This is a genomic window from Pseudomonas sp. SJZ077, assembly GCF_007993905.1.
Taxonomy (GTDB): domain Bacteria; phylum Pseudomonadota; class Gammaproteobacteria; order Pseudomonadales; family Pseudomonadaceae; genus Aquipseudomonas; species Aquipseudomonas mandelii.
The window spans coordinates 1-57671 of the sequence record NZ_VIUJ01000001.1; the positions used below are offsets into that span (position 1 = coordinate 1).

Genomic DNA, 57671 nt, shown 5'->3' on the forward strand with positions numbered 1-57671 from the left:
AGGCACGGCGGTGCATGCTCATGTTTCAACGGATCGGGTAATCAAGGCTGCAAAAACGAAAAGACCTTGAAAGGGATGGCCGTAAGGGCGAAACCATAAGCAGCCGCTACCGCAGCAATGGATATGTACTCAGTCAACAAGAACCAGGTCGGCCCGAAGGCCGCCTAGGTTCACTCTTCCTCACCCTCAGGCACAACCTTGTTCTGGGTCAGGTAACGATCCAGCGTCGCATTGTTGTCAGGTGAAGAATTATCCCCCGCCACCTGCCACAAACGCCGTTCAATCCCCTGGGCCAACAGGTGCCCGACAGCCGCCTCGATCGCCGACAACACACACAACTGCGCCGGCTCGTTCGTGGTGTACCCGACCTCAGCCTCAAGCAACTTCTTGAACTCGATAAACTTGAACACCCCGGCACTGCGGCCCACGGAATAAATCGTCTTGCTGGTCATCACATTCGCCAGCACCTGCCCACTGCGTACATCCACCGCCCGCAGGTTGACCGTGACCTGATCTATCCGATACTCCCGGGAAATATCGATCCCCAGGTAGCGCGCCCCTTCCCCGCCACTGCGCACATTGGTGTCGTAGGCGATGATCCCGCCTTCGAGCATCATGTTCGCCGCTTGCAGCGGAGGCAGCTCGCCCTGAATGTTCACCGGCGTATTGGGCTTCTTCTGCGAGGCGCGAATGATCTTGCGCTCGGTCAGCAGGTTTTGCAGCCCTTCACGTTCCAGCACCACAAACCAGCCGCTGGCCTGCAACGCATCCATCAACATGCTCGCCGCGCCCTGGGTCACGCTGGTCGAAAACGAACTGGCCGGGGTCGGTTTGTACTGCCCGGTCTGGTCCCGGAAGCCGTACACCACCGCCATCAACCGGCCCTTGGGTCGTGGCATGTTGATCAAGTCATAATAGGTCGACGCCCGGGGTGTCAGGGTCGGTGATTCGGTGTCCTGCTCGGCACCCACGTTCTCGCGCAAACTGCACCCTTGCAATGCCGCCAACATCAGCCCCAGCGCTATTATTTTTTTCATGTCCGTCTCTCCCCATCAACCCTGATCCCCGTCAAGGGGCGAGGCCATTCACCTGGATTTCCGAAATTTCACCGGTCGCTCGGTCGGTCACTTCAATGGTCAGTGCACCGGAGTCGTCGACGACGTTGACGATAAAGGCGTCGGTGGACAGGCTCCCGGTGTTGCCCGTGGAGATGTTGTCCAGCAACTGCCCCAGCAGCCGCGACTGCAACTGGCTGGTGAAGCGCTCGAGGGCCGAAGTCCCGGCCACAGACGTGCGGTTTTTCAGGTCAGGATCGTCGTAGTCGTTTTGTGCCTGAGCGTTGTTCAGCAACCAGGTGCCGTTCAACGGGTTGCCGCCGAACGAAGGGTTGATGGGCGTGTAAACCAGCTCCGTGGCCTGCACCAGGCTGCAACTGCCCAGCCCGATCAACCAGAGCCCGAGGTTCCGTGAGACCGTTGTCGTTTTCATAATTCGTCCCTCTCAAGGTCCGTAGTGTCCTGCAACAAGGCTTCCAGCTTGCGCTGGACAATCTGTCCGCGAACCCAGTCGGCGGCGTCATAGGCCTCGTCCTTGAGTTCCACGGTGTTCGGCGGCAGGAAGCGCCGATAAACCAGTCGCTGCTGATATTCCACGGTCACCAGGCTGCCCCAGCGTGCCGAAGGTCGTTCGCGTACCACCAGGTTGAAATCCATCGGGCTGGTGGCACGCAGGCGTTCACTGAACGAGTAGTAAAAGTCGTGGCCGATGTGCGAGATCGTGTCATCGACGATAAAGCCCAGCATCTCGTCTTCCTCTCCGGCGCTGGCGAACGTCGCCACGCATGCGAGGATCAGGGCCGGCAGCCAGTGGCGGTTCATGGCGACACCGCCTGAGGCGATCCGGCCTGGGTTTTCACCGGCCCCGAAGCACCATCGAGGAAGGCTTTCTCGGCCACGAACTGCCAGTCCTTGTAGCTCGCCATGCCGGTGAAGTCCGACCACTGGCTGGGAAAATCCGACTGCTTCAGCGGCAGGTCCGTGGAAGGACTGCTGAGGCCAGTGATGCGTCCGTCGAACCCACGCATCAGCGTCCATTCACCGCCGCCGATCGGGTCCGGGTAGAGCTGGCGAATGTGATGTTTAGGCGTTGGAAAACGCTCGTCCTGCAACAGGTCTTCAAGTTCTTTCGGGTACTGCGCCAGCCCCGGAGAACTGCGGTAATAACTGCGCAACGCCTGGGCGTATTGCGTGCCGACCCACAGCAACTGACGTTCGCGATCACGGCGCGAGGCGGTTGACCACAACTCGCCGGCACTGGCCAGGCCCATGCCCATCAACATGATCAGAAACAGCACGCCCAGGTACGTGAACCCGGCCTCGTCGGCGGGCTTACCACTCGGAATAAAGGCTGCCATCACGCGCCCTCCCTGTGGCTCCGCTTTTGATATCGGCGACCCCGCCCGGTACGCCGTCAGGCGGCGCGACCAGCACCCAGAGGTCCTTGCGTTCGGAAATCGGGTCCATCGGCGGGTTGCGCAAGTAGCGCTGCTCCACTAGTTGTTCCAGGGAATCGGGATAGCGCCCGGTGTCGCCGTAATAGTGATCCAGGGCTTCGCGCATGGCCGACAGGCTCTGGCGCAGCGTGGTTTCTTTCGAGGCCTCGAGGCTGTTGAAATAGCGTGGCAAGGCGATGGTCATCAGGGTCGCGATGATTGCCATGACCACCATCAGCTCTAGCAGGGTAAAACCCTTTTCCCGACGCATGATTCACCACTCCTTGTACGCGATGCCGTTGAGACCCTTGCCGCGTGCATGGGAGTAAACGTCAAAGACGTCTTCGCCCTCCCGCGGGTTCTGAGTCGTGCTGTCGTAAGAGCGCAAGCCCCAACCACCTTCATCGTCACGCTTGACCGGCGTCAGCGGGTCATGGGGCACGCGCCGTAAAAAGTAGAACTTGGCACCCTTGGCGCTGCGCACATCACGCACACCTTCCACCAACACTTGCAGGTTCGGTGGATAGCCGCTGCTGTTCAGCGACTTCTCGATGTAACCGGCGTCGAAGGCGCGTTTGTAGGCGTCGATGGCGTCGCGGATCTGGTACAGCGCCGCACGCAATTCCTGCTCTTTGCCCCGGCGCACCACGGTCTCGGTCAGCGGCGCGGCCATGCCGGCCAGCAGGCCGATCAGGGCCAGCGTCACCACGACTTCGATCAAGGTAAAACCACGTTGCGAGGCGTTCATGATCAAGGCTTCTCGACGACAACAGTGGTGGAATTGACCGCAACCGGCCGATCGATGTGTTCATTCTGAATCGGCGCCTGCATCCGCCGGTCAGGCGCCTGGATGTGCATGCTGGTTTCGGTGCCGGTGGGGAACTCCATGTCCGACGGGCTCTGGTACGGCAGGTTGCGCACGATGCGCGGGGTGATGGAGAGCACCAGTTCCGATTTGCCGACGGTGTCCTTGTTGCTGCCGAACAACCGACCAAGACCGGGAATGTCGCCCAGGCCCGGAATCTTGTTGCCGGTGGCGCCATGGTCGTTACGCACCAGGCCAGCAAGGATCTGGGTTTCGCCGTCATGCAAGCGCAGCGTGGTCTGGGCATTGCGGGTGTCGACCTGAACCGGAATCGTGCCTTGGCGGGTCGGTTCCAGTGGCGTGGCGTTACTGACTTCGAGTGCGATCTTGATCGCCACTTCGTTGTTCAGATGGATGGTCGGCTGCACTTCAAGCTTCAGACCGACGTCCAGGTAGGTGACGCTTTCAGTGATCACCGGACCTTGGGTCGACGGCACGGAGGTGGCGCTGATGATGGGCACACGCTGACCGATGTGGATGCGCGCCTGTTCACGGTTGCTGACGCGAATCACCGGGCTGGCCAGGGTGTTGATGTCATTGTCCTGGGCGTTGATCTTGGCCTGAGGCGATGGCGAGATGGTGATCCGGCTGGAGTTGATGCCTTTGAGTTGATCGAGCAGGGTCACGGCCGAGCCGTCGCTGTTGACCACGCCGAAGGTGTTCGGCCATTGCAGTCCCAGGTCGAGAATCCGCTGAGTCGCGACTTCCATCACCTCCACTTCCAGCACCACTTCAGGGTTGGACTGGTCCTGCGACTGCAAGAGTTTTTCGGCCATGCGTATGGCGTCTTCGGTGTCGCGCATGGTCAGGGTGTTGAGGCGTTCATCGACGAACACGTCACGGGTCTTGAGCATGGTCTTGATCATGTTCAGCGCGGTGTTGGCATCGATGCTGGTCAGGTAGAACGTGCGCATCACCAGCTCTTGATAATCCTTGAGCTTCTGCGGCGAGTCCGGGTAGATCAGCAAGGTGTTTTCATTCACCACTTTCTGATGCAGCTGGTTCTGTTGCAGCAGCAGTTCCACGGCGTCTTCGATGCGCACGTCACGCACGAAGATGGTGGCTTTCATGTCCGGGCGCAGATCCTTGTCGAAGATGAAGTTCAAACCGGCGACCTGGGACAGCACTTCGAAGATGGTTTTCAGGTTGGCGTCGCGAAATTCCAGGGTCACCGGCCGGTCGAGACGGGTGCGCAGTTGCGGATAAGGAATCACGTTGCGGCTTTGCACCAGACGAATATTGTCTTGCAACTCCAGGGCACCGCCATTCTTGGGGTCCAGTTCGAGGATCTGTTTCACCTGACGATCGGCGCCGTAGATGTCGCCGCGACGCAGGTCACCCCGGGCCAGTTCGAGTTTGTCATCAAGACTGCGCATGTGCTCTAGCTGGCGCATTGAATCCTGGGCGCGGCGGTTGTTGGGTTCAATGGTCAACACCCGGCCATACTCCAGACGGGCCGAAGCGAAATCACGCTGGGCGCGATCCATGTCGGCCTGGGTCAACAATGCCGTCACGGCACGGGCACGGCCGCTGGTCAGGGCCAGGTGCAGCTCGGTATCCCGAGGGTTTTCCTTCAGCCCTTCCTCAATACGCGCCAGGCCGGCTTCGTACTGCCCCGACTCCATCAGGTCGGTTGCTTCCTGCTTGGCCACCTGCGCCGAACTGCACGCAGCCAGCCCTACGCATATACAAAGATTCATCAACAAACGGGAACTGTTCATTGCGCGCTCCCCACAGACAAGGTCTGGGACAAATGCAGAGGCAGGTAGACAAAGCTGAGTTCCACATCGGAAATCCCCTCGATCCGCCAGGTGTCGTCGATCACATCCCCTTTGCGCACGACGTATATTTTCTCGCCGTTCTGCAAAAACACTTGCAGGTCGGAACGGTCATTGAGCTTGCCGACGAACTGGAAAGGCATCGGCGGTACGCTGGGGACTGGCACCACCGGGGTCTGGTTGACGGGTTGTTCGGTGACGCTGGCCAGCATCGGTGCAGCCTTCCAGCTGCGGGCGGCGAACAGATCGCCGGACGGGCTCAGGTCCTTGATCACCGCGGGTTTGCCACTGGCTGAAGCGGCCGGCAGCGTGCCGCGAATTTTGCTTTTGGCGGGCGTGGCAGCGGTCGCAACCGACGCCTCGCCCTCGTCCGAAGGCATGAAGTAATCAGGCCCCCAGGTCAGCGCCGCGGCTACGCCGAAGAACGCCACCCAGCCCACTACGCGTTTGGTATTCATCATGACCTCGACAGGTAAAGGGTCATGCGGATCCGCCCGGTCAGGTCGGTGTCGGCGATTTTTTTACGCTGAAACTCCACGTCCTCCACCACCACGGCCGGTAACTGGCCGAGCAACGCGTGCAGGAAGCGCCGCAGTTGCGGGTAGCTGCCCCGCACCGGCAGTAGAATCTGATAACGGGCCAAGTGGGTCTTGGGGTCGATGCCCAATGAATATTCACCGCGCGCCAGGGTGATGTGTTCCTGGGCCGCCAGCGCGTAGATCTTGTCGATGGCCACCGTGGCTTGGGGCTGCGACGGCAGTTTGCTGCGGAAGTCGTCGAGCTGACGTTGCGGCACCACCGGGGCGGCGACACTGCCGTCTTCAACCTTGGCCAGGTACTCGCCGGCTTCGCGGGTCTGCTGGCTGAGGGTTTGCAACGAATTCCAGTCCGGCATCAGGCTACCCAGGGCCCAGGCCAGCGCCAGCAGCAACATCGCCAAGCCTGCCAGGCCGGGCATACCCAGGCCTTGCAGGTATTCGTGGACGATCAATCTAGGGATTCGCATCGCCGATCTCCCAGCTAGCCGACAGGTTGAATTGCACCGGTTGTTCCGGCGATTTCACGACAATTTCGTGGCTGAGCAGCGACACATCGGAGAGCTCGTCGCTGGCTTCGAGACGGCGGTGGAAGTCGAGCATCGCTTCCAGGTCCCGTGCTTCGGCGCTGATGCGCACCTGACCCTTGCGGGCATCCGGGGTCAGTGTCAGCAAAGCGATGTTGTCGCGCGGCATCGCTTCGAGCATGGCGAACAGACGTTCCCAGGGCCGGCGCAGTTGCTGCGAGACCTTGCGCATTTCTGCCAGGTTCTGTGCTTGCTCGCGGGTTTCGGCCGGGCTCAAAGTGACTTTGCTGCCGGTGTCGCCGGTGAGTTCGCGCTGGGCACTTTGCAGATGGCCTTGCTGTTGCGAGGTCTGTTCGGCGACGTGCTGCTGGGCGACAAAACAGGTCACCACCAGCACCACGCCGCCCGCCAGCAGGCTCCAGCCCAATGGACCCGAGCGGCGGCGCGGCTGGAAGTCGAGCGTCAGGGCGCGCATATCAGGCCACCGCCCGGGACATCACGTACAAACAATCGTGTACGGCTGTCCGGTCTTCTTCGAGGGTGCGCAAGTGCACACCGGGTACGTCGGGCTGTACCTCGATCCGCGCTGGCGCGTGCAGGTAAACGTTCAGCGGCCGTTCGCTGGTGGAGGCTTGCAACTGGCTTTCCCGGCCGATCAGCGCGGTCAGTGCGGCATCGCTGTCGCTGCTGCCCACCGAACGCACCGAGGTCCATCGCCCTTCCCTGGCCAGCAGCAAGACACTGCGTACCGGCTCGGCGACCACGAACAGGAAGTCACCGGCGTCGAGGCTTTTATCGAAGTGATTGAACGCCGCCATCAGGTACGGCTGTACCGACCGCAGGCGCAGGCCGCGACCGCTGACCAGATTGCGCAAATGCGTCAGCAAGTCTTGCGGCAGCGCGGTGGCGATCCGGTCGTAACCCGCAGGTTCAGCCGACAGCACCATGCTCCAGGGTTGGGCCGGTACACCGTAGAGGTCTTCGAAACACAGTTGGGCAAACCCGAGCAATTCGTCGGGGCTGCTGATCTGTTCGCTCCAGGGCACCAGGCAGAAGCGGCTGAAGTGACCGGAGACCACCACGCTCAGTTCCGCGCCGGCTGGCGCGTGTTCGCCCAGCAAGCGGTCGAGGGTTTCGAGGGCGACGGTCCAGGCATGGAAGCCTTCGTCGATAAAGCCGACGCTGCCCAGCCACAAGGTGTCGCCACCCTTGCGCTGACCCAGGCCGACACCACTGGCGCCGAGTACGGCGACATAACGATCACGAGACAAAAGTGACACGATTGATCTCCTCGAGCGTGGTCCGCCCCTCAGCTACCAGTTCCAGAGCGGACTCGCGCAACAAGCGCAAGCCACGTTTGCAAGCGTGTGCCTTGATTTTCGAAACGGGTTGGCGCTCGACGATCATCTGCCGCAGTTCGTCGTCCAGGTGCAGCAGCTCGGCAATCGCGGTCCGCCCGCGATATCCGGTGCCGCGGCAATGGCCGCAGCCTTTGCCATGGACGAAGCGGTAGTGATCGACCTTTTGCGGATCGAGCCCTGAGAGGCGTAGTTCTTCATCGGTCGGGGTGCTCGGCGCGCTGCAACTGGCGCACACCAGGCGGATCAGCCGCTGGGCGAGCACGGCGTTGAGGGCCGAGACGAGGCTGTAAGGGTCGATTTCCATCTGGGTGAACCGGCCAATCACGTCGAACACGTTGTTGGCGTGAATGGTGGTGAACACCAGGTGCCCGGTCAGGGCCGATTGCACGGCGATCTGTGCGGTGTCGGGGTCGCGGATCTCACCGACCATGATCTTGTCCGGGTCATGGCGCAGGATCGAGCGCAGGCCACGGGCAAAGGTCAGGCCTTTCTTTTCATTGACCGGGATTTGCAGCACGCCCGGCAGTTGGTACTCCACCGGGTCTTCAATGGTGATGATCTTGTCCACGCCGTGGTTGATCTCGGTGATCATGGCGTAGAGCGTGGTGGTCTTGCCGCTGCCGGTCGGGCCGGTCACCAGCACCATGCCGTAGGGTTCGGCGGCCAACCGGCGCAGCTGGCGCAGGGTGTTTTCTTCAAAGCCCAGGGCTTGCAATTGCACGCCGCTGACCTTGTCCGCCAGGTCCTGTTTGTCGAGCACCCGCAGCACCGCGTCTTCGCCAAAAATGCTCGGCATGATCGAGACCCGGAAGTCGATCTGCCGGCCGCTGATGCCGATCTTGAAGCGACCGTCCTGGGGCACGCGTTTTTCGCCGATGTCCAGTTCGGCCATGACTTTGACCCGGGAGATCACCTGCTCGGCGAACTCGCTGCCCTGGATTTTGCTGATGTTGTTCAGTACGCCGTCGATCCGGTACTTGATCACCAGACCGCTGCCGGTGGTGCCCAGGTGGATGTCGCTGGCGTGCATTTTCAGCGCGTCGTAGAGGGTCGAGTTGACCAGTTTGACCACCACGCTGGCGTCTTCACTGATGCTGGTCAGGGACAGGCTTTGCAGGGTGTCGATTTCGACATTGGCGTCGGCCTGGGCGTTGAGCGATTCCACCGCGTGGAAACTCTCTTCGTGACGCGCCAGGTAGGCTTTCAGGTCGTCGGCATGCACCAGGTACAGCGGCGCGCCGTGCAGGCAGTCGTCGATCCACGCCAGACGGGCTGTGTCGAACGGGTCGGCAAACACGCCAATGACCGCATCGTCATGACGCAGCAGGATGAATTCGCGCTTGAGGCATTGGGCCAAGGTGACCCGGTCGAACACCGGGGTGGCTTGAAACAGGGTGTCGGTGTCGAGCACCGGATAATGCAGGGTAGCGCCGAGGCACTGGATGAAGGGCATGGGAGCCAGTTCGCACAACCCCCCGAGGGCCTCCAGAACCCGCTCGCCGGAACCGGTTGCCAGGGCCCGGGCCTGGGCCAGTTGTTCACTGGAAAAGCGAGACGGTACACATTCCAACTGCGCCGGTTCTACGGCAAGGGATAGACGGTCCATGGCATGCTCTCCAACGCCGGGGGCTTTGAGCCCTGTCGACGCGGCAGGCCATTGCGGCGTATGCCGGAACGTCTTGTCGCGCCACTACTCCCCGGTGAGCAATTGTTGGTCGTCTGGTGCCTTGGAGGTCGATGGAGTTCGTCGACGATCTGCCAGCACCCAACTGCCGTCGTACAACTGCAGCGGGAAGCTTTCGGTCCTGCTCTGGCGTCGTTCGACGAATCCTTCGGACTTGCTCATGCCTGCTTTGGGTTCGCGCTCCATCCCCAAAAGGTCACAGACTGCACGGGCCAATTCCGCCAATGGAAACGGTTTGAACAGGATATGGCTGACTCCCAGTTGCCGGGCCCGCTCACAGACTTCAGCGGTTGGGTGCCCGGTAATCAGCACAAAATGGCAGTTCCTGTTCTGGCGGACGGCATCGAGCACCTGAAAGCCTTCCATGTCTGGCAAGCGGTAATCGAACACCATCACATCGGGTGAAAAACGTTCGGCTTCGCCGATGGCCGTTTCACCGTTGTGAGCTATCCGGACTTCCAGCGCTTGCGCCTGCAGGTATCCCTGGAGGTTTTCCGCCAGCAGCTGTTCGTCTTCAACAACCAGTACTTTGTTTAACAAGGTGGACTCCTTGAAACCGCAGGTCCGATATTCGTGCCTGGGAGTACGCGCCTTAATTAGGCTAACGCACACTTCATGCCAGACTGAGCGCCGGTTTTCGACCGCTTCATCTCTATGATTTTCATGAAAAAATCTTTTCGTTCAGGAACCCCGTCCCCCAAAGGCGGGGAAGCGCTCGGAATTGCCCCTGAAGCTTTCCCCACATTTGGGGGGAAACCTTCAATCGTCGTCAATCCGCTCGATTCGATTGCTTGATCGCAACTGCCCCAGAACTTGGAGACGAGCCTGGGACTTTTGCTGTCGGGCAAGGTAAGCCCGAACCATTCCAAGTCCCTGAGCTTCTGAGACATCGGCCGCCTCCTGGTGGTTCTGTAGGTAGATCAAATGCCAGCCCAACGGTGTGCGCACTGGCGCGCTGACGGACCCCGGCGCCAGCGCAAATGCCGCGGCTTCGAATTCCGGCATCATGCGCCCACGGGGGAAATAGCCCAGATCCCCGCCTTCGGTGGCGGAAGCATCTTCGGAGCCGGCCCGGGCAATACTGGCAAAGTCCTCGCCCTGGCTGATTTTCACCCGCATCTCCTCTAAGCGTAGCCGGGCGGCTTCAACGGTGGCTGCATCGGCGCCCTGAGGCACTTTGACCAGGATGTGCCGCGCCTGGATTTGCTCGGGAGTGCTCATTTCGGCGCGGTGTTCCTCGTAGAACGCGCGGACCTGTTTTTCGTCCGGCTCAGCCACCTGGAGCAGGTCGGCGAACACCTTTTGCGCCGCGAGCTCACGGCGCGTGTACTCGATAAAGGTGGCTTCGTCGAAACCGGCGTCTTCCAGCCGGCGGGCGAACACCTCGGCACCCCCCATCGCTTGCCGCGTCTGCTCAACCTGGCTTTGTACGACCTCATCGCTGATCTTCACCCCGCGTTTGCGCGCTTCCTGCCACAGCAACTCCTTGTCGATCAGCGCATCCAGTGCTTTCTGGCGCAATTGCTTGTACGCCTTAGGATTGCGAATGCTGCCCACTGCGCGGCCCTGGTCCTCCAGGTATTCGGCAAAATAGCGCTCGAGACGGAACTCGGAAATTTCCTCGCCATTGACCCGTGCGGCAGCCGGGCCGTTGCTGCAGAAGGCCACGGGGACCCACATCGTCAGCAGAATCAGCAGCGTCTTGAGTTTCATCATCAGCCCTCTTTTCAGGGTGTCACTGCAATGGGTTTGTACGGTGCGACCAGAAAGAAGCGCTGCTCGGGCAAATCTACGGTGACGATGTGGGCACCGCTCAAGCCCAGTCGGCGACCCGGACCGAAGCTGAGCAGCGGGGTCAGCCCGGTGTCGAAATCGTGCAACCCTTCCAGGGCACTGATGAGTTTTTCGCGGCTGGCGTCGCGCCCGGCCTGTTTCATGCCTTCGCTGAGCAGCAGCATCGAACTGTAGGCGCCGACTTGCAGCACCGCGTGCTCACCGCCGAGCCCCTGGTGCTTGCGCAGTTGCGTCAAGGCCAGGCGCCCGGCCAGCGTCCAGTCACTGGGCACGAACGGATAGGCCAGAAACACTCGCCGGGAAAACCCGCTGGGCAATTGAAACAGGTCACCTGCCACCTGATTCGACGCGGCGAACAGGTAAGGCACCTGCCCCGCCGTTTGCAGGCGCTCGGCGAAGCGACTGAAACCGACGCCGCTGCCCAGGTAAAACACCGATCGCGAGCCCAGCGGCAACTCGTCCTGCGCCGAGTTGTAGGCCTGCAGCCGCACTTGCTGCCAGGCGTGATCTTGCAGGTACTGGCCGAGGTGCTGCGCCGCCTCCTGTTGGCTCGGCTCGTCCGGGTAGACAATCAGCGTCGGGCCCTGGAGCAAGCGCAAATTGGCGGCACCGTAGTCGGCCAAGGCGATCAGTTGCTCGCGCAGCCCTGACAGCGGTTCGAAAATCTGCCGACTGGCCGGGGCCATGCCCTGCAACGAGAGCGGCCCGATCAGTGGAATGCCGGCGCGTTCCAGCCGCGTGACCAGTTCGGTGTCGAGCGCAGGTGCCAGTGGTGCGATCAGGGCGAACACCTGTTCCTGCTCAATCAAGCGATCCAGCGCCTGTTTGGCACTGGCGCGGTCCGGGCCCGGATCGAGGATGGTCAGGCGCAATTGCCGGCCATGGATCCCGCCCGCCTCGTTAATCCGCGCCACGCTGCCCTTGAGCACCGCCGCCACCGTGGCGCCCTCCGTGCTCAGCGGCCCCTGCCTCGGCAACAAGGTGCCCAAGTGCAGGCTGTCGGCGGTCAACCCGGGGTCGCGATCATCGGCCACGCGCTTGAGGTAGGCCGTCAGGTTGCGCTGATCATTCATCGACAGCACGAACCGGGGCATCGCCGGGTCGAGCCGATTATTCGCCGAATCGCGCCCATCCTGGATCGCCCGGACCAGTGCGCCCTCGGTGTAGGCCGGGTAATTGCGACCGTTGATCTGCTGTTGCCCGTAACTGCTGGAGAGCCGCGACCAGCTGATGTCCGGCGGCCGTACCCCGCCTTCGGGTCGCCCCTGGGCATCGGCGCCATGGCAATTGGCGCAGGGCAGGCTGGTGGCGGGCAGCAACATGCCCGCCGCGCCCACCCGAGCCATGATCGGCTCACCGCTTGCCGACACGCCCTCGCGATACAGCCGTTTACCGGCGCTTTCGCTGGGGCTCAGCGGCAACGCATTGGCGGCGAGATTGATGCCGCCAATCAGTAGCAGGCCGAGGACGAGGGCAATGTTCATGGCGCGTGCTCAACGACTGGCCACGGGCATTGTCAGCAACTGCAAGCGCTGGGCAATGGCGGCGGCCGGTGCATCGGGACGGATCTTGCTCCAGCGCTTGTTGGCCACGTCACCGACAATCAGCTGCGTCGAGTGCTGCTCGGGAGTCGGCACAATCTGGCCGATGCGCCCCAGTACAAGGTCCATTTGTGCCTTGTCGCCGGTGAGAAAAAGCCAGTGGGGGCCATCGACGCCCTGCTTCAAGGTGTAAGCCTTGAGTACCGCCGGCGTATCGCGCAGCGGATCACTGGTAAGGGAGATAAAGGTGATGCCATCGGCCTTGTCGCCCAGCACTTCGCGGACTTCCTTGAGCTTTTGGGTGATCAGCGGGCAGGCATCGTTGCAACGGGTGAAAATCACGTTAAGCAACACCACGCGGTTTTGTAGCGCGTCACTGTAGAAACGCAGCGTGTTGCCGTTCTGGTCCTGCAACGGCGTGTCGGTGAACCAGGTTTTCGCATCCCGGGTGCCGGTTGCCGGTTGCGCAGCGGCCACCGCCGGCGCCGGCTCCTGGTGTCCTTCGTGGGAAAACGCCATAAAGCTGATGACGCAAAAACACATCGTAAGGAAGATCAAGGCGAGGGCTTTCATGGTTGGTGCTCCATGGCAATGGCCGTGTGTTTGGCGTGGGCGTTGCGCTGGCCGCTGAGTTTCTCGACCTGGCGGGTCAGCACGGTCGGGTCGGTAAAACCGTAATAGCGTGTCCAGTGGCGGCTGTTGCCGTCCCCCACCAGAATCAGCGGTTGATGGCTTTTGAAGTCACCGCTGAAGGAGCCGAGGCCCTTGAGGGTTTCGTTGATCGACTGCGAGCTGCCAGTCAGCCAGCTCCAGCCCGGCCCCTTCTGGAAGCTGCGGGCGTAGTCGTTGAGACGCTTGGCGTCATCGCGCTGCGGGTCGATGCTGATGGACACCAGTTGCACCTCCTCGCCGACCCGGGCGCCGAGTTGCTTCTGCACCTTGCCCATGATCGAGGACACCACCGGGCACACCGTGGTGCAGCTGGTGTAGATGAAACTCATGACCACGATTTTGTCGGTCACCAGGTCCTTTTCCAGACGCACCGGTTTGCCGTTCTGGTCCACCAGCGCAACGTCGGCGAATTTGACCTGGGCGCTTTCCGAACTGGCACTTTTAGCCGGCATGTCATGCCCGGCGTGTTCATCCGCCGAGTGCGCCAGGGCCTGGCCGATGCCGACGGCCAACAGGCAGAACGTCAGCAGTCCACGGTGTGCGAATCGATTCATGTCGGTTTCCTCTTCAGTGGGCATCGCCGGGAATCACCCGAACGCTGGCAAAGGTCTTGTCATCGAAACTCGCGCCAAGGGACGCCGCGCGAACGTGCAGGTACCAGGCGCCGTTCTGGTCGAGGGTCACCGGGGCTTCATAGATGCCATTGCCCACGTCAAGGGCCGCGACTTGCTGGGCCCGGGAAGTCGGAGCACGGAAGTAGCGCACCTGAACGTCCTTGACCCCGCTGCGCTGTGCCTTCTGCTGGCCCTGAACAATGCGAAACCGCACGGTGTAAGGGCTGCCGAGGGCGGCCGTGGACTTATCGAGCATGAACTCGACTTTTGGCACGCCGGGGAGCGTGGCGAGGTTCGGGTCCGGCTCAACCAGCGCCGTGAAGCAATGGATGATGTTCGGCTGGTTGAGCAGGAACGCCACGTCGAAACGCCCGGCGGCTGGCAGCTTGATCCGCGAACTGTAAAGCCCTGGCTCGACCTCGCGCAGGCTGCGGTCGATGACCATGGCGGCCCGCGCCACCTGCCCGCGATTGGGGTAGCCGGACATCGGCGCGTTCATGCCTTCGGCGTAGAAATAGGTGGTGTTGTCCACCGGGTTGACCACGAACACCGCGTTGTCGTCCCGCGACACCGCCAGGCTCGAGGCCAGGGGCAAATCACCGGCCAGTCGTGGCGCCTGGGGCCCGGCTTCGAAACCCTGACTGATCGGCGTGCGGCCGGCCCCCAACGACGAGAGGTTGATCATCGTGACCTTGGCCGAGGCCAATCCACGGATGTAGGCGTAGGCCTTGGTGAACACCACTTGGTAGGGTTCGGCGGACACGTCCAGCTCGTGGATCATCGAATCGGTGGCCGCGTCGATCACCGCCACCTGGTTTTCCAGAGTGTTGAGGACGATGCCGAAACGCCCGTCCGCACTGAACCCCATCGGGCCCAGGCCCTGTTTCATTTTGATCACCCGCCGAACCGCGAGGCTGGCGGTATCGACCACGGTCACGCTGCCGTCCTTGCCGTCGGCGACATACACCGCCTGGGACAGCGGCGAGTACGCCACCGACAGCGGGTGCGAGCCGGTCTTGAGTTGCTTGCTGATGGTCAGGCTGGCGATGTCGATGATGCTCAGGATGCCGTCGTCGCGGTTGCTGACGAAGGCAAAACGGCTGTCTTTGCTGAAGGCGATTTCATGGTGCCCGGCCCCGGTGGCCAGGTGTTTGAGTGGCTTGAGGCTGCGGGTGTCGATCACCGTGACCCCCGACTGCTCGGCGGTCTTGGCATTGTTGCCGACCCACAGCAGGCGCTCGTCCGGTTGCAAGGCCACGCGCACCGGGTTGCTGCCAGCGGCGACCGAGTCGACCAGCTTGAACTGCTCGCTGTCGATCACCGCCACTGCATCGGCGGTCGGCATGGAGACGAACACCCGTTTGTTGTCCTTGGGCGTGGTCCAGTCCATAGGCGGTTGCTTGATATCAATCCGCGTCATGGTGCTGGTGATGCCGCCCACCGACACCGACGGGTCGACCACCGAGACACTGGCGTCGCGGTTCATCACCAGCAGGAAGTAGCTGTTCAGATCCAGCATCGGCCGCGCACCGATGCTGGATTTGAGGAAGACCCCGACCCGGGATTTGCAGCTTTGCTCCCGGCCCTGGGCCTGGTCGGCGGCGATGGTTTCCGGGTCCAGCCAGGCGCCGGGATTGACGCCCGACAACGGCTGGCCCGAGGCACTGTCGCTGACGCGGAACTGCACGTCGGCAAACTCGCCTTCACGCAACACACCGTCCTGGGCCAATGACTTGACCTCAAGCGCCACCGAAATCCCGTCTCGGGAGAGGTTCTGACCGCTCCAGGTGTCCGGCAGTGCGACTTCGCTCAGCAGGTTGGGCGGCGCGGTGCGCCAGACGCCGAAGCTGATGAGTGCCACTGCGGCGACCAGCCCACAACCGGCGATTTTTGTAGTCCTGTTCATTACCCTCTCCCCTTACAGATCTGTGCCTGCCTTGTCCCTTGTAGGTACGAGCGGTGTCAGCCCCCCAATCCCTGGCTTTACGGTGCCGGTGCCGGTTCTGGCTCGTTGGTCACCCGCAGCAATCCCCAAAGCCCGGCGGTGTTGCCGTAGGCGCCGTAATCGCGGAACAGGTAGTCGCCCGGTATTGCGTTGCTGCCCCCGGCGCTCGGGTGCATGAAGCTGAAGTGCGCCGCCGGCAGGATGCTTTCACGAGCGCCGATGTACATCGACATCGGGTTGTAGCCGAACCGCACCGACCCCACCCCAGGAGTTGCCATCGGATAACCCCCGGTATCGCTCTTCTCCGACTGGAACGGGTTGACCGACCAGACGTGACCGTCCAGTTGGAAGGTCGTGCCGCGACTGCCACCGGTCGGCATCAGGATATGGGTGCGGAACGGTTGCCCCGGTTTCACATACAGCACCGGTGTCTGAGGATCGCCCCCGATGAGCGCATTGCTGTACGCCATATGCGCGTTAGGCACGTCACCGTAACCGGCGCCATTGGCGTGCCCGAACGGCGCATCCGGCGCCAACCCGAAGCGGAACCAGATCGGCTCGGCCTTGTAGTTGATGGCCATGCTCGAGTTGTCCTGTGGATCGGTCGGCACACCAAAGCCTTCGGCGGCAATACCTTCCACCGGCCGACCGTTGGCCCAGCGGATGTTCAACGCTTTCTGCCAGACCATCGCAAAGTCGCGGTAAGTGGTCTGCCCTGGTGCCGTGACCGTTGCGTTGGTTTTACGCGCATCCTCAACCCAGGTTGCGCCGACCGGCAGGATGGTCATCGCCCCACCCAAGCCTTTCTGCGGTTGTTTGATGAGGTCCGCCGGCGTGATATTCAGTCCGCCGAACTCCACCGCCGTGGCGTTGATGTTGTCGACACTGCGGCCCAGTTGCGAGATCGGCTTGCCTTCACGCTCCAGGTGCCCGGCGTAGTACTGATAAGTACGGGTCGGGTATGCGCCGCTGTTGCCGATGCGCGGTGGCACGGTCTGGATCGGGTTGGCGCCGACATTGGTGCCATCGGATTTGGTGATGTCATACGCCAGCAGTTGTGCATGCAGGCCAACGTGGCTCGACGGCCGCAGCAGGTTGTTGGTGAAGATGGTCGAGCCCTGGCCATTGTTGCGATCTCGCTTGACCAGCCCTTGCATCACGGCAGTCTGGGTCAGGTCGGGCATGACCACAGGCAAGCGGTTTTCCAGGGTGACGTTGATGCAGTCACCCGCCGCCGCGCGCAATACCAGCGGCTCCACCGGTACACCTGGTTTCATTTTTCCAGTGAGCGGATCGAGGTCGGATTTGCGCACGTACAGGATCGCAGTCGGATCATGCAACGGGCCGCTTTGACCGCCGATGGTGATGGTTTCGCCATCTTCAGGATCGACCACGGTGACCTGAGGGATGTTCACCGGCCGCGAGTTGAACACCAGGGTGCCACCCGCCGGGTTCAACGGCCCACCCACGTGTTGCCCGATACCGGCCGGATCGCCGATGGTCAGGTTCAACGGATTGCGCAGGATGTCGTTGGCCAGCGCCGCAACCACTTCATATTTGCGTTGCACGGTCGGCCGGGTGCCGATGCCGTTCGGGTTGGCGCCATACCGTGGGCAGATGCCATCGAACGCCACGGTGTTGCGCATACCGGCCGGTTTCGGGTTGTTTGGCAGTGCGAACAGATCGCTGCGCTGGGTCGTGTAGTTGCGCATCACGCCCCAGATACCGTTCCAGTAACCTTCAATCGAAGCGTCCATCGAGTACAGGTAATCCCCCGTGGCCGCCGCCGAACTGGAGAGCATCGAGACCGGCGCGTTGAAGCCCAACTGTTCGGAGATACCGACCATCTGCGACGAGCGCCAGCCGGAGTTGGAGCTGTTGCCGAAGCCGGAACCGCTTTGCAGCCATTTCACGCCGTGCAGGGTCACGTTGTGCTCTTCTTCGTGACCGCCGGCATGCACCCGCAGCCGCACGTTGTCACCGGTGTAAGTGCGCAACATTGGCGTGAACGGGTCACCCGGTTCCGCGCCGCCACGGTTGACGTGTGGCGGGAACAGTGTGGTGCCGCCGGTTGGACCGGTGGCGGCGGTGACCAGGTTCGGTGCCAGGTTCATCGCCGGGATGGCGCGGTCGGTACGGCTTTGCATGGCGTACGCCAGGTCGCCGCCGAGGCCGTCGGCCTGCATGCCGCGCTTGCCGTCCGGGCCGACCTTGTTCGGGTCGTAGACCCGCAGGGCCAGCGGTTCGTTGCGGTAGTTGACCACGAACATGCCGGGGTCATCGACCGAGATCGCCTGTGGGCAAGGCCGAGTCGGACAACCCGGCACCATACCGCCCTGCACTTCGATGATGCCGTCGAGCAAGGTGCTGGCGTTGTTGCGCACTGGCGGGTTGATCGCGTAGCGGAAGCTGTCCGCGGTGGCCGGGAAGGTTTGTGGATCAGGCACGCCGTTAGGACCGGCGCCCACATACACTCCGGCTTCATAGGCGTGCTGGAAGTCGCTGTACTCGAGGAAGAACTCACGGAAGCTGTCGTTCTTGCCGTCGCCGTCGATGTCCCCGGTGGACACCACCGCTTGCCACGACGTCGGCCCGCCGTCCTGGCGCGCGCCGCTGTACAAAGGCTCGCCGGTTTCGGCATGGAACCAGGTGGAACCGGCCGGTTCAGCGAGTACGGTGGCGTACAGGCCAATCTGTTGGTGAGTCGATGGGCCCAGGTGGTCGTGGGTAAAAATGGTCCCCAGTCCACGGTCGACACCTTTGGCGTTTACCACCGGATCGACGAACCAGCGCTGCATCGCCGTGCGCGCGCCCACCCAATCCGCCCGGCCATACTGACCGAAGTACGGGTGATTCCTGGCTTTTGGACAGGCCGGTGTGCCGTCACGTGGATCGGTGCCTTCGCACTGGTTGAACTCGCGAATGGCGCGGATGCGTTCTTGCACGGCCCCCGGGGAAAGCACGCCGTCTTCGTAGTTCCAGCCGTTGGCCGAACCGTCGGCCGCCGTCAGGTCCCATTTGGGCAGGTGAATGTGCTGACCGATCACGTCGGTCGGCGTGCGCACCTGATAGTCATCCATCTCATAGACGGCCGGCACCAGGTTGGTTTGCTGGTATTGCACGCAATCGAAGGTGTTCATGCGCATCACCAGCGGCTCTGGCGGACGCTGCTTGGTGATGACCGGCCAGGCGTCTTCCCACAGGGCCAGAATGCGCGCTTGCGGGAAGTGGTAGCCGACCTTGTTGTACACCGCGTCGAACTGGATGTTCGCCGCTTTGTAGACCCGTGGACGGTCGGCGGTGAAGTTCGAGGAGCCGGTATAGGACATGCCGTCGATGCGTTCACCGCTGGCAAACTCGCCGGTGCCGGCGCTGCTGGTCAGGCGTTTCTGCCGGTCGTCCATGCACGGTTCGTAATAAGGCGCGCCGGCAATCGGCAAAGCACCGTTGGTGCGGAAGGCCTTCGCCACGATTTGATTGCCGGGCAGCAAGGCAAAGCTTGGGTGGTCCTTTTTGGCGTGGAAGGCCATGGCCGCCTGTTCGACTTCGGTGCCCTCTTCCGGCATGTAGATCGGTTTGGCGCGGGTCACTTCCTTGGAGAAATCCAGCGACGTGGTAATGGTGTGCGCCACGCCACCGGCGGAGAAACCGTCCAGGGAATGACGCCCCAGGCCGCCATCCCAGCCACCGGACTGCGCCGGGTCGAGGTTGGCCCACAAGGCGTTGCCGCTGGTTTTCAAGGACTGGGCCTTGGCCGCGTCGAGCATGTCCAGCGGTGGCGTCGGCGGACGTTGGCCGACCGAAATTTCCATGCCGCCGATCCAGAACGGATAGCCAGGGTTTTTCAGGCTGCCGTCGGCATTGCGGTTGGCTTCGCTGCGATCCACCAGGGCCAGGGAACCGATGGCCTGAGCGCCGCCGCTGCTGCCGCTACCGCCGCCGTCGTCATCTTCTTCGTCATCGTCGTCATCACCACCGGCGACCAGGGTCTCGCCGATTTTCGGCACCACCGCGACCTTGCCGGGCATCGGCGCCATGGCTTTGCCCGGCAGCGGCACGACCGCTGGAATCGGCGTACCGGCAATGATTTCGCCATCGGGCAAGGCCCGGGCACCTGCCGCCGGTTTGCCGCTGCGCAAGGCGTAGGGTTCGCTGTGGAACCCGTCGGCACCTTGCTGGGAAACTTCGAGTCGGGTGCCTTCTTCAAACACGTCATGCACCCGCCACATGCTCCACATACCTTGTGCGAAGTGCGGATAGAAGTGGCAGTGGTAAATCGCATCGCCCGCTACGCGGTTACGGTTGCCCGAACCACCGTTGGCGATTTCATAGGTGTAGCCGGCACCCGGGCCGATGCCCTGGGCATCCACATAGTCGGAGTTGTCATCGTTGGGGTTGAACAGCCATTGATGACCGTGCAGGTGGAAGATGTGCTGCTCGTGGCCGTTGTGGGTGTTGCGGAATTTGACGAAGTCGCCAATGTAGCTGTGGTTGACGTTGGACGGCTCGGACGGATACAGCGCCATGGTCGCCTTGACCCCAATCTGATCGGCGCTCGGTACCTGCCCTGGAAGAATGCCTTCCAGGCCAGCGTTGGCCGGCACGTCCACCAGCATCGCCACGTCGCCGACAGTGTGCGAACTGAGGAAGAATTCTTCATAGGCGCAGGACAGGCAATCGTGCATCGGCCCGACACCCAGCCGGTTGGCCACCACCTCGGCGCCCATGCCGCCGGAGCCATAGTTGATCATGAACGAGTCGCGGGTCGGCTCCAGCACATGGGCCATGACCGGGTCGGCCCAATAAGCGGGGAACGCCTGGGTCGCGGCGGTTTCATCCTGGAACTGCGAGGCGAAATCGCGGAACGGTTCCAGCCGGTTCGGAATCGCCGGGTTGCGTTTGCCGACGGCTTCCAGCGGATAGGTCGACGGCGGGAAGCTGCCGTCGGCGTTGCTGCCCATCACAATCGCGTCGCTTTCGCTGGAGATGATTTCATTGCCGTCGACCATGTTGATGATCGGTGTGCCGGCCTTGCCTTCACGGATCCACGGTTCGCGTTGCGGGTAGCGCGCCTGGTAGTCGACGATCGGTTGACCGGCCGGGGTGCGGCCGCTGCTGGCCAGGCGCATCTCTTCTTCGGTCACGGTGTTGCGGTAGCTGCGGCCGCCCTTGGGCAGCACCACGACCTGGCCGAACAGGCCGTTGGCAACGTTGCCCGCATCGCCTTCACCACCGAAAGTCGCGCCACGGCTGCTGGCGGCGAATGCACCTTCGCGCTCGGCGAACAAGGTGTAGGAACGGGTGCCGCCGGGGGCGACCAGCGAATTGCCGTTGCGCCCGGTGTACGAGGCGATGTCATCGATGCTGTTGACCGCTTGCATGCCGTTGACCTGGAAGCCGACGTGGCGGTCGGTGACCTGCTCATCGACTTTGAACTGCTCGACGTCACCTATTTCGACCTCCCCCTCAACCCCTTCCTCGCCGTTTTCGTGGCTGCCGGGATTGGCCTGATACGCCAGCAGGTTCTGCAGGTTGATGGTCAGGCAGTCACCGGCGGCCACCCGCAACACCAGGGGACGCGGACGCTTGTCGGGCCGCAGCGAGACTTTGCCCGGCACTGCCGCGCCGCCCTGAGCCAGGGACACATTGTGGTCGTCGACCACGTCGCGGCGCAGGGCGAACATCATGCCGTTGGCGTTCTGCGCCCCGAGGCGGTTGAACATCAGCGGCTGATCCAGCGCCACGACGTTCGCCACCAGATTGCGCTCGCAGCGCAGGGCCGCCTCAGCCAGCTCGATGCCGAACATCGACACCACCAACAGCGCGAATTTAAACAAGGACGAAGCGTTGTGTATGCCGGTCATGATCACGGGCCTCGCTGTGGGTGCTCACAGGGAATAATTCTCGACAAATCCGCTTGAGCAATCCGCATGCCATAAATAATTCAGTTAGTTTTCAGCCACTTGAAGCGACGATCTGAGAACCCGGGGGATATTCCCCACTTATTCCCCACTTTTCGGCCCAGTCCTTGTTGCCCCACTATTGGGGGACGTTCCCCACACTCGCCAATCACAGCGGTGCGTCCATGGCCAAGCCTTGCAAGCGCCGGTACTGACGCAAGACGCTGGGCACATAACGCTGGGTTTCAGCAAACGGCGGGACCACTCCGCCACGGCTCAGCACCGCTTGCGGCCCTGCGTTGTAGGCCGCCACGGCGAGGGTGATGTCGTTGTCGAACAGGGTCAGCAGGCGCTTGAGGTATTTGGCGCCGCCCTGGATGTTGGCCTTGGGGTCATAGACGTTTTTCACCCCCATCTCCCGGGCGGTATCGGGCATCAATTGCATCAGCCCGCCGGCGCCTTTGGGGGACGTCGCATCCGAGTTGTAGCGGGACTCTTCGCGGATGACCGCGTGCAACAACGCGGCCGGCAATTCATTGGCCGTGGCGGCCGCCGACACCAGCTCTGCATAGGGTTGCCTGGCAATCATCTGGGGCTGCTGATCAAGACCGACCAGCGAGGATTGGGGCTCGTGAATCACCCGTTCATAGGTGCGGCCGGGACGGTGAACATTGGACAGTACGTAACTGCCCTTGGCGTCCACGGAAACGAACACATCGGCCTGTACGACGCTCGTCAGCAGCAAACAGCCGAGCAGTCCTGTGGTGAGTGTTTTCATTTTTTTGTCTCCCCTGCCCGGCCCCGAAAAATGGGGGTAATGCCCCAATGGCCGGTAGTAAACAAGCCATACGCAAGCACTGTGCCGAAAGCGCAAAGGCCCGGAATACAGGGGTTGTGGAAGAATGAACGGGGGTGAGCATGGCAATTGCATACGCCTCCATGGCGACCCTTCTGCCGACTGTGTGAGGTCATCATGAATCAGCGTTTGCGTTCCGCCCCGCGTCCTCAAGGCGGGTTCACCCTGCTCGAACTGTTGGTGGTGCTGGTGGTGCTGGGGCTGTTGGCCGGCATCGTCGCGCCGAAGTATTTCGCCCAACTGGGCCGCTCCGAAGTGAAGGTGGCCAAGGCGCAAATCGAAGGCTTGGGCAAAGCGCTCGACCTGTACCGTCTGGAGGTCGGTCATTACCCATCGACCGAACAAGGTTTGCAGGCGCTGGTCACTGCGCCAAGCGATGAAACCAAATGGACCGGTCCTTACTTGCAGAAAAAACTGCCGCAGGATCCGTGGGGCCGTAATTACAACTACCGCTACCCCGGCGAAAACGGCGAGTACGATCTGCTGTCCATGGGCAAGGACGGCCAACCCGGCGGCGAAGGCGAAAACGCCGAAGTCACCAGCTGGCAATGACGGGGGGAGGCCGACCATGCGCTTTCATCTCAAGGCAGTGGGCAAGGCCGGCGTGGTCTCGATGACCGTCGAGGCCCCCGGCCACAGCGAGGCCCGGCGCATCGTCGAAGACCAGGGCTTGCGGGTGGTCAGCCTGCACGTCGAGCGGCACTGGCGCGCGTTGCGCCTTCGACAGCGCGAGACATTCAATCTGGTGTTGTTCAGCCAGGAACTGACCACCTTGCTCAACGCCGGCCTGCCGTTAATCGATGCGCTGGAAAGCCTCGCAGAAAAAGAGAACGCGCCACAGGCCCGTAAAACGTTGAGCGAACTGGTGCGCCTGCTGTATGAAGGCAAATCGTTCTCCCAGGCATTGGCCCAGCTGTCGGCGGTGTTCCCTCCGCTCTACGTGGCGCTGGTGCAGTCCAGTGAGAAGACCGGCGCCGTGGGTGATGCCCTGGGCCGCTATGTCAGCTATCGCCAGCGCATGGACGAGGTTCGGCAAAAAATCGTCAGCGCTTCGATCTACCCCCTGCTGTTGCTGGTGGTGGGCGGTGGCGTGGTGTTGTTCTTGATGGGTTACGTGGTGCCGCGCTTCAGCCTGGTGTTCGAAGGGCTGGGGTCGAATCTGCCGTGGCTGTCGCAAGTGCTGATGAGCTGCGGGATGTTCCTGCACGCCCATCAGGGTGAGTTCTTCGGCGCATTGGCGGCAATCATCGTCGCCCTCGGCTTTCTTCAGCGACAACCGGCTTTTCGTCGGGGCGTCGACCGTGTGATCGAAAAACTCCCGGCGGTCCATCAACGCATCTTCATGTACGAACTCGCGCGCTTCTATCGCTCCCTGGGCATCCTGTTGCAGGGCGGCATTCCCCTCGTCACCGCCATGGGCATGGTTCGCGGCCTGCTCACCCCCGCCTCCCGCGTGCGCCTGGACCAGGCCTGCGAACGGGTACGCGAGGGGCAATCACTGTCGGCCGCGCTGGAGCTCAATCACCTGGTGACCCCAGTCTCCCTGCGCTTGCTTCGAGCGGGCGAACAATCCGGCAACCTCGGCCAGATGATGGAGCGCAGCGCTGACTTCTACGACGAAGAAATCAGCCGCTGGATCGAATGGTTCGTGCGGCTGTTCGAACCCTTGCTCATGACCTTCATCGGCCTGCTGATCGGGGTCATCGTGATCCTGATGTACATCCCGATCTTCGAACTGGCCTCGAGTATTCACTGACCCGCTGGAACAGGGTCGATGTGTACCGTTCATCGTTCATACGCGTTGCCACTGAATTAATCGGCGCGTTGCGGTGTTCTCCCTTTGAATCGAGCAGCAAGTTGCATTGTTCATCAACGTTCCAACCTGAATAAGAAGACGGAGAACGACATGCACATCAACAAGCTTTTACTGGCAGTAGCTATTGGCGCAGTTCTGTCGGCGTCTACCGTATTGATCCCGGACAGCTTGTCCGGGGTATCGAGTGCCCAAGCCAAGGATGGTGGTAGTGGTGGCGGCGGTGGATCGGGCGGCGGGGGCGGTGGTGGTGGTCACGGCGGCGGTGGGTCTGGCGGTGGTGGCGGAGGTCACGGCGGCGGTTCTGGTGGCGGTGGCGGCGGTTCTGGTGGCGGTGGCGGCGGTCACGGCGGCGGTGGTTCCGGTGGCGGAAGCGGGGGCGGGGGCGGCGGCAATGGCGGTGGTCACGGTGGCAGCGGCGGCGGTGGCAATGGCGGCGGCCACAGTGGAAACGGCAGCGGCGGCAACAGCGGCAGCGGCCACAGCAGCGGCGACCATGGTTCGGGACACTCAGGCAGCTCAGCCTCATCCGGGCGCAGCGGCACTCACTCTGAGCCCGGCGACGATCACGGTGTGCACCGCTCGGGCGAAATCGGCGACGACCGCGGTGTGCATGTCGGTGGCGAGCCAGGCGATGACAAAAGGTCCTGACAGGGGCTGATCTTCAAAACCCCACAATCCCTTGTAGGAGCGAGGCTTGCCCGCGAAGGCGTCGTATCAGTCAACGCTTGTTTTGAATGTCACGACGCCTTCGCGGGCAAGCCTCGCTCCTACAAGGAGATGTGTAATCCGGCGTCCTACAACCCACACTCAACCCGATCCAGCCGCTCGCGCAAAAACTCGATCAACGCCTGCACCGGCCGCGAACTCTGGCGATGCTGCGGATACACCGCCGACAACGTCAGCGGCGGCGGACGAAACTCATCCAGCACCGGCACCAGCCGCCCCTCCTTCAGCGCCGAACCGACAATGAACGTCGGCAAATACGTAATCCCCATCCCGGCCACCGCCGCATCCTTGAGCAACTCCCCGTTGTTGACCCGCATCCGGCCCGTCACGTTGACGCTCAGCGGCTTGCCCTGCCCTTCGAAACGCCATTGCACCTGACGCCCGTGGCCGTAAGGCAGGCAGTCATGGTTGTGCAAATCTTCGGGTTTGAGCGGCGTGCCGCGCTCAGCCAGATAGGCCGGGCTGGCGCAGTACACGCGCTGGATGGAGGCGATGCGGCGGGCGATCAGGGTCGAGTCCTCCAGGATGCCGATGCGCAACGCCAGGTCGTAACCCTCGCTGAGCAAGTCCACCGGCCGATCGCTCAAGTCCACTTCCACCGTGACATCGCGATAGCGCTGCAAAAACAACGGCAGCAAGCAACCCAGATGCGCCAGCGCAAACGACAACGGCGCACTCACGCGGATGGTGCCGCGAGGCTCGGTGGTCTGGCCGGCGATGCCCTGCTCCACTTGCTCGACTTCACCGAGCAAACGTAACGCGGACTCGTAATAACTCTGGCCCAGCGGCGTGACGTCCAGCCGCCGCGTGGAGCGATTGAGCAGGCGCACGCCCAGACGCTCTTCGAGCTGCATCAAGCGCCGGCTGACGAACTGCTTGGACAGGCCCAATTGATCGGCTGCCGAGGTGAAGCTGCCGGAGTCCATGACCTGGCAAAAAATACGCATATCTTCGAACGGGTTCATTGTCACGCCTTGGTTGACAGTCAAACACTTTATAGCTGCTTTTTCCCTTTTGGGCGACCTATTAATCTGTGTCCACGGTGTTGCTGAGGCCTGACCTACAGCGCCAGCAGCGACCGACCTCAGGTAATCAAACGCTCATTAATTAAAAAGGATTTGCCCCATGAACATCGTCAAACAAACCCTGACCGCTTCCCTTCTCGCCCTTTCCATCGGCAATGCATTCGCCGCCGGCAGCCCGGGTGTCGAACACAATACCCAGGCCTTCCTCGAAGCCCTCGCCGCCGGCGGTGGCAAGCCGCTTGAGCAGTTGAGCCCCAAAGATGCCCGTGCGGTGCTGACCGGTGCGCAAAACTCGGTGAAGGTTGATCTGTCGGGTGTGGACGTCAGCGATCGTGCGATCAAGGTCGACGGGCAAACCATCAACCTGAAAATCGTCCGGCCGGCCAAGGTCAAAGGTGAATTGCCGGTGTTCATGTTCTTCCACGGTGGCGGCTGGGTGTTGGGCGATTACCCGACTCACCAGCGTCTGATCCACGATCTGGTGGTCGGCTCCGGCGCTGTCGCGGTGTATGTCGATTACACGCCGTCGCCGGAAGCGCATTACCCGACTGCGATCAACCAGGCCTACGCCGCGACCCGTTGGGTGGCCGAGCATGGCAAGGACATCGGCGTCGATGGCAAGCGCTTGGCGGTAGCCGGCAACAGCGTCGGCGGCAACATGGCGGCGGTCGTGGCGTTGATGGCCAAGGAACAGAAAGCACCGTCGCTGCGCTTCCAGTTGTTGATGTGGCCGGTGACCAACGCACAGTTCGACAGCGGCTCGTACCAGCAATTTGCCGAAGGCCACTTCCTGACCAAGGGCATGATGAACTGGTTCTGGGACAACTACACGACCGACCAGGCCGAGCGCGCGCAGATCCATGCCTCGCCGTTGCAAGCCAGCGCCGAACAGCTCAAAGGCCTGCCCGCCGCCCTGGTGCAAACCGCCGAGTTCGACGTGTTGCGTGACGAAGGCGAAGCCTATGCCCGCCACCTCGACGCAGCCGGTGTGCCGGTCACGGCGGTGCGATACAACGGCATGATCCACGACTTCGGCCTGCTCAACCCGCTGAGCCAGATTCCGGAGGTGAAGGCGGCGGTTCGTCAGGCAGCACTGGAACTCAAGACTCACTTGAATTGAGTCACCTCGCCTCGCCACACAGCAATGTGTGGTGAGGCTGCTTTTTGTAGGAGCCAGGCTTGCCGGCGAAGGCGTACTTGAGGGCGCCTTCGCCGGCAAGCCTGGCTCCTACAAAAAACTACCGCCAACAACAACCAGTCTGCCGGAGTTCTCCCATGTCTTTTGTCCTCGCTCACCTGCTGTCCTGGAGTGCCCTGCTGCTGGTGATCGACACCGTGCTCTGGCACCTCGCGCCGTTCAAGCATCGCGTCACGCGGGTTGGCGTGCGGCTGGCGTTGTTTGTGCTGTTCAGCGCGCTGGTGATCAATGCCGGTGTGAGCCCGTTGCAGGCACCATTGTTCGCCGAGGATCGTGTCGCGCAATTGGGCGCCACGGCGTTGGGGATTCTCTGGTGGCTGTACTCCGCGCGGGTGCTCACCGAAGTCATCGGCCTGGTGCTGATGCGCCGCATCGGTCACAGCGGTCGCTTGTTGCAGGACGTCATCGGCGCGCTGGTGTTCCTGATTGCAGTCGTCGCGGCGGCCGGTTACGTGCTGGAGCTGCCGGTGAAAGGCTTGCTGGCGACGTCCGGTGTCGTGGCCATCGTCGTCGGTCTGGCGTTGCAAAGCACCTTGAGCGACGTGTTTTCCGGGATCGTGCTCAACACCACCAAGCCGTATCAGGTGGATGACTGGATCATGATCGATGGCGTCGAAGGCAAAGTCCTCGACATCGACTGGCGCGCCACGCACCTGCTGACCAGCGCCGGCAGCACCGCTGTGGTGCCGAATTCGGTGGCGGCCAAGGCGAAAATCGTCAACCTCAGCCGGCCGACCAACATGCACGGCGTGTCCATCAGCATTCAAGTGCCCAACCACATCCGCCCGCGTCGGGTGCTGGATGCGCTGGAGCGCACGCTTCAAGGCAGCAGCAGTTTGCTGCTCAACCCGGCGCCGAAAGCCGTGCTCAAAGAGGCTGGCGAAACCATGTCCGAGTACGTGGCCAGCGGCTTTATCGCCGAGCTCGGCAAGAAGAGCGAGGTGCGCAATCAGCTGTTCGACCTGGCGCACCGGCACCTCGAAGCGGCGGGAATTTCCCGGCAGATCGATGGTGTTATTGAACCGACAACCCGCGCACGGGCGTTGCTGGATGAAGTGAAAGTCTTCCGTTCCCTGAGCGAGGACGAGCGTGATCAATTGGCTCAGTCCATGGTCCCGCAGCAATACGCGGCGGGTCAGGTGGTGCTGGAATTGGGCGAAGTGCCGGACAGCTTGATGGTGATCGCCACAGGCGTGGTCAGCGCCACCGTGCCCGATGGCACCGGGCCAACCGAAGCCGGGCGCATGGGGCCGAGTGAGGTGATGGGTGAACAAAGCGTGCTCACCGATACACCGTCCCAGGCCACCTTCACCACCCTGACCTCATGCATCATTTACCGGATCGACAAATCCCTGACCCGTGGTTGCATGGAACAACGGGTTGAAGTGGGTCGGGCACTGAACAAGCTGCAAGCGGTGCGGCAGCAGAACAGCCGGTTGGCGCTGATGGCCAAACCGGTTCCGATCAAGAAAAACGGCTTCCTCAACTGGCTGCAAAAACGCCAACAGGCCTAGTTTTTGTGGCTGCCTGAATGTTGTGGTGGCGTGCTTTTGTGGCGAGGGAGCTTGCTCCCGCTTGAGCGCGTAGCGCTCACCAAAAAGGGGCTGCTTCGCAGCCCAGCGGAAGCAAGCTCCCTCGCCACAAAAACCTCACCACCCCATGAGGTTGTCCCAGACATAAAAATGCCCGCACAGTCGCGGGCATTTTTATGGATCGCCGGGCTTACTTCGAAGTCAGCGCCACGTAGCTGTTCATCAAGTTGCGATAGTTCGGAATACGCGGCGACAGCAGGTTCGCCAGGCCTTCCATGTCGTTACGCCAGTCACCCTGCAGCTCGCACGCCACCGAGAACCAGTTGACCAATTGTGCTCCGGCCGCCGACATGCGTGCCCAGGCCGCTTGCTGCACGGTTTCGTTGAAGGTGCCCGAGGCGTCGGTCACTACAAACACTTCAAAGCCTTCCGCCAATGCCGACAACGTCGGGAAAGTCACGCATACGTCGGTCACCACACCCGCGATGATCAGTTGCTTGCGGCCAGTGGCTTTAACGGCTTTGACGAAATCTTCGTTGTCCCAGGCATTGATCTGGCCTGGACGCGGGATGTACGGCGCGTCCGGGAACAGTTCCTTGAGCTCAGGCACCATCGGGCCGTTCGGGCCATTTTCGAAACTGGTGGTGAGGATGGTCGGCAATTTGAAGAACTTGGCCAGGTCCGCGAGGGCCAGCACGTTGTTCTTGAATTCGTTCGGCGAGAAATCCTGGACCAGCGAGATCAGGCCGGTCTGGTGGTCGACCAACAGGACTACGGCATCGTCTTTGTTCAGGCGCTTGTACGGAACGTTGCTCATGTGAAACTCCTCGATGGATGGGTATTACGCAAGGCGCCGACGCAGCGCATCGGCGCGTTTTGTGATCGTCAGAACGCGAAGCACGAGCAGCCGAACGCGCCCCAGAAACCGGCGAAATCGCTGACCGGCGCGTTCGACAACCGGGCCTTTTCATGGCTGTGGGCATGCACGCCGCATGGCCCGCTGCAATGGTGAACCTGCGCCTGCATCGGCGACGTCGGACGCCAATGACCCGGCACCTTGACCACCGGCGACCAGTCCGGCAGCACCGGCACGCTGGCAGGTCCCAGTTTTTCGAAATCACCGGCGGCGTACACCACCTTGCCGCCGACCACGGTCAACACCGATTCGATCCACTTGATCGCTTCTTCATCGACGCTGAAAAAGTCAGCGCTGAGCGCCGCGACATCCGCCAGTTGGCCAATCTTGATCTGGCCTTTCTTGCCCTGCTCGGACGAGAACCAGGCGCTGCCGTGGGTGAACAGCTCCAGCGCGGTCTGCCGGGACAGGCCCTCGGCGTGCAGTTCCAGGCCACCGACGGTGCGGCCACTGACCATCCAGTACAACGATGTCCAAGGATTGTAGCTCGACACCCGCGTGGCATCCGTACCGGCGCCGACCGGTACCCCTTCGGCCAACATGCGCTTGATCGGCGGGGTCGCCTCGGCGGCCTTGGCGCCATAACGCTCGACGAAATACTCGCCCTGAAACGCCATGCGATCCTGAATCGCAATACCGCCACCCAGCGCCCTCACCCGCTCGATGTTCTGCGGCGTAATGGTTTCAGCGTGGTCGAAAAACCATGGCAAACCGTTGAACGGAATGTCGCGGTTGACCTTCTCGAACACGTCGAGCATGCGGCTGATGGATTCGTTGTACGTGGCGTGCAAACGGAACGGCCAGCGCTGCTCGACGAGGTGGCGAACCACCGGTTCCAGCTCATCTTCCATGGTCTGCGGCAGGTCCGGACGTGGCTCGAGGAAGTCCTCGAAATCCGCCGCCGAAAACACCAGCATTTCCCCGGCGCCGTTGTGTCGCAGGTAATCGTCGCCCTGATGCAGGGTCACGCTCGACGTCCAGTTCTTGAAGTCGGTCAGCTCTTCTTTCGGCTTCTGCGTGAACAGGTTGTAGGCGATGCGAATGGTCAGCTGCTGGTCCTTGGCCAACTGTTCGATCACCTGATAATCGTCGGGATAATTCTGGAAACCACCGCCGGCATCGATGGCGCTGGTCAGGCCGAGGCGATTGAGTTCGCGCATGAACTGGCGCGTCGAGTTGACCTGATACTCCAACGGCAACTTCGGCCCCTTGGCCAGCGTCGAGTACAAAATCATCGCATTGGGACGGGCGACCAGCATGCCGGTCGGCTCACCGTTGGCATCGCGCACAATCTCGCCACCCGGCGGGTTCGGCGTGTTGCGGGTGTAACCGGCCACGCGCAAAGCGGCGCGGTTGAGCAAGGCGCGGTCGTACAAATGCAGGACAAACACCGGAGTGTCCGGCGCGGCCTGATTGAGTTCTTCGAGGGTCGGCATGCGCTTTTCGGCGAACTGGAATTCGTTCCAGCCACCGACCACCCGCACCCATTGCGGCGTGGGCGTGCGATCGGCCTGGTCCTTGAGCATGCGCAAGGCATCGACCACCGATGGCACGCCTTCCCAACGCAGTTCGAGGTTGTAATTCAGACCGCCGCGAATCAGGTGCAAGTGCGAGTCGTTGAGGCCGGGAATGACGCAACGACCCTTGAGGTCGATGACCTGCGTGCCCGACCCGCGCAGGGCCATGGCTTCAGCGTCGGTGCCGACCGCGACGAAGCGACCTTCGCGGATCGCCACCGCGCTGGCGCGTGGGTTTTCACGGTCAACGGTATGAAATTGGCCATTGAATAAAATCAGATCGGCGTTCATCGCGTTTCCTTGGACGGAGTGGATTGAGACAGCCAGGGCGCGAACAGACGCGTCGCCATCGGCATGAACAGGTACACCACCGAAACGACGATGGTCAGCGTGATCAGGAACGTCGCGACCACGTAATTGGACAGGATGGCGTTAAGTTGCAGCAGCGGGCCCCAGAGCAGCGGCACCAGCAAGGTGTGCGGCAGAATCACCAGCAACGTCACCACGGCCTGCTTCCAGCGCGGCGGCGGTGGCGAAGCGGCGTCGGCCTGCGGCGCGAACCAGAATTCGTTGACCGGATTGACCTCGGTCTGGTCGCCATCGGCGAGCATCGGCGTGGCTTCGTTGACCAACTCAAGGCGCTGCGGCGAATCGAGCCAACGCTGCATCGCGTCCGTGGAACAAAAGCGCAGCACGCAGGTGTACATGTCCAGGCCAGCGTTTTTACCGCGCATCACGTCCACGCCCAAGTGCCCTTCCTGCTGCCCGGCGATGCTGACAATGTTGCGCAACCAGGCTTCATAGGGCGCTTCAAAACCGGCTTTGACCCGGTGCTTGATGACCAGGGTCACGACTTCCTCGAAACGATTGGATTCAGGCATAACGCAAAGCTCCGGCAAATCGGACATTGAGCGCCAGCCGTCCCGGCCCGGCGATAAGTAGGCTGGTGAACACAATCAACAGCAGCCAACCGAACTGCCCTTCATCGAGACTCCATTGCGCATGCACCACCAGCAGCGCGATCAGCAACACTGCCAAAATCGGCAGACACGCCAGACGCACCAACACCCCTGCGATAATCAGCAACGGGCACAGCACCTCGGCAAAAATCGCCAGCATCAGCGTGACATTCGCGCCGAGGTGAAACGGGTCTTCGATGACTTGCAGTTGAGCGCTGAAGTTAAGCAGCTTCGGCAAACCGTGCACCCACAGTAGAAACACACCGCCAGTGACCCGCAAAAACAGCAGTCCGAAATCCTGCGCCCGCTCATCCCATCGCGATGTATTCATGGCTACCTGCGCAAATGAAAAACCACCGGCGTTCATGCGCCGGGACCTGGTTTGATAGTGCCGGGACGGGAGCGGGGAAAATTGGATGTACGTGCTGTTTTGCGGATGAGCCGGATCTACAACCGACGAAGATCCTGTGGGAGCGAGCCTACTCGCGATAGCAGTGGATCATTCAGCCTTGATGGTGGCTGATACGCCGCCATCGCGAGCAGGCTCACTCCTACAATTGGATTGGGTGCATCTGCGAAATATTGATCGGCTGGCAGGCCGCCTTCGCTGGCAGGCCAGCTCCCACAATTGGATTGGGTGTATCCGCAAAATGTTGGTTGGCTGTCAGGCCGCCTTCGCTCCCACAGTGGAATGTGGGTACCTGCAAGAGATTGGTCGGCTGTCAGGCCCCCATCGCGAGCAGGCTCACTCCTACAGTGGAATGGGAGTACCTGCAAAATATTGGTCGGCTGGCAGGCCGCCTTCGCTGGCAGGCCAGCTCCCACAATTGGATTGGGTGTATCCGCAAAATGTTGGTCGGCTGTCAGGCCGCCTTCGCGGGCAGGCCAGCTCCCACAGTGGAATGTGGGTACCTGCAAGAGATTGGTCGGCTGTCAGGCCGCCTTCGCGGGCAAGCCTCGCTCCTACAAGGGTTCGGTGTACACGCTTCGCTCTTCACCACTCATTAGGCCGAGCGTTAGCTCGCCTGCTTTTGATCTTGATCTGCCCGCCCCTTCGGGAGGCCGAGTGGAGGCGTTCATCTGGGGGGTGGGCGCGCAGCGCCGTGCGGCGAAGCCGCACACATCGAGAGGAGGTCGAAGCGAAGCCGACCGGAGGCGATGCCCCCAGATGAATGCCGGAGCGAGGGAACGCCGAGCCTAGGCGAGGGGCCGGACGCTGGGGCGAAGCCTTTTGCTTACTTTTCGGCGTTTGGAAAAGTGAGTCGCTGTAAGAGCGAAACCATAAGCAGCCGTTACCGCAGAAATGGATATGTACACCTGAAAGAGATAGGTCGGCTATCAGGCCGCCTTCGCGAGCAGGCTCACCCCACATTGGGACGGGGTACATCAAGGGGAACCTGGTCGGCCCGAAGGCCGCCACGTTCAAGCCGAAACCACCAAAGGCCTCGACATGAACTCACTGATCCGCGACCGCAACCACCGCTCCGCCGGATCATTGTCATGCACCCCACTCCAGGCCATCGACAACTGCGCCGCATCAATGGGAAACGGCGGATCCTCCGCCCGCAACGCACACCCCTCCACCAGCGCACACGCCGCATAATCCGGCACCGTGGCAATCATCTCAGTCCCGGCCAACAACGCCCGCAACCCGCTGAACTGCGGCACACCCAACACCACCCGACGGCTGCGACCGACCTTGGCCAGATCCAGATCGATATTGCCGCTCAAATCACCCGAGAACGACACCATGGCATGCGGACGTTCACAATATTCGTCCAGCGTCAGCGTCCCCGGCCGCTTGTCCCCGCGCAGCACCTTGCAAGGAATGTCCCGCAACTTCTTGCACTTGGCATTCGCCGGCAAATCCGTGGTGTAACTCACCCCCACGGAAATCTCACCCGAGGCCAGCAACGCCGGCATCAGCAGATAGTTGGCGCGACGCACCACCACCACGATCCCCGGCGCCTCTTCCTGCAATTGCCGCAACAACGGCGGAAACAAACCGAACTCGGCATCGTCCGACAGCCCGATGCGGAACACATCGCTACTGGTCGTCGGATCGAATTCCTTCGCCCGACTGACCGCCCCGGAAATCACATCCATCGCCGGTTGCAGCTCCTTGAGAATAGCCAGTGCCCGCGCCGTCGGCTCCATGGCGCGACCATTGCGCAGCAACAACGGATCGTCGAACAAATCCCGTAACCGCCCCAGCGCCGCACTCACCGCCGGCTGCCCCATGAACAGTTTTTCAGCGACCCGGGTCAGGTTCTTTTCGAACATCAACGCTTCGAAAATCACCAGCAGGTTCATGTCGACGCGACGCAGATCGTTACGGTTCATAGGCACGGTTTCCTTGTGTGTTCAGCCAGGCTTGAGGGTAACGATTGTCTCTGACTTTACGTAAGACTGCCCACCCGGCATGAGGAATTAACAACGTTTAACTCGCCTGACAAGGCCTCGCAACCAAGAATGAAGCTCACCGACACGGACAATTGTCATGGCCCATTCTCAGCAAAACGTCGCCCGTGCTGCAGTCGATGAAGCACCCAGAAAAGCCACCGGCGGCTTGACCCCATGGCGTGAAGAGCTGGCCAAGCAACTGATCCTCGAACGCCTGGGTGAAACCGTTGAAGTCACCGAACTGGCCCGCGCCTGTGCCCTGTCGCGCAGTCATTTTTCCCGAGCGTTCAAGTGCAGCACCGGGCTCTCGCCCCAGGACTGGATTCGTCACCAACGCATCGCCCGGGCCAAGCAATTGATCCAGAACACCGACATGACGCTGACGCAAATCAGCCTCGAATGCGGCTTCTGCGATCAGGCGCATTTCTGCCACATCTTCACCCGCAGCGAAGGCATCAACCCATTTGCGTGGCGTTGCCGTGCGGTGCGCGCCCTTCCCCCACGTCGCGCCTGCACCGCTCAAACTCACGCGTTATAAAACCTGTTTTATCAGAGCGAAAACCGGCGCGGGCCCATGCCCGCGCCGGGGTACATCAACCCTTGAGAAACGCCAGCAGATCAGCGTTGAGCTGATCCTTGTGGGTATCCGTCAAGCCGTGGGGCGCACCGGGGTAGACCTTCAGCTGCGAACCTTTCACCAGTTTTGCTGAGGCGATACCCGCCGCTTCGAAGGGCACCACCTGGTCCGCGTCGCCGTGCACCACCAGCGTCGGGATGTCGAACTTCTTCAGGTCTTCGGTGAAGTCGGTTTCCGAGAACGCCTTGATGCAGTCGTAGGCGTTCTTGTGGCCGGCCATCATGCCTTGCATCCAGAACCAGTCGATCATGCCCTGGGACGGCTTGGCGTCCGGTTTGTTGAAGCCGAAGAACGGCCCGCTGGCGAGGTCGATGTACAGCTGCGAACGGTCGGCCAAAGATGCCTGGCGAATGCCGTCGAACACTTCGATCGGCAGGCCACCGGGGTTGGCTTCGGTCTTGAGCATCAGCGGCGGCACCGCGGAAATCAGCCCGGCCTTGGCCACGCGACCGGTGCCGTGGCGACCGATGTAGCGCGCCACCTCGCCGCCGCCGGTGGAGAAGCCGAACAGCACGGCGTCTTTGAGGTCGAGCAACTCGATCAACTGCGCCAGGTCATCGGCGTAGGTGTCCATGTCGTTGCCAGTCCACGGCTGGCTGGAGCGGCCATGACCACGACGGTCGTGGGCGATCACCCGGTAGCCTTTGGAGGCCAGGAAGATCATCTGCGACTCCCAGCTGTCGGCGTTCAACGGCCAGCCGTGGCTGAAGACGATGGGTTGGCCGGTGCCCCAGTCCTTGTAGTAAATCTCGGTGCCATCTCGGGTCGTGAACGTACTCATGCGATGTCTCCTTTGCGAGTGTTGGGGGTGTATCAAAGCGGTGATGGGTTCATTCGTTCAGCCAGCCGCGCCACCCGCTCGCCGAGGTGCGCGGCGGTGCAACGGTCTTCGGGAGGTGGGGCGAGGTCCGGGGTCTGTTCGACATTCGACTGGGCCATGGCGCCGAGCGAGCTGCCGAGGCGATTCATTTGCCCGTCGAAGGCGCCGGTGCTGGAGCGCGCCGGCAGCAGGTCGAGGCCGACCCAGATCATCGAGTGCTGCGCGGCGAATACCGCCATCTGCAGCAAGGTGTTGAGTTTGTCGCCGCACAGGCAGCCGGAATTGGTGAAGCCGGCCGCCAGTTTGTCGCGCCACGGCTGGGCGAGGTAGAACGCCGCCGTGGACTCCATGAAGCCTTTGAACTGCGCCGACGCGCTGCCCATGTAGGTCGGGGCGCCGAAGATGATGGCGTCGGCGCTGTGCAACCGGTCCCAGTGCTGGTCCACTTCATCGACCGGAACCAGCAGGCAGGTGCTGCCCACATGCCGTTCCACACCCAGGGCCACGGCTTCGGCCATGACCCGGGTGTGCCCGTAGCCACTGTGATAGACCACCACCACGTTGCTCATCCCGGTGTCCTCATGACAAGTTGATCCCTTTGCTACATGCCCCACTCGCCAGCCCGGCACAATTCCCTGTGGGAGCGAACCTGCTCGCGATGGCGGCGGCACATTCAACATCGAAGCAAGCTGACCCACTGCTATCGCGAGCTGGCTCGCGCCTACAAGACCAGCGGGTGTTGAAGCAGCAGAGTTTTGGGCGTAGACCAGACGCAGGACGAGTTAAACGTTGTTAATTTTCATTGGCGCGCCAAAAGCCTCAACAGCGGCTTTGCCAAGGTTGTCCCTCAATAAATGCGGCGCCTGCCAGGGACGCCCGGTACAGGCAGTCGCAGCGGACACCCGACAGTCAGGCGAACACCTCGTTGCGTTGCCGGAAAAACCTGAGGAATATGCTCGGAAACCGCGTACCAGACGGCTGCAAGCAGGAGCGACACGTTGACCCTTTCCCCAGAACAGGCCATCCATTTCGGCCCCTACCGGATCTATCCCGGACAACGCCTGGTGCTGGAGGCCGACCAGCCCCTGCGCCTGGGCCGGCGCGCCATGGATATTCTGCTGATTCTGCTGGAGCACGCCCCAAACGTGGTCAGCAAACAGCAACTGATCGCCGGGGTATGGCCCAAAAGCGTCGTCGAAGACATCAACCTGCGCGTGCACATGGCGGCGCTGCGCAAAGCCCTCGGCGACGGCCAGGCCGGCCAGCGCTATATCGTCACTGTCGCTCAGCGCGGCTACAGTTTTGTCGCGCCCTTCTCCCTCGAGTCCATCGAGCAGCACCCTGCGAGCGAAAGCCTCCAGCCGAGCGCCCATAACCTGCCGATCCGCCGGACGCGCATGATCGGTCGTCAATCACTGGTCGAAAACCTGGTCACTCAGCTGTCACGCCAGCGCTTCATCACCCTCGTCGGCCCCGGTGGCATCGGCAAGACCACCGTGGCGCTGCGCGTCGCCGAACTGTTGATCGGCCGCTATCGGGACGGCATTCGCCTGCTGGACCTGGCGCCGCTCAGCGATCCGAGCATGATCAGCGCCCAGTTGGCGACGCTGCTGGATTTGTCCCTGCACGATGCCGAATCTACAAACGGACTGGCCACGTTCCTGCGCGAGCGGCGGATGCTGCTGGTGATCGACAACTGCGAGCACCTGCTCGACGCGGTCGCGCTGCTCTGCGAAAGCATCCTGCGCGCCGCGCCGCACGTGCACATCCTGGCCACCAGCCGCGAGAGCCTGCGGGCCGAAGGTGAGTTCGTCCAGCGTCTCGAATCGCTTGATTGCCCACCCCCCATCGCGGTGCTGGACCGCGCCCAGGCGCTGACCTTTTCCGCATTGCAACTGTTCGTCGAGCGGGCCATGGCCAGCCAGGACAGTTTCGAGCTGAGCGATGACGACCTGCCGTTATTGATTGACATCTGCCACCGCCTGGACGGCATTCCGCTGGCCATCGAACTGGCGGCGGCGCAAGTCAGCCACTTTGGCCTGAGCGGGTTGCTGACGCAGTTGCAAGGCAGTTTTCGCCTGCTCACCCAAGGCTGTCCGTCGACGCTGGGCCGGCACCAGACCCTGCGCGCCACGCTCGACTGGAGTTTCGAACTGCTCAACGCCTGCGAGCAAACCTGCCTGCGCCGACTGGGGGTGTTCAGGGGCGGTTTTACGCTGGAGTCGGCCGCGGCGGTGATCGTCGGCGAACACATCGAGCCCGGCGAGGTGTTCGGTTCGATCACGCAACTGGTGGCCAAGTCGTTGCTGAACGTGGAAGTGGGCGACGAAGAAGTGTTCTACCGCTTGCTCGACACCACCCGCAGCTACGCACTGGAAAAACTCGACCAGACTGTGGACCTGCCGGATACGCGAAAACGCCACGCTGAGCGTTGCCTGGTCTTGATGCATCAGGCTCAAACTGACTGGGAGCTGATTTCCACGGGCCTGTGGATCGAGCGTTACGCCCGCAGTCTGGATGACATTCGTTCGGCCCTCGACTGGGGCTTTAACGCCCAAGGTTCGCAGGCGCTGGCGATCCGGCTGACTGCGACGTCGACGCCGCTGTGGCAGGAGTTGTCGCTGCTCAAGGAACATGGCGTTTACGTGCGCAAGGCGCTGGCCTTGCTGGAGGCCGCGCCCGAGCCCTGTCCTCACCTGCAAATGGCCCTCAAGCTCGCCCTCGGCAGTTCCTGCTACCACACCCAGGGCGGCACGGCCGAAACCATTGCCGCGTTCGTCAGCGCCAGAACCCTGGCCAGGCACAACAACGACGTGGCCGGTCAACTGCGGGCGGTGTCCGGGCACATGGCGGTCAATCTCAGTTGCGGCCACTACCAAATGGCGCTGGAGCAGAGCCAGCTGTTCGACCGCCTGGGCGCCCAGGGTGACCCCGTGCTGTCACTGAGCACGCACCGCCTGCGCGTCCTGGCCCTGCACTTTGCCGGCAATCAGCAACTGGCCCGGGTGAATGCCGAACAGGTCATCCAGCGCATGGCCCAGAGCGGGCACCTCAACCGCTTCACCCACGGCTTTGGCGTGCAATACGATCAGAGCGTGGCCGCCCTGACGATTCTGGCGCGTATCCTCTGGTTGCAAGGCCAGCCGGAGCAGGCGTGGCGCACCGCCCGCCAGGCGCTGGACATCGCGCTCCAGATCAACCACGGCACCTCCATTTGCTACACCCTGGCGCTGGCCGGCTGCCTGATCGCCCACTACAACGGCGACAGTACAACCGCACGCAAACTGTTACGGCTGCTACTGGAACAGGCGCAGAAACATTCGGTGCTGCTGTTTCACACGTGGGCGCAACACTACGCGCAGGTGATCGACCCGGCTGGAGCACCGTCGGCGCCACCGCCGGGTGCCGGGCTGATCAAGGAAATCATGGTCACGCTGGACGCCACGTTCGTCGATGACGCCTTGTGGCAACGGGCCGATACCGGGGCAGCGGGCTGGAGCACGGCGGAGATATTGCGGGCCAGGGCTGATGCGTTGCTGACTGAAGAAAATGCGCAAGCAGTGGATGACCCGAGTGGACGCGTTCGCGAGCAGGCTCGCTCCCACAAAAGCGAGATGGCGGAGGAGGTATTGCTGCGAGCGTTGAATGTCGCCAGGCATCAGGGCGCCCTGGCCTGGGAGCTGCGCAGCGCCACCTCGCTGGCGCAATTGTGGCAGCGCCAGGGTCGACATCAGCAGGCTCATGAACTGCTGACGCCGATCTACAATCGGTTCACCGAAGGCTTTGCCACCCCGGACCTGAGCAAAGTCCGTCGGCTACTCGACGAGCTGCATGGGCACCTGAACGCCTGAGACCCAGCGTGCCCGGCTGATGTAATGCGAGTAGCGCTGTTCGAACGTACGCAGGTGGCCGCTGTGTTCGAGTTTCTCCAGGGCATAGGTGCGCGTGGTATTGAGCAAGCGGTACCGCGTGGTGCCGTTGACCTGATCCATCGACAGCAGCGACTTGGCGACCAACCGCTGTACCAGCGTCGCCAGTTGATCGGGTTTGAGCAGCTCGCAACTGCTGACGCCAATCGCCGCCTCCAGGGTGAAGGACATCTTGAACACCGAGAGGCGCTGCAACACGGTTTGCTCCCCCTGGTTCAGCCGTTCATAGCTCCAGTCCAGCGCAGCCTTGAGGGTTTGATGCCGGGGCACGGCCGTGCGTCGCCCCTGAGTCAGCAGTTGAAAACAGTTATCCAGCTGAGCCTGCAAGCCGACCAATGCCAGCGCATCGATCTGCGCCGCTGCCAGTTCAATGGCCAGCGGCAAACCGTCAAGTCGTCGACAGATTTCACGCACTGCCTTGAGGTCCTGTTCGCGCAAGGCAAACCCTTGTTGACGCGCTCGGGCGCGACTGACGAACAGCTGCACCGCCGAGTAGCCCATGGACTCGGCCACGCTGTGCAACGCCGACACGGGCGGCACCGCCAACGACGGCAAGCGCTGGACTGTTTCCCCCGCCGCCATCAGCGGTTCACGACTGGTGACGAGAATCGACAGCCGAGGCGCCGACGCCAGCAAATCGTCGACCAATGCCCGGCAGCGTTCCAACAGGTGTTCGCAGTTGTCGAGCACCAGCAACATATGCCGATTCGCCAACACATCCAGGGTTGTGCCGACCTCCAGTTCCAGGGTTTGTGTCAGGTGATCCACCACGCGTGCGGGATCATCGAGCACCGCGAAATCCACCAGCCAAACGCCATCTTTATAGTGCTGCAACAGCAGTTCGGCCACGCGGAGCGCCACGGTGGTCTTGCCGATGCCAGCGGGGCCGACCAGGGTCATGAGCCGCCGAACCGGTAATTGCCGGACCAGGCTGCCGACCATCGAGTCCCGTCCGGTCACGGGTGTGAGCCGCGCAGGCAGGTTGTGTTGATGTTTTTGCGCGGTCTCGATCGAGACCACGGTGGTCGCCGGCACCGACTCCACCGGGGCGACAAAGCTATAACCGCGCTGGGGGATGTTGACGATGTAGCGCTCACCGTTCTGCCCGTCGCCAAGCGCCCGTCGCAGCGCCGCAATATGCACGCGCAGGTTGATTTCTTCGACCACGGACGTCGGCCAGACGTGGGCAATCAACTCGTCCTTGCTGACCACATGGCCGGCGCGCTCAACCAGCACCTGGAGGATATCCAGGGCGCGACCGCCCATGCGCAGCGGCCGATCACCGTCCAGGATCAGCCGTTGCCGCTGGTGAAAGGCGTAGGGGCCGAACCGCAGCACCGTATCGCTGTTTAAATCTCTGAAGCTGTTCATGCACGTTTGCGTGCTGAAAACCTGGCCCGGCTCACAGTGCAGAAATATCGATCGCACCCACCTTCCAGGCTCCCGCACCTCCATTGCAAAGAGTTCATGGCTATCTTGGCAGGCCTCGGTGACGGTACAACTGCCATGGGGGGAGCGTCACGGCCATTGCGGTGCGCACAACGGCCAAGAACGCTCTAGCTGAACTGTTCGCGGTATTGCGTCGGGGTCAGACCGAGCTTTTCAGCGAACAGGAAGCGCATATGGCGCACGCTGCCAAAGCCACTTTTGAAGGCCACGGTCTTGAGTGGCAGATCGCTGGTTTCCAGCAGATTCCTGGCGCAATCGATGCGCGCGCTTTGCAGAAACTCCATGGGCGTCATGTTCACGTCCCGGGCAAACATCCGGGCGAAGTGCCGCGTGCTCATGTTCGCCAGGCCGGCCATGCGTTCGATGCTGAAGGCTTCGTCGAGGTGTTCGAGCACGTGATTCTGCACGCGGGTGATCGGCGTTTCCTGCGGCGCGACAGTGGCCATCAACGGACTGAATTGCGCTTGCCCGCCCTGGCGTTTCATCACCACCAGCAACACCTTGGCCACGTCCTGGGCGACTTTCTTGCCGTGGTCTTTGGCGACCACCGCCAGTGCCAGGTCAATACCGGCAGTGACGCCGCCGGAGGTGATGAGGTTGCGGTCCTGCACGTAAATCTGATCGGTCTCCACCGTCGCCTTGGGGAACCCTTTGATCAGCCGTTCGGTGTAATGCCAGTGGGTGGTGACGCGATAACCGTCCAGCAAACCGGCATGCCCCAACACGAACGCGCCGGTGCAGATCGAGCCGTAGCGCCCGGCGCGATCGACAGCTGCTTTGAGCCAACACAGCAACGGCGGATGTTTTTCGTTGTACGCGCCCGGGCCGCCCGGCACCAGCAGCAGGTCGTAGGCTTGATCGGCCTGATCGATGTGCAGATCGGCCTGAACGCTGACGCCGTTGGAGGCCCGCAGCGCGCCATGCTCGGTGCCGATGGTCGCCAGTTCATAACGGTCATCTGCTGCCAGGTATCGATTGGCGATGGAAAACACTTCCATGGGCCCGGCCATGTCGAGCAGCAGAAAGTCCGGAAACAACACCATAGCCACGGTTTTCATGGGTTCACAGTCACTGAAGTCAAAAGAAGGTCCCTCTAACAAACACCAATCCCCTGTAGGAGTGAGCCTGCTCGCGATAGCGGTGTGTCAGTTACCAAAAATGCCGACTGATACACCGCTATCGCGAGCAGGCTCACTCCTACAGGGGTTTTGTATCCGGCATTAGAGCGGTGCTGTGCATTATGGCCAAGTGTGGCGCCGGCGTCGGATAAGAATACGCAATCGCACGCCTATTACTGTCAACCTAAACGAGACAGTATTTCAATTTCCATCTACTTATTGCACCAGCCAGTAACCATTAACCTTCTCCTCACTCGGACGAATCAACGTCCCCACAGGAGATTTCATCATGCTGACCCTTCGCAAAGCCTCGGATCGCGGCGCCGCCAATCATGGTTGGTTGAAGTCGTTCCACACCTTTTCCTTCGCCAATTACCGCAACCCGAAAGAGCAGGGTTTTTCTGACCTGTTGGTGATCAACGATGACCGTGTGGCGGCCGGTAAAGGCTTCGGCCAGCACCCGCACCGCGACATGGAGATTTTCTCCTACGTGCTCGAAGGTGCTTTGGAACACAAGGACACCCTGGGCACCGGTTCGGTGATCCGTCCTGGCGATGTGCAATTGATGAGCGCCGGCAGCGGCGTGGCCCACAGCGAGTACAACCACTCGGCCACGCGGCCGGTGCACTTTCTGCAAATCTGGATCGTGCCGGACGTCAGCGGCGCCAAACCGCGTTATCAGCAAGAGCACTTCAGCACCCAGAAAAAACGTGGGCGCCTGCAACTGATCATCTCTCCCGACGGGGCCAAGGGTTCGCTGAAGGTGCGTCAGGACGCACGGGTGTATGCCGCGCTGATCGACGGCAAGGAAAGCGCCACACTGGAACTGGCCGCCAACCGCTACGCCTATGTGCACGTGGCCCGTGGCAGCGTCGAACTCAATGGCGTGCAGCTGCAAGAAGGTGATGGCGTGCGGGTGCGTGATGAGCAGGTGCTGGCGTTGAGCAACGGTGTGGATGCCGAAGTGCTGGTGTTTGACCTGCGCCCGCAGGAACTGCCAGAAATGCCATGACCGTGACTGACCTGGGGGCTTCTGTGTCCCCAGGCTTTACCAGCCAATCACATCATCTGTGGCGAGGGAGCTTGCTCCCGTTGGACTGCGAAGCAGTCCCCTTCTCTTTAGATAGATAGGGGGCCGCTCCGCAGCCCAGCGGGAGCAAGCTCCCTCGCCACAAGGGTTGTGTGAGTCCTTCGATTGGCGACGACTCACTCGCCGGTACCGGAAAACACCGCGACAATTTCATCGATAACCGCCCGAACCCTGGCCGTATGCCGCAAGTCCGCGTGGGTCACCAGCCAGACGTCATAGGGCACCGGTCGCGTGCGCTCCGGCCATAACCTGACCAGCCCGTCCCTCTCCCCCATGTACACCGGAATTTCCCCGACCCCGAGCCCCGCCGCGATGGATCGGCGCACCAGCAGACTGGAACTCAGACTCGCCACAATCCGCCCGCGCCCCAGCGGTTCCGAGACCAGGGTCATGTCTTTATTGCCTTGCAGGTACGGCTGATACACCACCAGGTCGTGCCCTTCGAACGCCGAGCCCGGCGTTGGCACGCCATGGGCATCTACGTAATGCTGAGAAGCAAACAAACCCACCGGCCAGCGTGCGATGCGACGGGCGATCAGGTCCGGGTTGTCCGGCCGGGTGTTGCGCACGGCAATGTCGGCTTCGCGTTTGGCCAGGCTGAGAATCTGCGTGGAGGCGTCCAGTTGCACGCGCACGTCGGGGTGCTGTTCATGTAAGTGGGCAATGGCCGGGATCAGAAAATCGATGGCCATGGAATCGGTGGTGCTGACCCGCACCAGCCCGGTCAGTCGATCGTCGAGCCCCTGAATCCGACGCTCCAGTTCCAGTGCCGAATGCTCCATTTTTTCCACGGCCGTCAGCGCCGCCTCCCCCACCGCTGTCAGCGCATAGCCTTCAGAGGTGCGCAGAAACAGCGTCGCACTCAACGACTTCTCCAGCGCCGTGATCCGTCGACCGACCGTGGCCTGATCGACCCCCAGCACCCGCGCCGCGCCCCGCAGCGTCGACTCTCGGCACACCGCCAGAAACACCCGTGCGTCATCCCAATTCATACGGCTCCCCCACTGATGCAGATTTGCATCACCATAGCGCAAACTCGCTGCGTTATTACATCAACCGATCGAGATAGTCTGAAGGCCAGCGTAAAACCTTCTCAGGACCTTCCCATGCACAGCACATCGACTACCCCGCGCAGTGCGATCTGGCTGCCGATCTTCGCCGGCCTCAGCGCCAGCCTGGTCAGCATCGGCCTGGCGCGGTTTGCCTACACGCCGCTGATTCCCTCATTGATCCAGGCGCACTGGTTTTCCGCCAGCGACGTGGTGTACCTCGGCGCCGCCAACCTCGTGGGTTACCTGATCGGTGCGCTGATCGGCCGGCCAGTGGCCAACCGCACGTCGAACAAAACCGCGTTACGCCTGATGATGCTGGCCGTGACCTTGTCGTTTTTCGCCTGCGGTTTTCCATTGTCGGTGAGCTGGTTCTTCGGCTGGCGATTGCTGTCGGGGGTTGCCGGTGGCGCAATCATGGTGTTGGTGGCCGCGACGGTATTGCCCCACGTGCCGGCGTCCCGCCGAGGTCTGGCCAGCGGTGCGATTTTCCTCGGCATCGGCCTGGGCATCGCCGGCTCGGGGACGATTGTGCCGCCGCTGCTGAGCCTTGGCTTGCAGCAAACCTGGTTTGGCCTGGGGCTGCTGTCACTGCTTCTGACAGCCACGAGTTGGTTCGGTTGGCCGAAAGAGGCGCATCATCAAGCCGCTGCGGTGTCGATCGAGAAAACCACCACACCAACCGACCCAGGGGTGTACCTGTTGTTCGCCCAATACGCCTTCATGGCCGCCGGGCTGGTGCCGGCCATGGTGTTTTTGGTGGATTACGTGGCCCGCGGCCTCGGCGCCGGCCCGCACATCGGCGCGCTGATCTGGGTGATGTACGGACTGGGCGCGATCATCGGGCCGGTGAGTTACGGTTTTCTGGCCGATCAACTGGGCGCAAAGCTGAGCATCCGCCTGGTGCTGGTGGTGCAGGCGATTGCCGTCGGCCTGCTGTCGATTTCCAGTTCGTTTACGGCGCTGGCCGTGCTGGCCGTGATCCTCGGTTCGTTCCCGCCAGGCATCGTTCCACTGGCGCTGGCGCGGGTGCATGAACTGCTGCCGAACCATCACCAGCAGCAGATTGCCTGGAGCCGTGCGACGGTTTCATTCGCCACCTTCCAGGCGATTGCCGGGTTTGCGTATTCGGCGCTGTTCAATGCCAGCGGCGGGCAGCATGGGTTGTTGTTTGTGATTGCGGCGGGCGCGATTGTGATTGCACTGTTGCTGGAACAGGCCATGCGTTTGCTGAACAGCCCCACTGTAGGAGTGAGCCTGCTCGCGAAGACGTAGGCAGATCCTGCAGCAATGTGACTGATATACCGCTATCGCGAGCAGGCTCGCTCCTACAGGGGGTTGGTGGTTTGGACTGAATTATTGATTCACTGATGCGATCCCATTTACAGACGACTTTCTCGACAGGACTCCAACATGACTTTGCCGCAAACCATGACCCTGATTGAAATCACCGAGCCCGGCGGCCCCGAGGTGTTGAAGCCGCGCCAGGAACCGGTGCCCACGGCCGGCGCAGGCGAAGTGCTGATCCGTGTGCACGCCGCCGGGGTCAACCGTCCCGATGTGATTCAACGCGCCGGCAAGTACCCGATGAAACCCGGCATGAGCCCGATTCCCGGGCTGGAAGTGGCCGGTGAAGTGGTGGCCGTCGGCACCGACGTCAGCGAATTCATCGTCGGCGACAACGTCTGTGCGCTGACCAATGGCGGTGGTTACGCGCAGTATTGCGTCGCCCCGGCCAGCCAGACGCTGCCGATCCCTGAGGGCATGGATTGGGTGCACGCAGCGGCCGTCCCGGAAACCTTCTTCACGGTGTGGGCCAACCTGTTCGACATGGGCGGCGCCAGCAAAGGCCAGCGCGCGTTGATTCACGGCGGCACCAGCGGCATCGGCACCACGGCACTGATGCTCTGCCGCGAATTCGGCGTCAAGGCCTTCGCCACGGCGGGCAGTGAGGAGAAGTGTGCGGCGATCCGCAAGCTGGGCGCCGAGGCGATCAACTACCGCGACCAGGATTTCGTCCAGGTCATCGCGGAAAAAACCGCTGGCAAAGGCGTCAACGTGATCCTCGACATCATGGGCGGTTCGTACCTGAATCAGAACATCGCGGCACTGGGCATGGAGGGTCGCCTGGTGATGCTCTGCTTCCTCGGCGGTGCCCGCGCCAACGACGTCGACCTGATGGCGATCATGGGAAAGCGCGCGACGATCACCGGCTCGCTGATGCGCTCGCGCACCCGTGAAGAAAAAGCCTCGATCGCCGAACAGCTGCGCGAGTACGTGTGGCCGGTACTGGCTGCCGGGCGTTGCCTGCCGATGATCGACAAGGTTTACCCGTACACCGAGGCCGCGCAGGCCCATGCACGGATGGAAGCCGGCGATCACATTGGCAAGATTGTGTTGCAGGTGGACTGATCAGTAACCCTCGCCAGCCGCCAATGCGCCGCCGATGATCGCGATGCCCGAGCTGGTGCCCAGTCGCGTAGCGCCAGCTTCGATCATCGCCAGGGCGGTCGGGTAATCGCGCACGCCACCAGAGGCCTTGACGCCGATGTCGGGGCCGACGGTGCGACGCATCAGCGCAACGTCTTCCACGGTGGCGCCGCTGCGGCTGAAACCGGTCGAAGTCTTGACGAACGCGACCTTCAGTTCACGACAAATCTCGCAAGCCTTCACCTTTTCGGCATCGGTGAGTAGGCAGTTTTCCAGGATGACTTTCAGCGGCACCTTGCCGCACGCCTGCAACACCTGGGCGATGTCGTCGCGCACCTGATCAAACAAGCCGTCTTTTAACCAGCCTATGTTCAACACCATGTCGACTTCCCCGGCACCGGCGGCAATCGCCCGCTCGGCTTCGAAGGCCTTGGTGTCGCTCAGGCCGGCGCCCAGCGGGAAGCCGACCACCGCGCAGATATTCACGCGCTGCCCTTCAAGGCACTGAGCCGCATGAGGGACTTGACCCGAATTCACGCACACCGAATAGAAGCCGTGTTCGGCAGCTTCGCGACACAGCGCGGCGATTTGCTCGCGGGAAGCATCAGGCGCCAGCAAGGTATGATCGATGTACTGCGCCAGCGCTTGGGGTTCGAGGTGTGCCATCGCAAAAACTCCTGTTTGTATATTCAAATGCCCCTGCGCCACAATCGAGGGTGATTCGCGCAAAAACGTTACAAAACTCACAAATAATGTTACTTAAATAACATCAACAATCAACCCCGGAATGCCTGTGGACAGTAAAAAAGCCGAGCGTCTCAAGCTGATTCAACAAGCCCTGCAAGACCAGAGCGCCATTCATCTGCGCGAGATGGCGGCATTGCTGGACGTGTCCGAGATGACCCTGCGCCGCGACCTCAGCAAATACACCGACCACCTGCGCCTGCTCGGTGGCTACATCACCAGAATCCACGATGGCAACGAGCCCGGCGATTACCGCGTGGCCGAACAGGACACCCGCCACGTCGAAGAAAAACGCCGCATCGGCAAACTCGCCGCCGGGTTTATCCAACCGGGCGACACGGTGTTCTTCGACTGCGGCACCACCACGCCTTTCGTGATCGATTTCATTCCCGACGAGCTCGAGTTCACTGCGGTGTGCAACTCCCTGAACGTGCTGACCAAACTGTCGCAAAAACCCAACTGCCACATCGTGGTGTGCGGCGGCACGTTCCATCGCAAGAACCAGGTGTTCGAGAACACCCGCGAAACCGGCATCCTCGACAGCGTGCGCCTGACCTGGGCCTTCGTGTCCGCCGCCGGCATCAGCCAGGACTTCGGCGTGACCTGCTTCAATTTCAATGAAGTGGAGGTCAAGCAGAAGGTCCTGCGCCAGGCGCAACAGCGGCTGCTGCTGGCTGACCACAGCAAGTTCGACACGGTGCGTACCGCGCATTTCGCCAACCTCGGGGATTTCCAGTTCGTGGTCAGCGACAAGAAAATCCCCAAGGCCTACCGCGACGCCATCACCGCCAGCGGCGCGCAGTTGATCATCTGATCAAGGCCTGTTGTTCCGCTGCACTCCGGTAACCGGTGGTGACGCAAAAATCCGCCGTCGCCCCTGCCGCCAGCGAACGCACATGGCCCTTGGCGGACTCGGCGCGATAGCCTTCCGGCTCGCAAGTGGACGGCAGCACAAACGCTGCCACTTGCTGATCGGGGTTGTGCAGGATCCAGCGCGCGGCGTGGTCGAATTGGTCTGGACGGTAGCGGGTGTAGAACGCCGCACCGTCGGGATGGCTCAGCAGAAAATGCGCATGACCGCTGTCGTCCGCCCGCACGCCGTCGAAGAAAAACACAATCTCGGGGTCGTAGAGCCTCGGCTGATCCAGGCAGGTGAACTGCTCCGGGTCTTTGGCCAGCACCTGCATGTATTCAGTCCAGGCCGGCGTCGGTTTGACGTGGGCCGGCACGCTGCTGCGCAAGCGCACGCGCTCGACCCCCAAGGGCTCGATGAAGCGGGCGCCGTCGACATAGGCGTAATTCATGTGCGCCATGTACATCAGGTCCATCGGCTTGCCTGCCAGATTGGTCACCTGCATGGCGATGTCGAACAGCCCGGAATCAGCGCGCAAGGTCACGCTGGGCGTGGCCAGGTATCGGTCACCAAACCCCTGCGCATATTCGTACTCGCCGCCGAGTCGCAGGAAACCGCCAGCGCTGTCTTCACCGACCTCCAGCCAGGCACGATCCATCGCTGCGCAAGGCATCTCGCCGTGCAGCGGATGATCGTCCTCGGGGCTCGGGCAACCGTTGCGCAACAGGCCACTGTGAAACATGAAACAGCCGTAAGTGCCGATCACCGTCGGGCTCGGCCGGGGCTGGCTGAACAGGTTGCTCATGGTCAGGTCGCAACCGTCGAACACGGCGGACCAGATCATCTGCCCCAGATACGGCAACACCACCAGACGGCCGCGACTGTTGGCCAACTCCAGCGCCAGCACGCCACTGGGATAGACCCAGGAACTGACCGTGAACGCCTCCGACTCCAGCAAAGTTTTGTGCGCCTCGCCGAACTGCGACGGCTGCAGGTTGATCCGCGTGTTCATGAAGTCACCACCGCACCTACTGGCCTCCGTTCGCTGTCGGAATGACGCAGGCAACGCACCGCGTACATCACGATCACGATGAAGCACAACAACGGCACGCTGTACGCCAGTTGCATGTTGCCGCCGCTGTAATCGGACAGCAGGCCCTGGAAGATCGGGATCACCCCGCCACCGACAATGCTCATCACCAGCAGCGAACCGCCGACGCCGGTGTCTTCGCCCAGGCCGTCAATGGTCAAGCCGTAGATGGTCGGCCAGCATGGCCCGAGGAATACGCTGACGCCAACGGCGGCGTACACCGCCGTGATGTTCGGCACCAGGATCGTATACGCCAGCAACACGATGCACAGCACGCCATACACCGCCAACACCTTGGCCGGGTGCAGTTTGCGCATCAGCACGTTGGCGATCAGCTTGCCGACAAAATAGGCGGCGAAGGTGGTCAGCAAAAACCACGACGCGCTGCGTTCGTTCATGCCGCCCAACTGCATCGCCAGGCGAATGGTGAAACTCCAGACACCGACCTGGGCGCCGACGTACAGAAACTGCGCCAGCACGCCAAAGGTGAAGCGCTTGTTGCGCCACAGTCGCGACAGGCTCTGGCCGAGACTGGCGGATTTCTTGCTGGCCACCTGATTGCCCTTGCACTTCGGAAACCGGGTGATGGCGATCAGGATGAACATCAGCACCAGCACCGCGATCATCCATTTGTACGGCAGCAAGGTGGACTGGATCATTTGCAGTTGCTGGACCGCCGCGTCCGAAGCGCTCATTTGCGTGAGCTGCTCGCGGGTGGCGTCGGTGTCCTTGAACATCACGAAGCTGCCGACGTAGACCCCGGCCATCGCGCCGAACGGATGGAAGGTCTGGGAAATATTCAGGCGACGGGTGCCGGTTTCACGCGGTCCCATCAGCGTCGAATAGGTGTTGCATGCCGTTTCGAGAAACGACAGCCCCGCCGCGATCACAAACAGCGCCAGCAGGAACATGCCGTACTTGGCGGTCGACGCCGCCGGGAAGAACAGCAGGCAACCGAACATGTAGAGCATCAGGCCAATGAGGATGGTGGTCTTGTAACTGAAACGGCGGACCACCAGCGCGGCCGGAATCGCCACGAAGAAATAGCCCAGGTAAAACGCCGATTGCACGAACGCGGTCTGGAAATCGCTGAGCAGAAAGGCCTTCTTGAAATGCGCGATAAGCACGTCGTTCATGCTCGCGGCGGCCGCCCACAGCGCGAAGATGCTGCACAGCAAAATGAAGGCGAACCAGGGCGTGCGGTTCAGGTAGAAACCATCGGCCGTCTGTTGGAGCGGAGGCTTTGTCATTGTTGTTCTCCGTGGTGAGTGTTGAGGGGTGAATCAGCTCGATTTCAAGCGCCGAGCTGGCGCTGGAATTCAGCGAATGCAGTGGCGTCCGGGTAGGAGGTCTGGGTGCCCAGGCCGGTGACCGAGCAGGCGGAATACGCCACGGCCTGGGTCATGGCGGCGCGGATGTCGCGGTCGCGGCTCCAGTGATGAATGAAGCAACCGATGAAGGCATCGCCTGCACCGGTGGTGTCGCGCGCGGCAACCGACAGGCCGGGAATCTGGAACTCGCCTTCCTCGCCGACGTACAGCGCGCCTTGCTGGCCGAGGGTCACGATGACGTGGCGAATGCCGTCGGCGACCAAGGTTTGGGCGGCTTTATGGGCCGACGCCGGCGAGTCCACGACCTGGCCGGTGATCAGCGCTAGCTCGGATTCGTTGGGCACCAGGAAATCCAGGTTCGCCAAATGCTCACGGCTCAGGCCGGACAACGCTGGCGCCGGGTTGAGCAAGACTGGAATGTTGTGCGCGCGGCCGAATTCGATGGCGTGGTAAACGGTGTCGACATTGATTTCGAGCTGCAGAACGATCAGCGAGCACTCGCGCAACGCCTGGGCCGCCGCGTCGATATCCGCCGGGACCAGGTGCGCGTTGGCGCCTTTGACGATGAGGATGCTGTTGTGCGAGTCGGCCTGGACGAAGATCGGCGCCACACCGCTGGACACGCCGGGCACGCGCTGCACGTAACGGGTGTCGATGCCAAAACGCTGGAAATTGGCCAGGGTGTTATCGGCAAACATGTCATCGCCGACCTTGGTGAGCATCAGCACATCCGCCCCGAGCTTCGCCGCGGCAACCGCCTGATTGGCGCCCTTGCCGCCGCACCCGAGGGCAAACCCCGGCGCTTCGAGCGTCTCACCCTGGGCCGGCATGCGGTCGATGTAGGTGATCAGATCCACCATATTGCTGCCGATGACTGCGATCTTGCTCATTGCTATCCCACCTTGATCCGGCTTGCCAGACTGATGCTGGACGTTGTTGTTTTGTTATTTAAATAACATTTTGTGTGATTATTCAATCTTTTTGTTGGGTGGGGTTTGAGGCAAAGACGAATGGCTTTGCGAGATGCGTGGGCAGAAGGGACGCCATCGCGAGCAGGCTCGCTCCCACATTGGAATGCGTTCCCCTGCAGGAGTGAGCCTGCTCGCGATGGGGCCCTACGCATCACCGACTGATCCGTGCCCTTCATACGACTGTCGAATTTATCCCCACCTCCCCCACGCATCTGTTAAAACCCGAACTTTCCTTTTCACCCTCAGGCCGCCTGCATGTTTTCAAACCTGATGAGCCGCATAAGCCGCCGCTGGCTGCACTGGCTGTGCATGGCCACGCTGGTCGTCGGCTTGCCCGTCGGGTGCGGCGCACTCAAATACAAAGAACGTGAGCTGTTGTTCCGCATCGAGCCGGGCACCGCCGGCTGGTATCGCGGTTTACCAACAGACGTCCAGGAATTCGATATCAAGCCTGCCAGCTTCAAGGACGGGCAAAACCTGCATGCCTGGTGGTGGCCGGCCGCGCGCCGCGATGCGCCGTCGATCCTGTATTTGCATGGCGTGCGCTGGAACCTGACCGGTCAGGCGTTCCGCATCGAGCAATTGCGGGCGATGGGTTATTCGGTGCTGGCCATCGACTACCGCGGCTTCGGCCAGAGCAAGGGGGACCTGCCGTCGGAAGCCAGTGTCTACGAGGACGCCCGCGTCGCCTGGGAGCGTTTCAAGACGATGCAACCGGACGCCAACAAGCGCCTGATCTATGGCCATTCACTGGGCGGCGCGGTCGCCATCGACCTCGCGGCAGACCTGGCGGCGCAGGCGAAAAAACAACGCAACCCGATACCGGTGCGCGGTCTGGTGATCGAGTCCACGTTCACCTCGCTAGGCGATGCCGTGGCGCAAGTGGCCGACAGCAACCTGCCGGTGAAATGGTTGCCGGTGCGCTGGCTGCTGTCGCAGAAATTCGATTCCATCGACAAGATCGTCGACATCGACATGCCGCTCCTGGTGGTGCATGGCCTGGCCGACCCGTTCATGCCCTCGCGGTTCAGCCAGCAGTTGTTCAACGCCGCCAGCGAACCCAAGCGTCTGCTGTTGATCCCCGGCGGCACGCACAACAACAGCATGAGCCGGGGTGGCAGCCAATACCGCCAGGCACTCGAAGGCCTGATGAAAGCAAAACCACCGCAGATCGCCGGGCCTAGCGGTAACCCTGGGCTTGCAGGTTGAACAGCTGCGCATAGCGCCCGCCCGCCGCCACCAGACTGCCGTGATCGCCGCGCTCAAGGATCGCCCCCTGATCCAGCACGATGATGTGGTCGGCGTTGCGCACGCTGGAAAACCGGTGCGAGATCAGCAACGTCATGCGGCCTTCGGTGTGCTGGCTGAAATGCTCGAACACCGCCGCTTCCGCTGCCGGGTCGAGTGCCGAGGTCGGCTCGTCCAGAATCAGGATATCGGCGTTACGGCGCATGTAAGCGCGAGACAAGGCAATCTTCTGCCACTGCCCTCCGGACAACTCCTGGCCACCGGCAAACCAGCGGCCCAGTTGAGTGGCGTAGCCTCGATCCAGCCCCTCGATGAACGGCGCGGCCATGCCTTCGGTTGCCGCTTCCTTCCAGCGTTGCTCATCGTTGAACGCCAGCGTGTCGCCGACGCCGATGTTCTCGCCGACGGAAAACTGATAGCGGATGTAATCCTGAAAAATCACGCCGATGCGCCGGCGTAGCGCGTCTTCTTCCCAGGCCTGCAAATCGCTGCCGTCGAGCAGAATGCGCCCGTGATCGGGGCGATACAGACGAGTCAGCAACTTGATCAGCGTGGTCTTGCCCGAACCGTTCTCCCCCACCAACGCCAGGCTGTGCCCCGGCACCAGGTGCAAGTCGATGCCTTCAAGGGCCGCGCGGCTCGCCCCCGGATAACGAAAACCAACGTTCTCGAATCGCAAACCATCGCCAGGCACGGCGCCCACCGTGAGATGCCCGGCATCGGCCACCACCGGTTCGGCGAGGTATTCGTAGAGGCTCGACAGGTAAAGCCCATCCTCGTAGAGGCCGCTGATGGCGCTCAAACTGTTGCTCACCGCCGTTTGCCCCTGCTTGAACAGCACCAGGTACATGGTCATCTGCCCTAGGCTGATCTGGCCGTGGACGGTATCGACCACCACCCACGCATAGGCGAGGTAAAACGCCCCCGTGCCGAGCAACCCCAGCACAAATCCCCAGCCATCGCGGCGCAAGGTCAGCCGCCGGTCTTCGGCATACAGGCGAGCAAACGTCTCGCGATAGCGCTTCAACAGCAGCGGCGCGAAGCCGAACAACTTGACCTCTTTGATGTAGCCCTCGTGGGAGAGCAGCGTCTCGATGTAGTTCTGCTGCCGACTCTCCGGCGCCCGCCGCGTGAACAGCCGGAACGCATCCCCGGAAAAATGCGCCTCGGCGAAAAACACCGGCAATGCGCCGACCACCAGCAACACCAGCGCCCAAGGCGAAAAATGCACCAGCAACACGCCGAAGCTGATCAACACGATCAGGTTCTGGACCAGCCCCAACGACTTCATCACCAACGCCAAAGGCCGGGTCGACGCCTCGCGCCGCACCCGCACCAACTTGTCGTAAAACTCGGAATTCTCGAACTGCACCAACGACAACGTCTGGGCCTTCTCCAGAATCATCGTGTTGACCTTCTGCCCCAACTGCACCCGCAACAACGACTGCTGAACCGACAACGCCCGCTGCGTCCCGGACAACAACGCCAGCACGCCCGCCTCGAACAACACGTAACGCACCACCGGCCACAACGGCGCACTGCCCTGCTGCGCGTGCAATTGCATGGCGAAAACCACTGCGTCAACGATGCGCTGGCCCAGCCACGCGGCCAGCGCCGGAAGGACACCGGCGATCAGGGTCGCCAGCACGAGGCCGAGAAACAGCCCGCGAGAAGTGCCCCAGACCAGGAGCAAGGCGCGCCGAGCCTGGTCGAGTAATGAGGTGAAACGAGAAAGTGCCGCAGGCATAGGGTGATGGGCTCGGCAGATGAGGGTCGCTGATTGCGCTAATATCGTCATGGTACTTCAGCCGGACAATTGGATACGAACTTGCGCACAAACCGACTCAAAAGCAGCCACACTCATAATTTTGCGACGCAACGCAACGCAATGCGCTCGCATATTTCCGGAAAGTTTGTGAACGATTTGATGTAACGCGTAATATAAGCCGCTGGGGGATCTATAACGGAATTCTAAGGGCAACGTAGGCTGAATATGAAGGAAGACAACCCAAGCTCAGAAAGTCTAGGCGCTACGACCGGGAAGCCAACGATGGATCCCCTGGAGCCTGAGGCTCGCAAAGCACTTAAGCGAGGAAATCGAGAGGTCATCACCGATTTTTACGTCAGCGTTAATGTTGAGAACGAGCCGAAAGACTACGCGTTCAAGGTCTATGTTCGACTGAATGCTAAGAAAATGACGCTTAAAAATGTCTCATTTCAACATTCAGTCTTCGACGCTTGCTACTTCAATAACTGCGTCTTCGATACCTGCGATTTTACCGGGTGTCGCTTCATTGGTTGCAATCTTCATCAGTCTGCGTTTTCCGGATGCAAGTTCGAATATGCAATCTTTGAGCGTTGCCAAATCGATGACGATATCCTTGAACGAGAAGCGCCGCAGCAAGAAAACCTGAAGTTAAGATTCGCTAGATCACTGCGAATGAATTTTCAACAGATAGGTGATGCTAAGGCGGTTAACAGGGCAATCTCCCAAGAATTGGATGCTACATCCAGTTATCTTAAAAAGTCCTGGTCATCAAGCGAGACGTATTATAGAAATAAGTACCCAGGCTGGAAAAAACTACCTCAGTTTATAAAGTGGCTCGAATTTCGGATGCTCGACGCGATCTGGGGTAATGGTGAGAACACTCTAAAATTGCTGAGATCCATCGTAGTTGTTCACTTGGCGATTGCCCTATATGACACTTACAATTTCGCAAATCCATGGGATTTGAAAGCTTATCTCACAAGTTTCTTCGCGTCCCCTGGAGTATTTTTTGGCATCAGTACCCCTAATCCCTACCCGATCTGGTTTTCCTCAATAATTGCTGCTACTCGTTTAGTTGGATTTGCATTCCTTACTGCGATCCTCGTAAAAAGGTTTGGACGGCGATGAGCATGCACATTTATGCCTTTGGATCGATCTGCCGCGGGGAGATCGATATGGGATCCGATGTCGATCTTTTGGCATGCGTCGACGGCCCAGCAGGCCATATAGACTCCGCAAAATATTCTATATACAAGTATGATCGCTTACGCGCCTTATGGGCTGAAGGTAATCCATTCGCATGGCATTTGCATTTGGAATCAAAACTGCTTTTTTCCTCTGACGGTTCAGACTTTTTAAGTGATCTCGGAAAACCTGCTCGCTATCGCGCAGATTTCGACGACTGCGATAAATTTAAAAAGCTTTTCGATCGTTCCTACTTCGAATTAACAAACTCGTCAAACAGTGCGACTTTTCATCTCTCGTGTATATTTTTGGCAATTCGTAATTTCGCGACATGCCATTCGCTTTCTGTCGGAAATCCTATTTTCTCTAGACAATCCCCTCTGTTGGTTCAGCCAAGGCTTGAAATCACTTCTAATGTGTTTTCTATACTCACACGTGCTCGCCTACTTTCAACTCGGGGCTTTGGCGAAAACATCACTCGCGAAGAAGTGATCACAGCTACCGAAGAAGTGGCCATTGTTCCAATGTGGATGGAAACGCTAAGGAGGTCTCAGTCGCTATGATTGAATTCAATAACAGAATCGACGCTCAGCGTGTAATCCTTAACTTGGTTAACCGCCCACACTGGAAGGAGGAATTATACGGCCTCTCTTATGACGCTATCGGTCGATGGATTCGGGCCAATGAGATAAATCCCGCAGATGATCTCGCTCGCACAGTTTTCGAGTCAGCAGGTAAGCTTTTTTTTCTCGCCAACAAAAGCCAAGAGCAAGTTACGGATGAATATCGCCTTCTGTCAGGTGAAGTGCACGAATTGACAGAGAGGATAGCAAAGATTGTTTCCACCATCATTTGATGGCTTGAAATATGCTATCCCTGAATCTGCCGTTACAAAAGACCGCTTGTGAAAGCTGCCTTTTGTAATAGGTAGGACGACTAGACAAATCAATTTTTACTCCACAGAACGGACACGCGAGCTAATTTAGTTTGTGGACGTGAAGTTCAGACTCCTTGATCAGATATTTTATTTCTGAAGCCATTAGCGCTGCTTTCACTGAATGCTCTGATCTCATATCATGCAGTTGTAGTTGATTCGGTAGAAATGGCCATCCTGTAAGGATGAGTCCGCCAGTTTCCAATATTGCCGTTTTACTCTCGCCCTCATACCTATAAATGAGAGCGTACGCTGCATTTTCGTTATATACAATTCCGTTATATCGCTGGGTATGCGGCATAGCTACCACATAGTCTTTAAATTTTGTGTACGATCCCACGGAGGGTGGATTTACGGTTTTGCACTTAA

General features: G+C 61.2%; 52 protein-coding genes and 1 pseudogene (1 of these 53 running past the window's edge). 15 read left to right on the plus strand and 38 right to left on the minus strand.

Annotated elements, in window-relative coordinates:
- Positions 1-170: 170 nt before the first annotated feature.
- From FBY01_RS00005 to FBY01_RS00100, 20 genes are all read right to left on the minus strand, one after another.
- Positions 171-1037 carry a CsgG/HfaB family protein gene (locus FBY01_RS00005; RefSeq protein ID WP_010455674.1) on the minus strand — a complete coding sequence of 289 codons (867 nt, stop codon included), beginning with the start codon at positions 1035-1037 and terminating at the stop codon, positions 171-173.
- A 31-nt stretch (positions 1038-1068) separates the two neighbouring features.
- Entirely contained in the window at positions 1069-1488 is a 420-nt protein-coding gene (locus tag FBY01_RS00010) for a curli assembly protein CsgF (RefSeq protein WP_010455676.1), read from the minus strand.
- The gene (gene csgE / locus FBY01_RS00015; protein WP_077750410.1) at positions 1485-1877 is read right to left on the minus strand and encodes a curli production assembly/transport protein CsgE; all 393 of its coding nucleotides are present in this window, start codon (positions 1875-1877) and stop codon (positions 1485-1487) included. Before csgE ends, FBY01_RS00010 begins: the two co-directional genes overlap by 4 nt.
- Positions 1874-2413, minus strand: a complete 540-nt coding sequence (locus FBY01_RS00020) for a type II secretion system protein (protein ID WP_010455681.1) — start codon at positions 2411-2413, stop codon at positions 1874-1876. The genes csgE and FBY01_RS00020 overlap by 4 nt, the downstream gene beginning before the upstream one ends.
- Positions 2388-2762, minus strand: coding sequence for a type II secretion system protein (locus FBY01_RS00025; protein ID WP_042932745.1), 375 nt, complete (start codon positions 2760-2762; stop codon positions 2388-2390). The genes FBY01_RS00020 and FBY01_RS00025 overlap by 26 nt, the downstream gene beginning before the upstream one ends.
- A gap of 3 nt (positions 2763-2765) precedes the next feature.
- Positions 2766-3239 carry a type II secretion system protein gene (locus tag FBY01_RS00030; RefSeq protein WP_145306340.1) on the minus strand — a complete coding sequence of 158 codons (474 nt, stop codon included), beginning with the start codon at positions 3237-3239 and terminating at the stop codon, positions 2766-2768.
- Positions 3240-3241: 2 nt separating this feature from the next.
- Complete coding sequence (locus FBY01_RS00035; protein ID WP_010455685.1) at positions 3242-5077, minus strand: type II secretion system protein GspD; 1836 nt, start codon at positions 5075-5077, stop codon at positions 3242-3244.
- Positions 5074-5592, minus strand: a complete 519-nt coding sequence (locus FBY01_RS00040; protein ID WP_145306338.1) for a hypothetical protein — start codon at positions 5590-5592, stop codon at positions 5074-5076. Before FBY01_RS00040 ends, FBY01_RS00035 begins: the two co-directional genes overlap by 4 nt.
- Positions 5592-6140 carry a GspMb/PilO family protein gene (locus FBY01_RS00045; protein WP_145306336.1) on the minus strand — a complete coding sequence of 183 codons (549 nt, stop codon included), beginning with the start codon at positions 6138-6140 and terminating at the stop codon, positions 5592-5594. Before FBY01_RS00045 ends, FBY01_RS00040 begins: the two co-directional genes overlap by 1 nt.
- Positions 6127-6672 carry a PilN domain-containing protein gene (locus FBY01_RS00050; RefSeq protein WP_010455690.1) on the minus strand — a complete coding sequence of 182 codons (546 nt, stop codon included), beginning with the start codon at positions 6670-6672 and terminating at the stop codon, positions 6127-6129. Before FBY01_RS00050 ends, FBY01_RS00045 begins: the two co-directional genes overlap by 14 nt.
- 1 nt (position 6673) lies before the next feature.
- A complete protein-coding gene (locus FBY01_RS00055) occupies positions 6674-7477 on the minus strand; it encodes a hypothetical protein (RefSeq protein WP_145306334.1) in 804 nt (267 codons plus the stop codon).
- Positions 7458-9164 carry a GspE/PulE family protein gene (locus FBY01_RS00060; RefSeq protein ID WP_145306332.1) on the minus strand — a complete coding sequence of 569 codons (1707 nt, stop codon included), beginning with the start codon at positions 9162-9164 and terminating at the stop codon, positions 7458-7460. The genes FBY01_RS00055 and FBY01_RS00060 overlap by 20 nt, the downstream gene beginning before the upstream one ends.
- 84 nt (positions 9165-9248) lie before the next feature.
- Positions 9249-9782 (minus strand): response regulator, encoded by a 534-nt coding sequence (locus tag FBY01_RS00065; protein WP_145306330.1) that lies wholly within the window; start codon positions 9780-9782, stop codon positions 9249-9251.
- A gap of 219 nt (positions 9783-10001) precedes the next feature.
- Positions 10002-10955, minus strand: a complete 954-nt coding sequence (locus FBY01_RS00070) for a peptidylprolyl isomerase (protein ID WP_145306365.1) — start codon at positions 10953-10955, stop codon at positions 10002-10004.
- 14 nt (positions 10956-10969) lie between these two features.
- Positions 10970-12520 (minus strand): ABC transporter substrate-binding protein, encoded by a 1551-nt coding sequence (locus tag FBY01_RS00075; RefSeq protein WP_145306328.1) that lies wholly within the window; start codon positions 12518-12520, stop codon positions 10970-10972.
- Positions 12521-12529: 9 nt separating this feature from the next.
- On the minus strand, positions 12530-13150 hold the full coding sequence (locus FBY01_RS00080; protein ID WP_145306326.1) for an SCO family protein: 621 nt from the start codon (positions 13148-13150) through the stop codon (positions 12530-12532).
- Positions 13147-13803, minus strand: coding sequence for an SCO family protein (locus FBY01_RS00085; RefSeq protein WP_042932740.1), 657 nt, complete (start codon positions 13801-13803; stop codon positions 13147-13149). Before FBY01_RS00085 ends, FBY01_RS00080 begins: the two co-directional genes overlap by 4 nt.
- 13 nt (positions 13804-13816) lie before the next feature.
- Complete coding sequence (locus FBY01_RS00090) at positions 13817-15769, minus strand: YncE family protein (RefSeq protein ID WP_145306324.1); 1953 nt, start codon at positions 15767-15769, stop codon at positions 13817-13819.
- Between the two features lie 77 nt (positions 15770-15846).
- Positions 15847-21672: a manganese-oxidizing multicopper oxidase MnxG gene (mnxG, locus tag FBY01_RS00095; protein WP_145306322.1), complete on the minus strand. Its 5826-nt coding sequence runs from the start codon at positions 21670-21672 to the stop codon at positions 15847-15849.
- Positions 21673-21877: 205 nt separating this feature from the next.
- Positions 21878-22486 (minus strand): lytic transglycosylase domain-containing protein, encoded by a 609-nt coding sequence (locus FBY01_RS00100; protein ID WP_010455720.1) that lies wholly within the window; start codon positions 22484-22486, stop codon positions 21878-21880.
- A gap of 195 nt (positions 22487-22681) precedes the next feature.
- Between FBY01_RS00100 and gspG the strand changes: the two genes are divergently transcribed.
- Both gspG and FBY01_RS00110 read left to right on the plus strand, forming a co-directional pair.
- Positions 22682-23116: a type II secretion system major pseudopilin GspG gene (gene gspG / locus FBY01_RS00105; protein ID WP_077750400.1), complete on the plus strand. Its 435-nt coding sequence runs from the start codon at positions 22682-22684 to the stop codon at positions 23114-23116.
- Between the two features lie 16 nt (positions 23117-23132).
- A complete protein-coding gene (locus FBY01_RS00110; RefSeq protein ID WP_010455722.1) occupies positions 23133-24320 on the plus strand; it encodes a type II secretion system F family protein in 1188 nt (395 codons plus the stop codon).
- A gap of 251 nt (positions 24321-24571) precedes the next feature.
- Here FBY01_RS00110 and FBY01_RS32175 read toward each other — a convergent pair.
- A pseudogene (locus tag FBY01_RS32175) lies at positions 24572-24757 on the minus strand (hypothetical protein); the annotation flags it as partial.
- Positions 24758-24771: 14 nt separating this feature from the next.
- On the opposite strand from FBY01_RS32175, the gene FBY01_RS32180 reads away from it, so the two are divergent.
- Positions 24772-25038 carry a hypothetical protein gene (locus FBY01_RS32180; protein WP_145306320.1) on the plus strand — a complete coding sequence of 89 codons (267 nt, stop codon included), beginning with the start codon at positions 24772-24774 and terminating at the stop codon, positions 25036-25038.
- 136 nt (positions 25039-25174) lie between these two features.
- Here the strand turns inward: FBY01_RS32180 and FBY01_RS00130 are convergent, their stop codons facing one another.
- Positions 25175-26071 (minus strand): LysR family transcriptional regulator, encoded by an 897-nt coding sequence (locus tag FBY01_RS00130; RefSeq protein ID WP_102595902.1) that lies wholly within the window; start codon positions 26069-26071, stop codon positions 25175-25177.
- Positions 26072-26231: 160 nt separating this feature from the next.
- On the opposite strand from FBY01_RS00130, the gene FBY01_RS00135 reads away from it, so the two are divergent.
- Positions 26232-27251 carry an alpha/beta hydrolase gene (locus FBY01_RS00135; protein WP_077750467.1) on the plus strand — a complete coding sequence of 340 codons (1020 nt, stop codon included), beginning with the start codon at positions 26232-26234 and terminating at the stop codon, positions 27249-27251.
- A gap of 155 nt (positions 27252-27406) precedes the next feature.
- Positions 27407-28843, plus strand: coding sequence for a mechanosensitive ion channel family protein (locus FBY01_RS00140; protein ID WP_145306318.1), 1437 nt, complete (start codon positions 27407-27409; stop codon positions 28841-28843).
- 208 nt (positions 28844-29051) lie between these two features.
- Here FBY01_RS00140 and ycaC read toward each other — a convergent pair whose 3' ends face one another.
- From ycaC to FBY01_RS00165, 5 genes are all read right to left on the minus strand, one after another.
- The gene (ycaC, locus tag FBY01_RS00145; RefSeq protein ID WP_010455729.1) at positions 29052-29678 is read right to left on the minus strand and encodes an isochorismate family cysteine hydrolase YcaC; all 627 of its coding nucleotides are present in this window, start codon (positions 29676-29678) and stop codon (positions 29052-29054) included.
- Positions 29679-29746: 68 nt separating this feature from the next.
- Positions 29747-31585 carry an amidohydrolase gene (locus tag FBY01_RS00150; protein WP_010455731.1) on the minus strand — a complete coding sequence of 613 codons (1839 nt, stop codon included), beginning with the start codon at positions 31583-31585 and terminating at the stop codon, positions 29747-29749.
- Entirely contained in the window at positions 31582-32175 is a 594-nt protein-coding gene (locus tag FBY01_RS00155) for an antibiotic biosynthesis monooxygenase (protein ID WP_102595898.1), read from the minus strand. Before FBY01_RS00155 ends, FBY01_RS00150 begins: the two co-directional genes overlap by 4 nt.
- Positions 32168-32584: a DoxX family protein gene (locus FBY01_RS00160; protein WP_077750469.1), complete on the minus strand. Its 417-nt coding sequence runs from the start codon at positions 32582-32584 to the stop codon at positions 32168-32170. Before FBY01_RS00160 ends, FBY01_RS00155 begins: the two co-directional genes overlap by 8 nt.
- A 1091-nt stretch (positions 32585-33675) precedes the next feature.
- Entirely contained in the window at positions 33676-34596 is a 921-nt protein-coding gene (locus tag FBY01_RS00165) for a LysR family transcriptional regulator (RefSeq protein WP_145306316.1), read from the minus strand.
- Between the two features lie 157 nt (positions 34597-34753).
- Between FBY01_RS00165 and FBY01_RS00170 the strand changes: the two genes are divergently transcribed.
- Positions 34754-35194, plus strand: a complete 441-nt coding sequence (locus tag FBY01_RS00170; protein WP_145306314.1) for a helix-turn-helix domain-containing protein — start codon at positions 34754-34756, stop codon at positions 35192-35194.
- 55 nt (positions 35195-35249) lie between these two features.
- Here FBY01_RS00170 and FBY01_RS00175 read toward each other — a convergent pair whose 3' ends face one another.
- Both FBY01_RS00175 and FBY01_RS00180 read right to left on the minus strand, forming a co-directional pair.
- Positions 35250-36074, minus strand: coding sequence for an alpha/beta fold hydrolase (locus FBY01_RS00175; protein ID WP_077748146.1), 825 nt, complete (start codon positions 36072-36074; stop codon positions 35250-35252).
- A gap of 32 nt (positions 36075-36106) precedes the next feature.
- Positions 36107-36682 carry a flavodoxin family protein gene (locus tag FBY01_RS00180; RefSeq protein ID WP_102595815.1) on the minus strand — a complete coding sequence of 192 codons (576 nt, stop codon included), beginning with the start codon at positions 36680-36682 and terminating at the stop codon, positions 36107-36109.
- 429 nt (positions 36683-37111) lie between these two features.
- On the opposite strand from FBY01_RS00180, the gene FBY01_RS00185 reads away from it, so the two are divergent.
- On the plus strand, positions 37112-39964 hold the full coding sequence (locus tag FBY01_RS00185; protein WP_145306312.1) for a winged helix-turn-helix domain-containing protein: 2853 nt from the start codon (positions 37112-37114) through the stop codon (positions 39962-39964).
- Here the strand turns inward: FBY01_RS00185 and FBY01_RS00190 are convergent.
- Positions 39929-41413, minus strand: coding sequence for a winged helix-turn-helix domain-containing protein (locus FBY01_RS00190; protein ID WP_145306310.1), 1485 nt, complete (start codon positions 41411-41413; stop codon positions 39929-39931). The genes FBY01_RS00185 and FBY01_RS00190 overlap by 36 nt on opposite strands.
- 185 nt (positions 41414-41598) lie before the next feature.
- A complete protein-coding gene (locus FBY01_RS00195; RefSeq protein WP_042932737.1) occupies positions 41599-42549 on the minus strand; it encodes a GlxA family transcriptional regulator in 951 nt (316 codons plus the stop codon).
- A 349-nt stretch (positions 42550-42898) separates the two neighbouring features.
- Between FBY01_RS00195 and FBY01_RS00200 the strand changes: the two genes are divergently transcribed.
- Positions 42899-43621 (plus strand): pirin family protein, encoded by a 723-nt coding sequence (locus FBY01_RS00200; protein WP_010455748.1) that lies wholly within the window; start codon positions 42899-42901, stop codon positions 43619-43621.
- Positions 43622-43815: 194 nt separating this feature from the next.
- Here FBY01_RS00200 and FBY01_RS00210 read toward each other — a convergent pair whose 3' ends face one another.
- Positions 43816-44691: a LysR family transcriptional regulator gene (locus FBY01_RS00210; RefSeq protein WP_145306305.1), complete on the minus strand. Its 876-nt coding sequence runs from the start codon at positions 44689-44691 to the stop codon at positions 43816-43818.
- Positions 44692-44805: 114 nt separating this feature from the next.
- Here FBY01_RS00210 and FBY01_RS00215 point away from each other — a divergent pair, with 114 nt between their 5' ends.
- A complete protein-coding gene (locus tag FBY01_RS00215; RefSeq protein ID WP_145306303.1) occupies positions 44806-46023 on the plus strand; it encodes a YbfB/YjiJ family MFS transporter in 1218 nt (405 codons plus the stop codon).
- 138 nt (positions 46024-46161) lie between these two features.
- Complete coding sequence (locus tag FBY01_RS00220) at positions 46162-47160, plus strand: NAD(P)H-quinone oxidoreductase (RefSeq protein ID WP_145306301.1); 999 nt, start codon at positions 46162-46164, stop codon at positions 47158-47160.
- Here the strand turns inward: FBY01_RS00220 and deoC are convergent, their stop codons facing one another.
- Positions 47161-47844 (minus strand): deoxyribose-phosphate aldolase, encoded by a 684-nt coding sequence (gene deoC / locus FBY01_RS00225; protein ID WP_145306299.1) that lies wholly within the window; start codon positions 47842-47844, stop codon positions 47161-47163.
- 127 nt (positions 47845-47971) lie between these two features.
- On the opposite strand from deoC, the gene deoR reads away from it, so the two are divergent.
- On the plus strand, positions 47972-48736 hold the full coding sequence (deoR, locus tag FBY01_RS00230) for a DNA-binding transcriptional repressor DeoR (RefSeq protein ID WP_010455758.1): 765 nt from the start codon (positions 47972-47974) through the stop codon (positions 48734-48736).
- On the opposite strand, the gene FBY01_RS00235 is transcribed toward deoR, so the two are convergent.
- From FBY01_RS00235 to rbsK, 3 genes are read right to left on the minus strand one after another with little or no spacing between them, the layout of a single operon-like run.
- The gene (locus FBY01_RS00235) at positions 48729-49787 is read right to left on the minus strand and encodes an aldose 1-epimerase family protein (RefSeq protein WP_145306297.1); all 1059 of its coding nucleotides are present in this window, start codon (positions 49785-49787) and stop codon (positions 48729-48731) included. The two genes, deoR and FBY01_RS00235, sit on opposite strands and share 8 nt — an antisense overlap.
- Positions 49784-51115: an L-fucose:H+ symporter permease gene (gene fucP, locus FBY01_RS00240; protein ID WP_010455761.1), complete on the minus strand. Its 1332-nt coding sequence runs from the start codon at positions 51113-51115 to the stop codon at positions 49784-49786. The genes FBY01_RS00235 and fucP overlap by 4 nt, the downstream gene beginning before the upstream one ends.
- Positions 51116-51159: 44 nt before the next feature.
- Complete coding sequence (rbsK, locus tag FBY01_RS00245) at positions 51160-52086, minus strand: ribokinase (protein WP_145306295.1); 927 nt, start codon at positions 52084-52086, stop codon at positions 51160-51162.
- Positions 52087-52422: 336 nt separating this feature from the next.
- Between rbsK and FBY01_RS00250 the strand changes: the two genes are divergently transcribed.
- A complete protein-coding gene (locus tag FBY01_RS00250; protein WP_145306294.1) occupies positions 52423-53376 on the plus strand; it encodes an alpha/beta hydrolase in 954 nt (317 codons plus the stop codon).
- Here FBY01_RS00250 and FBY01_RS00255 read toward each other — a convergent pair.
- Positions 53348-55162, minus strand: a complete 1815-nt coding sequence (locus tag FBY01_RS00255) for an ABC transporter ATP-binding protein (protein WP_145306292.1) — start codon at positions 55160-55162, stop codon at positions 53348-53350. The genes FBY01_RS00250 and FBY01_RS00255 overlap by 29 nt on opposite strands.
- Before the next feature lie 246 nt (positions 55163-55408).
- Between FBY01_RS00255 and FBY01_RS00260 the strand changes: the two genes are divergently transcribed.
- From FBY01_RS00260 to FBY01_RS00270, 3 genes are read left to right on the plus strand one after another with little or no spacing between them, the layout of a single operon-like run.
- Positions 55409-56311 (plus strand): pentapeptide repeat-containing protein, encoded by a 903-nt coding sequence (locus FBY01_RS00260; RefSeq protein WP_145306290.1) that lies wholly within the window; start codon positions 55409-55411, stop codon positions 56309-56311.
- Positions 56312-56313: 2 nt separating this feature from the next.
- A complete protein-coding gene (locus FBY01_RS00265; RefSeq protein ID WP_145306288.1) occupies positions 56314-56931 on the plus strand; it encodes a nucleotidyltransferase domain-containing protein in 618 nt (205 codons plus the stop codon).
- Complete coding sequence (locus FBY01_RS00270; protein ID WP_145306286.1) at positions 56928-57224, plus strand: hypothetical protein; 297 nt, start codon at positions 56928-56930, stop codon at positions 57222-57224. Before FBY01_RS00265 ends, FBY01_RS00270 begins: the two co-directional genes overlap by 4 nt.
- A 121-nt stretch (positions 57225-57345) precedes the next feature.
- On the opposite strand, the gene FBY01_RS00275 is transcribed toward FBY01_RS00270, so the two are convergent.
- Positions 57346-57671 carry the 3' end of a S24 family peptidase gene (locus FBY01_RS00275; protein ID WP_145306284.1) on the minus strand. Its footprint extends 412 nt past the window's final position, so 326 of the gene's 738 nt are visible here — the last part of the coding sequence; its start codon lies off the right edge, out of view; its stop codon occupies positions 57346-57348.

Coding starts and splice junctions, on each gene's coding strand:
- FBY01_RS00020 (WP_010455681.1), bottom strand. CDS start 2,413: ATGGCAGCCTTTATTCCGAGTGGTAAGCCCGCCGACGAGGCCGGGTTC.
- FBY01_RS00075 (WP_145306328.1), bottom strand. CDS start 12,520: ATGAACATTGCCCTCGTCCTCGGCCTGCTACTGATTGGCGGCATCAAT.
- FBY01_RS00085 (WP_042932740.1), bottom strand. CDS start 13,803: ATGAATCGATTCGCACACCGTGGACTGCTGACGTTCTGCCTGTTGGCC.
- FBY01_RS00190 (WP_145306310.1), bottom strand. CDS start 41,413: ATGAACAGCTTCAGAGATTTAAACAGCGATACGGTGCTGCGGTTCGGC.
- FBY01_RS00045 (WP_145306336.1), bottom strand. CDS start 6,140: ATGCGAATCCCTAGATTGATCGTCCACGAATACCTGCAAGGCCTGGGT.
- FBY01_RS00080 (WP_145306326.1), bottom strand. CDS start 13,150: ATGAAAGCCCTCGCCTTGATCTTCCTTACGATGTGTTTTTGCGTCATC.
- FBY01_RS00160 (WP_077750469.1), bottom strand. CDS start 32,584: ATGAATACATCGCGATGGGATGAGCGGGCGCAGGATTTCGGACTGCTG.
- FBY01_RS00215 (WP_145306303.1), top strand. CDS start 44,806: ATGCACAGCACATCGACTACCCCGCGCAGTGCGATCTGGCTGCCGATC.
- csgE (WP_077750410.1), bottom strand. CDS start 1,877: ATGAACCGCCACTGGCTGCCGGCCCTGATCCTCGCATGCGTGGCGACG.
- ycaC (WP_010455729.1), bottom strand. CDS start 29,678: ATGAGCAACGTTCCGTACAAGCGCCTGAACAAAGACGATGCCGTAGTC.
- FBY01_RS00270 (WP_145306286.1), top strand. CDS start 56,928: ATGATTGAATTCAATAACAGAATCGACGCTCAGCGTGTAATCCTTAAC.
- mnxG (WP_145306322.1), bottom strand. CDS start 21,672: ATGACCGGCATACACAACGCTTCGTCCTTGTTTAAATTCGCGCTGTTG.
- FBY01_RS00200 (WP_010455748.1), top strand. CDS start 42,899: ATGCTGACCCTTCGCAAAGCCTCGGATCGCGGCGCCGCCAATCATGGT.
- FBY01_RS00005 (WP_010455674.1), bottom strand. CDS start 1,037: ATGAAAAAAATAATAGCGCTGGGGCTGATGTTGGCGGCATTGCAAGGG.
- FBY01_RS00250 (WP_145306294.1), top strand. CDS start 52,423: ATGTTTTCAAACCTGATGAGCCGCATAAGCCGCCGCTGGCTGCACTGG.
- FBY01_RS00265 (WP_145306288.1), top strand. CDS start 56,314: ATGCACATTTATGCCTTTGGATCGATCTGCCGCGGGGAGATCGATATG.
- FBY01_RS00235 (WP_145306297.1), bottom strand. CDS start 49,787: ATGAACACGCGGATCAACCTGCAGCCGTCGCAGTTCGGCGAGGCGCAC.
- FBY01_RS32180 (WP_145306320.1), top strand. CDS start 24,772: ATGGCGGTGGTCACGGTGGCAGCGGCGGCGGTGGCAATGGCGGCGGCC.
- FBY01_RS00060 (WP_145306332.1), bottom strand. CDS start 9,164: ATGGACCGTCTATCCCTTGCCGTAGAACCGGCGCAGTTGGAATGTGTA.
- FBY01_RS00180 (WP_102595815.1), bottom strand. CDS start 36,682: ATGAGCAACGTGGTGGTGGTCTATCACAGTGGCTACGGGCACACCCGG.
- FBY01_RS00030 (WP_145306340.1), bottom strand. CDS start 3,239: ATGAACGCCTCGCAACGTGGTTTTACCTTGATCGAAGTCGTGGTGACG.
- FBY01_RS00110 (WP_010455722.1), top strand. CDS start 23,133: ATGCGCTTTCATCTCAAGGCAGTGGGCAAGGCCGGCGTGGTCTCGATG.
- FBY01_RS00175 (WP_077748146.1), bottom strand. CDS start 36,074: ATGAGTACGTTCACGACCCGAGATGGCACCGAGATTTACTACAAGGAC.
- FBY01_RS00135 (WP_077750467.1), top strand. CDS start 26,232: ATGAACATCGTCAAACAAACCCTGACCGCTTCCCTTCTCGCCCTTTCC.
- FBY01_RS00170 (WP_145306314.1), top strand. CDS start 34,754: ATGGCCCATTCTCAGCAAAACGTCGCCCGTGCTGCAGTCGATGAAGCA.
- deoC (WP_145306299.1), bottom strand. CDS start 47,844: ATGGCACACCTCGAACCCCAAGCGCTGGCGCAGTACATCGATCATACC.
- FBY01_RS00150 (WP_010455731.1), bottom strand. CDS start 31,585: ATGAACGCCGATCTGATTTTATTCAATGGCCAATTTCATACCGTTGAC.
- FBY01_RS00070 (WP_145306365.1), bottom strand. CDS start 10,955: ATGAAACTCAAGACGCTGCTGATTCTGCTGACGATGTGGGTCCCCGTG.
- FBY01_RS00090 (WP_145306324.1), bottom strand. CDS start 15,769: ATGAACAGGACTACAAAAATCGCCGGTTGTGGGCTGGTCGCCGCAGTG.
- FBY01_RS00025 (WP_042932745.1), bottom strand. CDS start 2,762: ATGCGTCGGGAAAAGGGTTTTACCCTGCTAGAGCTGATGGTGGTCATG.
- FBY01_RS00040 (WP_145306338.1), bottom strand. CDS start 5,592: ATGAATACCAAACGCGTAGTGGGCTGGGTGGCGTTCTTCGGCGTAGCC.
- FBY01_RS00165 (WP_145306316.1), bottom strand. CDS start 34,596: ATGAACCGTAACGATCTGCGTCGCGTCGACATGAACCTGCTGGTGATT.
- FBY01_RS00035 (WP_010455685.1), bottom strand. CDS start 5,077: ATGAACAGTTCCCGTTTGTTGATGAATCTTTGTATATGCGTAGGGCTG.
- FBY01_RS00130 (WP_102595902.1), bottom strand. CDS start 26,071: ATGAACCCGTTCGAAGATATGCGTATTTTTTGCCAGGTCATGGACTCC.
- FBY01_RS00155 (WP_102595898.1), bottom strand. CDS start 32,175: ATGCCTGAATCCAATCGTTTCGAGGAAGTCGTGACCCTGGTCATCAAG.
- FBY01_RS00050 (WP_010455690.1), bottom strand. CDS start 6,672: ATGCGCGCCCTGACGCTCGACTTCCAGCCGCGCCGCCGCTCGGGTCCA.
- FBY01_RS00220 (WP_145306301.1), top strand. CDS start 46,162: ATGACTTTGCCGCAAACCATGACCCTGATTGAAATCACCGAGCCCGGC.
- FBY01_RS00210 (WP_145306305.1), bottom strand. CDS start 44,691: ATGAATTGGGATGACGCACGGGTGTTTCTGGCGGTGTGCCGAGAGTCG.
- FBY01_RS00195 (WP_042932737.1), bottom strand. CDS start 42,549: ATGAAAACCGTGGCTATGGTGTTGTTTCCGGACTTTCTGCTGCTCGAC.
- FBY01_RS00255 (WP_145306292.1), bottom strand. CDS start 55,162: ATGCCTGCGGCACTTTCTCGTTTCACCTCATTACTCGACCAGGCTCGG.
- FBY01_RS00010 (WP_010455676.1), bottom strand. CDS start 1,488: ATGAAAACGACAACGGTCTCACGGAACCTCGGGCTCTGGTTGATCGGG.
- fucP (WP_010455761.1), bottom strand. CDS start 51,115: ATGACAAAGCCTCCGCTCCAACAGACGGCCGATGGTTTCTACCTGAAC.
- FBY01_RS00140 (WP_145306318.1), top strand. CDS start 27,407: ATGTCTTTTGTCCTCGCTCACCTGCTGTCCTGGAGTGCCCTGCTGCTG.
- FBY01_RS00260 (WP_145306290.1), top strand. CDS start 55,409: ATGAAGGAAGACAACCCAAGCTCAGAAAGTCTAGGCGCTACGACCGGG.
- rbsK (WP_145306295.1), bottom strand. CDS start 52,086: ATGAGCAAGATCGCAGTCATCGGCAGCAATATGGTGGATCTGATCACC.
- FBY01_RS00100 (WP_010455720.1), bottom strand. CDS start 22,486: ATGAAAACACTCACCACAGGACTGCTCGGCTGTTTGCTGCTGACGAGC.
- gspG (WP_077750400.1), top strand. CDS start 22,682: ATGAATCAGCGTTTGCGTTCCGCCCCGCGTCCTCAAGGCGGGTTCACC.